This is a genomic window from Ruegeria sp. F5, assembly GCF_056533845.1.
This window is the reverse complement of sequence record NZ_JBQFOU010000023.1, coordinates 1-57,450: the sequence shown is the minus strand read 5'-3', so window position 1 is coordinate 57,450 and position 57,450 is coordinate 1. Positions and strand designations below refer to the sequence as shown.

At 61.5% G+C, this 57,450-nt stretch carries 48 protein-coding genes, 1 tRNA gene and 1 pseudogene (1 of these 50 only partly in view); 16 read left to right on the top strand and 34 right to left on the bottom strand.

Features of this window, described 5'->3' with window-relative positions; translation table 11 throughout:
* A protein-coding gene (locus tag ACR0K1_RS22645) for a hypothetical protein (RefSeq protein WP_480851939.1) crosses the window boundary here: on the top strand, positions 1–432 show its 3' portion. Its footprint begins 141 nt before the window's first position; the window shows 432 of its 573 coding nt (coding positions 142–573); its start codon lies off the left edge, out of view; the stop codon is at positions 430–432.
* A gap of 365 nt (positions 433–797) precedes the next feature.
* Positions 798–1,628, top strand: coding sequence for a class I SAM-dependent methyltransferase (locus tag ACR0K1_RS22640; RefSeq protein ID WP_480851938.1), 831 nt, complete (start codon positions 798–800; stop codon positions 1,626–1,628).
* A 402-nt stretch (positions 1,629–2,030) separates the two neighbouring features.
* Here ACR0K1_RS22640 and ACR0K1_RS22635 read toward each other — a convergent pair.
* Positions 2,031–2,106, bottom strand: a tRNA-Trp gene (locus tag ACR0K1_RS22635).
* Between the two features lie 142 nt (positions 2,107–2,248).
* Between ACR0K1_RS22635 and ACR0K1_RS22630 the strand changes: the two genes are divergently transcribed.
* On the top strand, positions 2,249–2,950 hold the full coding sequence (locus ACR0K1_RS22630) for a lysophospholipid acyltransferase family protein (protein ID WP_480616388.1): 702 nt from the start codon (positions 2,249–2,251) through the stop codon (positions 2,948–2,950).
* Here the strand turns inward: ACR0K1_RS22630 and ACR0K1_RS22625 are convergent.
* The 6 genes from ACR0K1_RS22625 to ACR0K1_RS22600 all read right to left on the bottom strand — a co-directional run bounded on the left by ACR0K1_RS22625 (position 2,947) and on the right by ACR0K1_RS22600 (position 11,094).
* On the bottom strand, positions 2,947–3,192 hold the full coding sequence (locus tag ACR0K1_RS22625; protein WP_480616390.1) for a MoaD/ThiS family protein: 246 nt from the start codon (positions 3,190–3,192) through the stop codon (positions 2,947–2,949). The two genes, ACR0K1_RS22630 and ACR0K1_RS22625, sit on opposite strands and share 4 nt — an antisense overlap.
* Positions 3,185–5,440 carry a xanthine dehydrogenase family protein molybdopterin-binding subunit gene (locus ACR0K1_RS22620; RefSeq protein WP_480616392.1) on the bottom strand — a complete coding sequence of 752 codons (2,256 nt, stop codon included), beginning with the start codon at positions 5,438–5,440 and terminating at the stop codon, positions 3,185–3,187. Before ACR0K1_RS22620 ends, ACR0K1_RS22625 begins: the two co-directional genes overlap by 8 nt.
* Positions 5,440–5,919, bottom strand: coding sequence for a (2Fe-2S)-binding protein (locus tag ACR0K1_RS22615; protein ID WP_480616394.1), 480 nt, complete (start codon positions 5,917–5,919; stop codon positions 5,440–5,442). Before ACR0K1_RS22615 ends, ACR0K1_RS22620 begins: the two co-directional genes overlap by 1 nt.
* Positions 5,916–6,782, bottom strand: coding sequence for an FAD binding domain-containing protein (locus tag ACR0K1_RS22610; protein WP_480616396.1), 867 nt, complete (start codon positions 6,780–6,782; stop codon positions 5,916–5,918). Before ACR0K1_RS22610 ends, ACR0K1_RS22615 begins: the two co-directional genes overlap by 4 nt.
* A 129-nt stretch (positions 6,783–6,911) precedes the next feature.
* Entirely contained in the window at positions 6,912–10,124 is a 3,213-nt protein-coding gene (locus ACR0K1_RS22605; protein ID WP_480616398.1) for a reductive dehalogenase, read from the bottom strand.
* A 118-nt stretch (positions 10,125–10,242) separates the two neighbouring features.
* Positions 10,243–11,094 (bottom strand): LysR substrate-binding domain-containing protein, encoded by an 852-nt coding sequence (locus ACR0K1_RS22600; protein ID WP_480851937.1) that lies wholly within the window; start codon positions 11,092–11,094, stop codon positions 10,243–10,245.
* A gap of 106 nt (positions 11,095–11,200) precedes the next feature.
* Here ACR0K1_RS22600 and ACR0K1_RS22595 point away from each other — a divergent pair, with 106 nt between their 5' ends.
* Positions 11,201–11,905: an SDR family oxidoreductase gene (locus ACR0K1_RS22595; RefSeq protein ID WP_480851936.1), complete on the top strand. Its 705-nt coding sequence runs from the start codon at positions 11,201–11,203 to the stop codon at positions 11,903–11,905.
* Positions 11,906–11,909: 4 nt separating this feature from the next.
* Here ACR0K1_RS22595 and ACR0K1_RS22590 read toward each other — a convergent pair whose 3' ends face one another.
* The gene (locus tag ACR0K1_RS22590; RefSeq protein WP_480851935.1) at positions 11,910–12,944 is read right to left on the bottom strand and encodes an ACP S-malonyltransferase; all 1,035 of its coding nucleotides are present in this window, start codon (positions 12,942–12,944) and stop codon (positions 11,910–11,912) included.
* Positions 12,941–15,133: a dehydrogenase E1 component subunit alpha/beta gene (locus ACR0K1_RS22585; protein WP_480851934.1), complete on the bottom strand. Its 2,193-nt coding sequence runs from the start codon at positions 15,131–15,133 to the stop codon at positions 12,941–12,943. The genes ACR0K1_RS22590 and ACR0K1_RS22585 overlap by 4 nt, the downstream gene beginning before the upstream one ends.
* A 134-nt stretch (positions 15,134–15,267) precedes the next feature.
* Here ACR0K1_RS22585 and ACR0K1_RS22580 point away from each other — a divergent pair, with 134 nt between their 5' ends.
* Entirely contained in the window at positions 15,268–16,155 is an 888-nt protein-coding gene (locus ACR0K1_RS22580; RefSeq protein ID WP_480616408.1) for a LysR substrate-binding domain-containing protein, read from the top strand.
* Between the two features lie 74 nt (positions 16,156–16,229).
* Here ACR0K1_RS22580 and ACR0K1_RS22575 read toward each other — a convergent pair whose 3' ends face one another.
* Both ACR0K1_RS22575 and ACR0K1_RS22570 read right to left on the bottom strand, forming a co-directional pair.
* Positions 16,230–17,387, bottom strand: a complete 1,158-nt coding sequence (locus ACR0K1_RS22575) for an acyl-CoA dehydrogenase family protein (RefSeq protein WP_480616410.1) — start codon at positions 17,385–17,387, stop codon at positions 16,230–16,232.
* Positions 17,388–17,517: 130 nt separating this feature from the next.
* Positions 17,518–18,081, bottom strand: coding sequence for a TetR/AcrR family transcriptional regulator (locus ACR0K1_RS22570; RefSeq protein WP_480616412.1), 564 nt, complete (start codon positions 18,079–18,081; stop codon positions 17,518–17,520).
* 624 nt (positions 18,082–18,705) lie between these two features.
* On the opposite strand from ACR0K1_RS22570, the gene ACR0K1_RS22565 reads away from it, so the two are divergent.
* The 3 genes from ACR0K1_RS22565 (at position 18,706) to ACR0K1_RS22555 (ending at position 24,864) form a co-directional block, all read left to right on the top strand.
* Entirely contained in the window at positions 18,706–21,177 is a 2,472-nt protein-coding gene (locus ACR0K1_RS22565) for a heavy metal translocating P-type ATPase (protein ID WP_480851933.1), read from the top strand.
* Positions 21,174–21,563, top strand: coding sequence for a Cu(I)-responsive transcriptional regulator (cueR, locus tag ACR0K1_RS22560; RefSeq protein ID WP_480851932.1), 390 nt, complete (start codon positions 21,174–21,176; stop codon positions 21,561–21,563). Before ACR0K1_RS22565 ends, cueR begins: the two co-directional genes overlap by 4 nt.
* Before the next feature lie 238 nt (positions 21,564–21,801).
* On the top strand, positions 21,802–24,864 hold the full coding sequence (locus ACR0K1_RS22555) for an aminotransferase class III-fold pyridoxal phosphate-dependent enzyme (RefSeq protein ID WP_480851931.1): 3,063 nt from the start codon (positions 21,802–21,804) through the stop codon (positions 24,862–24,864).
* Positions 24,865–24,906: 42 nt separating this feature from the next.
* Here the strand turns inward: ACR0K1_RS22555 and ACR0K1_RS22550 are convergent, their stop codons facing one another.
* Together ACR0K1_RS22550 and hemP are read right to left on the bottom strand one after the other, a co-directional pair.
* Positions 24,907–25,383, bottom strand: a complete 477-nt coding sequence (locus ACR0K1_RS22550) for a hypothetical protein (protein ID WP_480851930.1) — start codon at positions 25,381–25,383, stop codon at positions 24,907–24,909.
* Positions 25,380–25,547: a hemin uptake protein HemP gene (hemP, locus tag ACR0K1_RS22545; RefSeq protein ID WP_480616420.1), complete on the bottom strand. Its 168-nt coding sequence runs from the start codon at positions 25,545–25,547 to the stop codon at positions 25,380–25,382. Before hemP ends, ACR0K1_RS22550 begins: the two co-directional genes overlap by 4 nt.
* 219 nt (positions 25,548–25,766) lie before the next feature.
* Here hemP and gph point away from each other — a divergent pair, with 219 nt between their 5' ends.
* Together gph and ACR0K1_RS22535 are read left to right on the top strand one after the other, a co-directional pair.
* A complete protein-coding gene (gph, locus tag ACR0K1_RS22540; RefSeq protein WP_480851929.1) occupies positions 25,767–26,432 on the top strand; it encodes a phosphoglycolate phosphatase in 666 nt (221 codons plus the stop codon).
* Positions 26,433–26,751: 319 nt separating this feature from the next.
* Entirely contained in the window at positions 26,752–28,458 is a 1,707-nt protein-coding gene (locus tag ACR0K1_RS22535; RefSeq protein WP_480851928.1) for a SulP family inorganic anion transporter, read from the top strand.
* 13 nt (positions 28,459–28,471) lie between these two features.
* On the opposite strand, the gene dld is transcribed toward ACR0K1_RS22535, so the two are convergent.
* From dld to ACR0K1_RS22515, 4 genes are all read right to left on the bottom strand, one after another.
* Positions 28,472–30,193 carry a D-lactate dehydrogenase gene (gene dld / locus ACR0K1_RS22530; protein WP_480616426.1) on the bottom strand — a complete coding sequence of 574 codons (1,722 nt, stop codon included), beginning with the start codon at positions 30,191–30,193 and terminating at the stop codon, positions 28,472–28,474.
* 18 nt (positions 30,194–30,211) lie between these two features.
* Complete coding sequence (locus tag ACR0K1_RS22525) at positions 30,212–31,363, bottom strand: alpha-hydroxy acid oxidase (protein WP_480851927.1); 1,152 nt, start codon at positions 31,361–31,363, stop codon at positions 30,212–30,214.
* 11 nt (positions 31,364–31,374) lie between these two features.
* The gene (locus ACR0K1_RS22520; protein ID WP_480616430.1) at positions 31,375–33,444 is read right to left on the bottom strand and encodes a TRAP transporter large permease subunit; all 2,070 of its coding nucleotides are present in this window, start codon (positions 33,442–33,444) and stop codon (positions 31,375–31,377) included.
* Between the two features lie 111 nt (positions 33,445–33,555).
* Positions 33,556–34,605 carry a TRAP transporter substrate-binding protein gene (locus ACR0K1_RS22515; protein ID WP_480616432.1) on the bottom strand — a complete coding sequence of 350 codons (1,050 nt, stop codon included), beginning with the start codon at positions 34,603–34,605 and terminating at the stop codon, positions 33,556–33,558.
* 325 nt (positions 34,606–34,930) lie between these two features.
* Between ACR0K1_RS22515 and ACR0K1_RS22510 the strand changes: the two genes are divergently transcribed.
* Positions 34,931–35,704 carry a FadR/GntR family transcriptional regulator gene (locus ACR0K1_RS22510; protein WP_480616434.1) on the top strand — a complete coding sequence of 258 codons (774 nt, stop codon included), beginning with the start codon at positions 34,931–34,933 and terminating at the stop codon, positions 35,702–35,704.
* 45 nt (positions 35,705–35,749) lie between these two features.
* On the opposite strand, the gene bhcD is transcribed toward ACR0K1_RS22510, so the two are convergent.
* From bhcD to bhcA, 4 genes are read right to left on the bottom strand one after another with little or no spacing between them, the layout of a single operon-like run.
* Positions 35,750–36,730: an iminosuccinate reductase BhcD gene (bhcD, locus tag ACR0K1_RS22505; protein WP_480851926.1), complete on the bottom strand. Its 981-nt coding sequence runs from the start codon at positions 36,728–36,730 to the stop codon at positions 35,750–35,752.
* Positions 36,731–36,755: 25 nt separating this feature from the next.
* Positions 36,756–37,919 carry a 3-hydroxy-D-aspartate aldolase BhcC gene (gene bhcC / locus ACR0K1_RS22500; RefSeq protein ID WP_480616437.1) on the bottom strand — a complete coding sequence of 388 codons (1,164 nt, stop codon included), beginning with the start codon at positions 37,917–37,919 and terminating at the stop codon, positions 36,756–36,758.
* A 10-nt stretch (positions 37,920–37,929) separates the two neighbouring features.
* Positions 37,930–38,904, bottom strand: coding sequence for a beta-hydroxyaspartate dehydratase BhcB (gene bhcB / locus ACR0K1_RS22495; protein ID WP_480616439.1), 975 nt, complete (start codon positions 38,902–38,904; stop codon positions 37,930–37,932).
* Positions 38,905–38,915: 11 nt separating this feature from the next.
* A complete protein-coding gene (gene bhcA / locus ACR0K1_RS22490) occupies positions 38,916–40,106 on the bottom strand; it encodes an L-aspartate--glyoxylate aminotransferase BhcA (protein WP_480851925.1) in 1,191 nt (396 codons plus the stop codon).
* Between the two features lie 208 nt (positions 40,107–40,314).
* Between bhcA and ACR0K1_RS22485 the strand changes: the two genes are divergently transcribed.
* The gene (locus ACR0K1_RS22485; RefSeq protein WP_480616440.1) at positions 40,315–41,130 is read left to right on the top strand and encodes an IclR family transcriptional regulator; all 816 of its coding nucleotides are present in this window, start codon (positions 40,315–40,317) and stop codon (positions 41,128–41,130) included.
* Positions 41,131–41,147: 17 nt separating this feature from the next.
* Here the strand turns inward: ACR0K1_RS22485 and ACR0K1_RS22480 are convergent, their stop codons facing one another.
* The 11 genes from ACR0K1_RS22480 to ACR0K1_RS22430 form a co-directional block, all read right to left on the bottom strand.
* Positions 41,148–42,242: an alpha-hydroxy acid oxidase gene (locus ACR0K1_RS22480; protein ID WP_480616441.1), complete on the bottom strand. Its 1,095-nt coding sequence runs from the start codon at positions 42,240–42,242 to the stop codon at positions 41,148–41,150.
* Positions 42,242–42,796 (bottom strand): sulfopyruvate decarboxylase subunit beta, encoded by a 555-nt coding sequence (gene comE, locus ACR0K1_RS22475; RefSeq protein WP_480616442.1) that lies wholly within the window; start codon positions 42,794–42,796, stop codon positions 42,242–42,244. The genes ACR0K1_RS22480 and comE overlap by 1 nt, the downstream gene beginning before the upstream one ends.
* The gene (gene comD, locus ACR0K1_RS22470; RefSeq protein ID WP_480616443.1) at positions 42,793–43,299 is read right to left on the bottom strand and encodes a sulfopyruvate decarboxylase subunit alpha; all 507 of its coding nucleotides are present in this window, start codon (positions 43,297–43,299) and stop codon (positions 42,793–42,795) included. Before comD ends, comE begins: the two co-directional genes overlap by 4 nt.
* A gap of 49 nt (positions 43,300–43,348) precedes the next feature.
* A complete protein-coding gene (locus ACR0K1_RS22465) occupies positions 43,349–43,759 on the bottom strand; it encodes a universal stress protein (protein WP_480616444.1) in 411 nt (136 codons plus the stop codon).
* Positions 43,760–43,782: 23 nt separating this feature from the next.
* Positions 43,783–44,763 (bottom strand): alcohol dehydrogenase catalytic domain-containing protein, encoded by a 981-nt coding sequence (locus ACR0K1_RS22460; protein ID WP_480616445.1) that lies wholly within the window; start codon positions 44,761–44,763, stop codon positions 43,783–43,785.
* Positions 44,760–45,521: an SDR family NAD(P)-dependent oxidoreductase gene (locus ACR0K1_RS22455; protein WP_480616446.1), complete on the bottom strand. Its 762-nt coding sequence runs from the start codon at positions 45,519–45,521 to the stop codon at positions 44,760–44,762. Before ACR0K1_RS22455 ends, ACR0K1_RS22460 begins: the two co-directional genes overlap by 4 nt.
* Positions 45,514–46,821, bottom strand: coding sequence for a histidinol dehydrogenase (gene hisD, locus ACR0K1_RS22450; RefSeq protein ID WP_480616447.1), 1,308 nt, complete (start codon positions 46,819–46,821; stop codon positions 45,514–45,516). The genes ACR0K1_RS22455 and hisD overlap by 8 nt, the downstream gene beginning before the upstream one ends.
* Before the next feature lie 12 nt (positions 46,822–46,833).
* Positions 46,834–48,162 (bottom strand): TRAP transporter large permease, encoded by a 1,329-nt coding sequence (locus ACR0K1_RS22445; protein ID WP_480616448.1) that lies wholly within the window; start codon positions 48,160–48,162, stop codon positions 46,834–46,836.
* A gap of 11 nt (positions 48,163–48,173) precedes the next feature.
* The gene (locus ACR0K1_RS22440) at positions 48,174–48,686 is read right to left on the bottom strand and encodes a TRAP transporter small permease (protein WP_480616449.1); all 513 of its coding nucleotides are present in this window, start codon (positions 48,684–48,686) and stop codon (positions 48,174–48,176) included.
* A gap of 113 nt (positions 48,687–48,799) precedes the next feature.
* On the bottom strand, positions 48,800–49,945 hold the full coding sequence (locus ACR0K1_RS22435) for a TRAP transporter substrate-binding protein (protein WP_480616450.1): 1,146 nt from the start codon (positions 49,943–49,945) through the stop codon (positions 48,800–48,802).
* 24 nt (positions 49,946–49,969) lie between these two features.
* Entirely contained in the window at positions 49,970–50,155 is a 186-nt protein-coding gene (locus ACR0K1_RS22430; protein WP_480616451.1) for a hypothetical protein, read from the bottom strand.
* A gap of 136 nt (positions 50,156–50,291) precedes the next feature.
* Between ACR0K1_RS22430 and ACR0K1_RS22425 the strand changes: the two genes are divergently transcribed.
* Together ACR0K1_RS22425 and aspT are read left to right on the top strand one after the other, a co-directional pair.
* The gene (locus ACR0K1_RS22425) at positions 50,292–51,308 is read left to right on the top strand and encodes a LacI family DNA-binding transcriptional regulator (protein WP_480616452.1); all 1,017 of its coding nucleotides are present in this window, start codon (positions 50,292–50,294) and stop codon (positions 51,306–51,308) included.
* A 248-nt stretch (positions 51,309–51,556) separates the two neighbouring features.
* Positions 51,557–53,257 carry an aspartate-alanine antiporter gene (gene aspT, locus ACR0K1_RS22420; protein WP_480616453.1) on the top strand — a complete coding sequence of 567 codons (1,701 nt, stop codon included), beginning with the start codon at positions 51,557–51,559 and terminating at the stop codon, positions 53,255–53,257.
* A 4-nt stretch (positions 53,258–53,261) separates the two neighbouring features.
* Here the strand turns inward: aspT and ACR0K1_RS22415 are convergent, their stop codons facing one another.
* On the bottom strand, positions 53,262–54,914 hold the full coding sequence (locus ACR0K1_RS22415) for a bifunctional aspartate transaminase/aspartate 4-decarboxylase (protein WP_480616454.1): 1,653 nt from the start codon (positions 54,912–54,914) through the stop codon (positions 53,262–53,264).
* Between the two features lie 180 nt (positions 54,915–55,094).
* Positions 55,095–56,744 (bottom strand): winged helix-turn-helix domain-containing tetratricopeptide repeat protein, encoded by a 1,650-nt coding sequence (locus tag ACR0K1_RS22410; protein WP_480851924.1) that lies wholly within the window; start codon positions 56,742–56,744, stop codon positions 55,095–55,097.
* Between the two features lie 7 nt (positions 56,745–56,751).
* Between ACR0K1_RS22410 and ACR0K1_RS22405 the strand changes: the two genes are divergently transcribed.
* Together ACR0K1_RS22405 and ACR0K1_RS22400 are read left to right on the top strand one after the other, a co-directional pair.
* The gene (locus tag ACR0K1_RS22405) at positions 56,752–57,177 is read left to right on the top strand and encodes a hypothetical protein (protein WP_480616456.1); all 426 of its coding nucleotides are present in this window, start codon (positions 56,752–56,754) and stop codon (positions 57,175–57,177) included.
* 171 nt (positions 57,178–57,348) lie between these two features.
* Positions 57,349–57,450: pseudogene (locus tag ACR0K1_RS22400) on the top strand (IS5/IS1182 family transposase); the annotation flags it as partial.

The following is a 57,450-nucleotide window of genomic DNA, read 5'->3' as shown; positions in this document are numbered from 1 at the left end:
GAACGGATGACAAGCCAAATGAACTACTTCCTTGTCTATGCAGTCGAAGCAGAGCGTGGCGGTTGGGACGTAATAGAATTTAACAATGCCGCTGATGGCAGTAGCTCGAACGCTTATATGATCCGCAGTACTTCTGAAGATGTACAGTTAGAGATTGCTAGGGCGAATAGCAGTATTATGAAAAGCAAAGTCGCAACCGAGGACGAGTTGAAGAGTGCCAAAGCAACTATGGCGAACTTGGGTGTTCTTGTCGCGTTGGCACCGCGGATTGCAGACATGGTTGCGGAGGGCGAGCTTGACAAGGCTGCGGTTCTCTACCACGAAACAGGACAACCGGCACATGAAAATGCGCTGCGCGGGGCTCAAAGTTCAGTTAGCACCGTACAAAGACGCCTTAGCAAAACTCTGCTGAACATTCGAGTTGCAAAATAGTATGTGTACTGCCGCTAGCAGCGCATTTCCGTCAACTTTGAGAACACTGCACCGCAAAAAAAATCAATTGATGTTCGGACTAGCGGAGATGAACCAGATGGCGGATGCAACTCGTAGACCCTGATGAGAGGCTGTCCTCTGGTTCAACCAACTTTTGGCCGCAAACACCCAATATCAGCTTTGTCCGCAAAGCTTGAATTGCGAAGCTCAATTCTGAGAGCCCGCTTTGAATTGCGACCAGCCAGTTATGCAGACCGCCGAGAATGGCAACGATGAGCCCAAAGCGAAAGTCACGCGCGGTCGCACTCCTACTTGTAAGCAGTTTTTCATGCTATCGCTTAGACGTGTAGCGGGAGAGAAAACTCATGACAGATGCACGTTCGATTTCGGATCATTGGGGAAAAGGCGACGTATTCGCCAAAGTAATGGACGCCATGCGAACCGCCGGTATCGATCCAGAGACCGTGACTATCGAACAGTTAGCGCCCGTCGATCACTTTCACGCACGTGGATTTCCGGCCACTGTTGAGTTGGCGGACACTCTTCCAATCGAGGCAGACCAGTATCTGGTCGACATCGGCTGTGGGATTGGTGGACCAGCAAGATATCTTGCCAAACGCTTCGGATGCAAGGTTGCAGGCCTTGATATCACCGCACCCTTCGTTGACGCGGGAAATAAGCTATCCCAGCTTGTTGGTATGCAAGAAGACGTGAAGATCGTACACGGCGCCGGGCAAAAATTGCCCTATGCAGACGAAACATTTGATGGTGGGTATGCTCAACACGTCACGATGAATGTTCCGGATCGCGCCACTTTTTTCGGCGAAGCGTACCGCGTTCTCAAGCCGGGAGCTTTCTTCGCGTTGACCGAACACGGATTGGGTGAGGTCGGTGATCCGCATCATCCTGTGCCTTGGTCAGAAGACGGAAGCGGGGCTTATCTAATGCGACCCGCAGAAACTGTCGAAATGCTAAAGGGACTAGGTTTCGCGGACGTACAAGTCACCGATACCGGCGAAAAGTATCTCCAAGGATATCTGCGAGCCATTGAACTTACTGAGAAAGGCGAAGCGCCAACTTTCGGTGTCCACATCTTACTCGGGAAATTGGCCCCGCAGATTGTCAGAAACGCCGCGCGCAATATTGAGGAGCGAAGGACGCATCCAGTTCAGATTATCTGCCGAAAGCCCACCTAGAGCGAACCCAATCCTATCTTTGTATCGCGCTGTGACCGCTTTGTCCGCTGAGCCGACCTTGGCTTAACTCGCAGACCAGATTTGAGCCGGTAGTTTCGTCACCCGTTTTCGCTGACCTACAAACCATATGGCGGTGTCGGTTGTTTCGCACCTGCAGCTAATGCAAACGGGATCGTTAGATTTGAGGCGTCGTTTGAATTCGGTGAAGCTAGAGCCTTCGCGTTTGGGCCGTTGTTGCAGTTAAAGCAATGGCACACCCTTGGTGCTGGGCAGAGCCAGGAGTCCGACGCCAAGTCCATGAGTTTCGGCCCGATTCACACACTTTTTCAGAAAAACGCACAAAAAAACGCACAAAATTTAGGGCACTGGGAGCGTCATTGTTGTTTAAGTCATTGATTTTAATGGCAGGGGCAGCAGGGTTCGAACCCGCGACCTACGGTTTTGGAGACCGTCGCTCTACCAACTGAGCTATACCCCTGTGGTGAGCCCCCAGATATGCCAGCGGCGCGGCGGACTCAAGAGGCTTTTTTAAATTCCTGTGCGGCGGCTCCGGGGACAAACAAGTTGCGCATGGCGCGCAGTCGGTTAAGACAAGTTTCTGTCATCACAAGGAACCTCGGGTGAGCATACGCAAAAAGATTGCAGACAGCGAAGCCGTCCTGAACTGGACCGCGCGGCGGATTGCCAGCTACATCCGGATGGTCAACCGCAATACCCGCTGGCAACGCATCGGGTATGAGGAACTGGATCGGCTGGTCGAACAAGGTGAGCCGGTGATTGTCGTTCTGTGGCACCAAAGGTTGGCGCAATCCCCGTATTTCTTCCCGCTGGACAGGGGGCGTATCTGTTCGATCACCTCCTCGGCACGGGCGGGCAGCATGGTGGGGCGCGTGCAGAAGCTGTTCGGCATGGATACCATCGCCATGGCCAGCAAAACCCGCCACGTGGCCCTGTCGCGGCAGGTGCTGGGGAAGATGAAACAGGGTATTTCCATCGGCATCGCCGCCGACGGGCCGCGCGGGCCGGAACGGGTGCTGTCGACCGTGCCTTTGGTCTGGGCGCGAACCTCGGGCAAGCGGGTGTTCGGGATCACCTTTTCGGCCAGGCATGGGCGCGAAGCGGGCACCTGGGACCGCCTGCTGATGCCGCGACCCTGGCGGAATGAGGGTGTGTTCCTGTGCTGCGAGTGGACCGAAACCGTACCGCGCAAGGCCAGTGAAGAGGAAATCGAGGCGCTGCGCCAAAGCCTTGAGCACCACATGAACGATATCACGGCCGAGGCCGACCGTATGGTCGGGCGCGCGCCGTGGTCGCCCCGTTAACCGCCCCGCAAGCGCTGCATCAGATAGACTTCACTGCCTTCGGGGATCGGTTCGGTCAAGCCCGTGGCGATGACGCGCCCGTCGATAGCGACGGACACGCCCGCATCAATCGGCCCTTGCAATTGCGGATGCGCACGCACGAGGGCGCGCAGCAGTTCGCCGGTGGTCTTGGCCTCAACCTCCACCACCTGCTGGCCCCCGGTCAAAGACCGGAGACCGGACCAGAGGTGGACCTCAACCATTATCCTTGAGCGCCGCCAGAATGCGCGGCGGCGACATTGGCAGTTCCTTCATCCGCACGCCCGCCGCATGCGAGACCGCGTTGGCGATGGCGGCAAGCGGCGGCACGATGCCCGTTTCGCCCACGCCGCGCACACCAAACGGGTGGCCGGGGTTGGGAACTTCGACGATCACTGTGTCGATCATCGGCAAGTCGCTGGCCACCGGGATGCGGTAGTCGAGAAAGATCGAGTTCTGCAGACGGCCATCCTCGCCATAGATATATTCCTCGTTCAGCGCCCAGCCGATGCCCTGCGCGGCGCCGCCCTGATACTGGCCTTCCACATAGGTCGGGTGGATCGCCTTGCCGGCGTCCTGAATGACCGTATAGCGGGTGATGCTGGTCTTGCCGGTTTCCGGGTCGACCTCGGCATCGACGATATGGGTGCCAAAGGATACGCCCGCGCCTTCCGGAGTGGCTTCGAAATGGCCCGAGATCGGGCCGCCGGTCGCGCCCATATGGGCGGTGATATCGGCCAGCGGACGGGGATCAAAGTCGCCCGCATTCGGCCCCGAGGGCACCGCGCAGCCGTTTTCCCATTTCACCGCATCGACCGGGATGCCCCAACTGGCCGCCGCCCGTTCGCACAGCTTCTCAACCGCGTGACGCGCCGCCTTGATGGTGGCAAGACCGCTGGCATAGGTCACGCGCGAGCCGTGGCTGACATCGTTATAACCCAGCGAGGCGGTGTCGGCGATGGTCACGCGGATGTTCTCGTAGGGAATGCCCAGCACCTCGGCCGCCATCAGCGCCATTGACGCGCGTGAGCCGCCAATGTCGGGCGTGCCGACCATCACCTGCGCCGAGCCATCCTCGGACAGCGCCAGCGTCACCGAGGTTTCGCCGCCGTGGTTGAACCAGAACCCGCAGGCGATCCCGCGCCCCTGCCCCGGTTTCAGCGGGGCCGAGTAATGCGGGTGCGCCTTGGCAGCTTCCAACGTTTCGACCAGACCGATGCGTTCGTAGCGCGGGCCGTAACTGGCCCTGGTGCCTTCGTGCGCCGCGTTTTTTAGGCGCACGTCAATGGGATCAAGCCCCAGCTTCTTGCACATCTCGTCAATCACCGACTCGACCGCAAAGGCCCCCATCGGCGCGCCCGGCGCGCGATAGGCGGCTTGCTTGGGACGGTTGGCCATGACGTCATAGCCGATCTGCTTGACGTTGGTCAGGTTGTACGCCGCAAAAGCGCACATCGCCGTCATGTCGCCCGGAGCCCCGGGGAACGCCCCGCCCTGCAGGCGGAATTCGCCCCGCGCGGCGGTGATCGTGCCGTCCTTTTTCATGCCGATCTTGATGTCCATCGAGGCCGAGGCGGTTGGGCCCGTGGCCCGGAACACCTCGGACCGCGACATCACCAGCTTGACCGGACGATTGGCCTTGCGGCTCAGCGCCAGTGCGACGGGTTCGATGAAAACGGTCGTCTTGCCCCCGAAACCGCCACCAATCTCGGATGCGGTGACGCGCAGCTGCGAGGTTTCGATGCCCAGCAGGGCCGCACAGGTTTTCTGCGCAATCCAATGGCCCTGGGTGGTGCACCAGAGCTCTCCCTTGCCGTCATTTCCCAGCATCGCCAGACAGGCATGCGGTTCGATGTAACCCTGATGGGTCGCCTCAGTGACAAAGCTGTCTTCCATGACCAGATCGGCCTCGGCAAACCCGGCCTCGACATCGCCGTGGCCGCTTTCGTGGTAGCGCACGACGTTTGGGTGCATTCCTTCGGGCACGGAATAGTCCGCAGCGCCTTCGCGGATCACGGGGGCATCCGGAGCCATCGCCTTGTCCACGTCGGTGACATGGGGCAGGACCTCGTATTCCACTTCGATCAGCTTGAGCGCATCGCGCGCTGCCAGCGCCGACGTGGCCGCCACAGCCGCCACCGCGTGGCCATCATAGAGGGCCTTTTCGCCCGCCATGACGTTTTCCAGAACGTTGTAAAACTCGCCCTCCAGACCGGGCTTGAACGGGACATCGGCGAAATCCGCGCGTGTCACCACGGCTTTGACGTCCTTCATCGCCTCGGCCCGGGACGCGTCGATCCTGACGATCCGGGCGTGGGCATGGGGCGAGCGCAGAATTGCGCCGTGCAGCATGCCGGGGGCTGACATATCAGCGCCGAACTTGGCGCGGCCTGTGACCTTGTCCAAACCGTCAGGGCGGTTCGGGCGGGTGCCGACAAAAGTGAATTCCGATTTACGGTCGTCCAGTGCCATTACGAAGCCTCCCGCAGGTCTTCCGCCGTTTCCATCACGGCGCGAATGATCTTGTCATAACCGGTGCAGCGGCACAGATTGCCTGCCAGCCAGTACCGGGTTTCTTCCTCGGTCGGGTTGGGGTTCTTCTCCAGCAGCGACTTTGCGGCCACCAGAATGCCCGGCGTGCAGATGCCGCATTGAAGGGCGGCATGTTCGATGAACTTTTTCTGCAGCGGATGCAGAATGTCACCGTCCGCGATTCCCTCGACGGTCTCGATGGTCTTGCCATCCGCCTCGACCCCCAGCATCAGGCAGGAGCAGACCAGACGGCCATCAACGGTGACCGAGCACGCGCCGCAATCGCCGGTGCCGCAGCCCTCTTTCGCGCCGGTCAGGTTCAGCTTGTCGCGCAGACAGTCCAGCAGGGTTTCGCGCGGGTCGCACAGGTATTCGACCGCGTCCCCGTTGACGGTGGTGGATACGTGGAACTTGCTCATACGTGTTCTCCCTTCGCGCGGGCATAGGCGATTTTGGCGGCGCGCTTGACCAGAACGCCAGCGACCTCGGTGCGGAACGCGATGGTGCCGCGCTTGTCGTCGATCGGGTTACAGGCGGCCGAGGCCGCTGTCGCCAGCGCCTCCAGCGCGGCATCGTCCAGCGTGCTGCCGATGATGGCTTTGGCGCAGTCTTCGACCAGCAGCACGGTCGGGGCGACGGCCCCCAACGAGACGCGCGCCTCGGTGACCGTATCCCCGTCCAGCCGCAGGCTGACGCCGACGCCGACCACGGCGATGTCCATCTCGGTACGCGGAATGAAGCGCAGATAGGCGTCGCCCGCATTGTCGCCGCGCGCAGGGATGTTGACCGCCGAAATCACTTCGCCCTTGGCCAGCGAGGTCTTGCCCGGCCCGGTTGGAATATCTTCGACGGCCACCTCGCGGTCGCCATCCGGGCCGGTCACGGTGACGGTCACACCAGCTGCAACCATCGCAGGCACCGAATCCGCCGCCGGAGAGCCGTTGCACAGGTTGCCGGTCAACGTCGCGCGACCCTGTACCTGAGTCGAACCGATCAGGTCCATCGCCTCGACCACACCGGGCCACTCGCGGCCCAATTCAGCGTGTTCGCTCATCTCGGCACCGGTGGCGGCAACGCCCAGCGTCCAGCTGCCATCGGCATTGCGGGTGATGTCGCTGACGCCGTCGATCTTCTTGATGTCGATCAGCGTATCGGGCGTCACCAGATCCGAGCGCAACTGCACCAGCACATCCGTTCCACCGGCCAGAAACCGGGTGATGCCCGTTGCGTTTGCAGCCAGTGCCGACGCCTCGGCAAAGCTGGCGGGGCTGTGATACTCCATGAAAATACCTCGCACCTGTTGATCAGGGTTTATTGGGGTTCGCAGGGGACGTTAGTGCAGCATGCAGGCGGCGTCCATGGCTGGAACGACCAATTTTTGCGATTCAAAATGTCGTTTCCAGACTTTGCATCACAGATCGATCTCGACCACACCGCCCGGTTGCGCGGCCCGGCTTTGGCACAGGATGATAGCGCTCTCGCGTTGTTTGTTGGACAGCACGAAATCGCGGTGCTCGATCTCGCCCGAGATCACGCCGCATTTGCACACGCCGCAGATCCCGTCCGAGCATTTCACATCCACGTGAATGCCTGCTTCGTTCAGCACCTGCGCGGCGTCCTTGTCGGCGGGGACGGTCAGGTCGCGGCCCGATTTCGCCAGTCTCAGGGTAAAGGGATGGTTTACGTAGTCGGGCTGTTCGGGGACCGAGAAATACTCCAGATGCCGCGCCTCTTCCGGGAATCCCTGCTGTTCCGCCGCCTGTATGACGCCGTCCATATAGCGGTCGGGTCCGCAGGTGTAGACGTGCCAGCCATCCTGATAGCCCGAAAGGATCGCATCCAGATCGGCCCGCGTGCCTTCGTCCGAGAAATGATAATGCACATGGTCCGCCCACGGCATCGCGGCGAGATCATCCAGATACCCGGCCCCTGCGCGGGAGCTGGCGGAGTAGTGCAGTGCAAACGGTTTGCCCAAAGCGTGCAACCGGTGCGCAAAAGCGATCATCGGCGTGATCCCGATGCCGCCGCCCATCAGGAAGGTCTTGGTCGCGGTCTCATCCAGTTCGAAAAGATTGATCGGTTTCGAGATGAACACCTTGCGCCCTTCGCTGAAGATGCGATGCAGCAGGGCCGAGCCTCCGCGCCCTTCATCCTCGCGCAGCACGCCAATTTGATAGGTGGCGCGGTCGGACGGGTCGCCAGACATCGAATATTGCCGCAGGAACTCAGGCGCGACCAGCACGTCCAGATGCGCGCCCGCAGTCCATTCCGGCAGCGGCGCGCCATCCAGCGTCGAGAATTCGTACTTGCTGACATCCGCGGTCATCTTGTCGACGCTGGTCAGTTCCACCCGCATCACCGGCGCGTCTCCCGCGATCTGGTAGCGGTGAATGACGGACATGTCGCCCGCCGCCTTGCGGGCCTTGTAGTCATCCGCCGTTACCATCGCCTCATAGGCGGCGATCCCGGCTTCGCGGTCCATCGCAAAGGGATAAGGCCAGGGGTGCGGCGCAAGCGGGGCGGGATAGACGGCCAGCGTCTGATCCTCGTATTTCAGGTCCAGATCGGTTTGCAGGTCGCGCCGGTTCAGCGCGTGTTCCGAAGGGCGATAGGCCCCGTCCGCCTGCAACTCGATATCCCACCACCATTTCTTGGTGTCGTTCAGCCCGCCATTGCCCACCGCATCGTCCAGCTTGGCCAGTGCAGGGGCCGCCGAGGGTATGTTCATCGCGGCCCAGCGGAAGGGGCGTTCCTTGAAGATCCCCTCCAGATTCCACGGGCAGGTTTTCATGCACCGCCCGCACATCGCGCCGCCGGGCGTGGTCACCCGGTAGGTGGCGCATTTCTGGCTGTCGGATTTCCAGATTTCATAGCCGTTGAACATCAGCTTCGGCCCGGCGGTGATCGCGCCCGAGGGGCATTCGCGGGCGCATTTGTTACAGGCCTCGCAAAAGCGCTGCAGGCCGAAATCGATGGGCTTGTCATGCGCCATCGGCATATCGGTTGTCACCACGCCCGACTTCAGGCGCGGGCCCAGATAGGGGTTCAGGATGACCTCGCCGATCCGGCTGACCTCGCCCAGCCCCGACAGCAGCAACAGCGGCGGCTGCAGCACCTCGCCATCCATCACCGTGTGCGCCTTGGCCTTGTAGCCGAGGTTGCGGATCTGCTGCGCGATCACACCGCCCAGCAGGGAAAACCGCAGATAGGCGCGCATCGACTGGGCGACGCTGATCCAGTCGTCGCCGCTGGCACCCTCCATCGTCTCGTAGCCCTGATCAATGATCATGCTGACGGCCTGATCGTGGGGCGGAATGATCTCCTCGCCCGTCGCATCATGGGAATACCACGCCCAGTCTGGACAGCGGCTCAGGCCCACCGCATCGACCCCAAGAAAATACGTCGCTGCCTTGATATTGGCGGCGTTGCGGGCTGCATCAGTGGGTTTGGCGACATCCGCGATTTCCCCATCCTGCAGCAGCACAAACGCCCCCAACGCGCGCCGTTGCGCGAAACTCGGGGCGGATTTGCGGACGTAATGCCCGCCCTTCGCCGCATCCTGCAGGTTCTTGCCCATATCGCCAAACTGCGCCCGCGCGAACATGTCGGCCCGTTTGGGCACCCGGGCGACATTTTCTTCGTCGATATAGGTGGTCGGATCCTCCACGCGATTGAGGGTTTCAAACGGATGCGCCCCGTCCACATAGCGCCGTTTCGCATAAGGATCGCGGTTCAGCGCGTTCTTGGCGAACCCCGCCCCAAGCCACCACGCCGGGCCTTGTGTCCGAAACCACGGCTGCTGCGCCAGTGGCTGCAGCGGCCCGTCATGGGCAATCGGCATCTCAGTGGTGACGGCCGCCAGCCCAAACCGCGATCCCAGCCACGGCGCGACAAGCTGGCCTATTTCGACCGAGGCCAACCCCGCCGCCACGGCGAGTTTGCCCAGATCAACATCCGAGGACATGGCCGTATGCGCCCGCGCATCAAAGCCCAGCAGGCGGATGTAATTGGCAATCACCACAGCGTTTTCCGAGGCCAGCAGACAGGCCCGGTGGTCCTGCGCATCCAAAATCCACTCCGCGCCGGGTTCATCCGGATCGGGATCGCGGTTGTGTTCATAGAGGAAGACAATGGCATGGCGATGCGCATCCAGCGGTCCGGGTGTCGCCTCCATACTATCCTTCAGATCGGCCATGATCAGGTCGATGCCCGAGGCCAGCGTTTTGGTCTGCCGCGTACGCAGGGCATGGGCCAGCCGGTCGATATCGGGGTTGCGGCGCGGCTGATCCAGCAGAGCCTCGGGCGGCAGGGGGCCGCAGCCCATCATCGAGGCGTCGTTGAAATAGCCGAACGCTTTCAGATGGTTGGCGCGCTCTTGCGGGTCAGACGGAATCTCGGACGCCACAGGGTTCACGAGCCCGTCCCGGATCGTGTCCAGCATGGCCTGAAACTCTCCCATCGCGTTCACGATGCTTTCGGGTCGGTCGGGCCTGTGAAAGCTGAGCACCGGCATCGCGGGCACGCCGGACAGATCAGGCAGATGATCCTGCCGCGCCAAACGTTCCAACGGGTATGGCCCCATATGAACCGGGCGGTTCTTGTCCGAGAAAAAGCGGATCCCCATCCTGCGCCTCCTGTCCTTCCTAATCCCCTAACCTGCCGTGCTGAGCAAATCCATTCACAAAAAACGCGACGGGACCGTCGTGCAGTGATTTCAGTTAATTACTGATTTTGTGCCGCCTTCAGGCCTGGGATAGCAGCCAGTCCCGCATCTTCCCGACAAGTTCGGGATGGCGAGGTTTCCTAGGCGCGACCACGTAAAAGCCCAGATCATCGACCAGAACCTGATCGAACGGCCTGACCAACCGCCCGCTCTCCAGTTCCGACGCCACGAGGGCAGCATTGGCCAGCGCAAAGCCTTGCCCCGAAACAGCGGCATCAATCGCCAGTCCGGTCTGGTTGAACGTCATCATGCGCGGCTTGCCCGTCACCCCTGCATGTTCAAGAAACAAAGGCCAAAGCCCATGAGAGTCGCTGAGCAACACATGCGGCATCAGGTCAGCAGGGCCCGAGACCTGCGCCGCCAGATCAGGCGCGCAAACCACCATGAACTCGGTCGAGAACAGCGGCTGGGCCTGCAAACCTGCCGCAATAGGCCTGCGGCTTTGACGTACGGCGATGTCGACCCCGTCCCGGTTGAAATCCGCCAGCGCTTCGCGCGCGTCCACACGCACTTCAATATCGGGGTGCCGGGTGGTGAATTCGTGCAAGCGCGGGACCAGCCATTTCGAGGCAAAGCTCGGGGTGACGGAAATCACTATCTGGCGCAGGCCCGAGAACTCTCCGACAGCCCCTTCGATCAGGCGAAAGGCGCGGCGCAGCGGGGCATGAAAGCGCCGCCCTGCCTCGGTCAGGCGCAACCCGCGCGGCAGGCGGTCGAACAGCGGTGCGCCCAATCGCGCCTCAAGCCCGCGCACCTGCTGGGCGACGGCGCCTTGGGTTACACCCAGCTCCTCGGCAGCAAGGCGGAAATTCAGGTGCCGGGCGGACGCCTCGAAAGCGCGCAGGGCGTTGAGCGGGGGAAGGGCGGGCATGGCGCTACTCAGTAGATTTTCTACAGCATAAGGGCAGAAGAACTGATTGGTCAAATTCCGGCTCTGGCGCCATGTTGTCCGCAGACTGGAAACGGAGATTGGAAAGATGGCAGACAAGGTGGCGCTGATAACGGCGGGTGGCAGCGGGATGGGCGCGGATGCGGCCCGGCGGCTGGCGGCAGACGGGTTCAAGGTGGGGATATTGTCCTCATCCGGAAAGGGTGAGGCACTGGCCCGCGAACTGGGCGGCGTTGGCATCACCGGATCGAACCAGTCGAACGGTGATCTGCAAAGGCTGGTGGATGCGGCAATGGCCCATTGGGGGCGGATCGATGTGCTGGTCAATTCCGCCGGGCACGGCCCCCGCGCCCCGGTTCTGGAACTGAGCGACGACGACTGGCACACCGGCATGGATGTCTATTTCCTGAACGCCGTCCGCCCGACCCGGCTGGTCACGCCGATCATGCAGGCGCAAGGTGGCGGGGCCATCATCAACATCTCGACCTTCGCCGCCTTCGAACCGGACCCGGTTTTCCCCACATCCGGTGTGTTCCGCGCAGGACTGGCCGCCTTTACCAAGCTGTTCTCGGACAAATACGCGGGCGACAACATCCGCATGAACAACGTGCTGCCCGGCTTCATCGACAGCCTGCCCGAGAAAGAGGAATTCCGGTTGCGCATCCCGATGGGTCGCTATGGAAGAAGTTATGACGAGATCGCCTCGGTCATTTCCCTGCTGGCCTCGGACGGCGGCGGCTACATCACCGGGCAGAACATTCGGGTGGACGGCGGCATCACCCGCGCGGTCTGACCGGCTATCCGGTCACAAGCGCCCTTTGGTCGTCGCGGCCCATGGCGACCAGCAGGGGCGCGGTCTCCTGCTGCGCTGCAAACGCGGCCTTGTCCGTCATGCCGCGCCACTGGGCCAGAACCAGCGACTGCGCAACTGCCCCGCCAAGGGTCGCGCCCGGACCGGTCACGATGAAAAGGTCCGGCGCAAACTCGCGCGCCGCCGTTTGCACGGCGCGGGTGAAATCATAGGGCTCCGTCACCTGATGGCCCAGCGTGTAATCCCACAGCGCATCCGTGTCGGTTGCGTCCGGCCACCAGATTTTGCCCCGCCCGTCGATCATCGGATGGCGGGGCTGTCCGAACAGACCCGCCGCCAGTTGCGCCCGGCCTTCCGCCGCCACGGGGGCCTGCAGCCGGGTGTGGAACGCGGCGTGGTTGGGCAGGCGCATGGGAAAACGGTCCTGAACCACGGGCTGAGACGCCTCGAACGCGGCCAGCCCGGCATCGTTTCCGGCCAGAACCAGCATGCCGCCCAAATCGATCGACAGGGCCAGATCCTGCCCCTCGGTCGCGTCGATGCGCGCAACGTCCTGTATCAGTGCCTGTTTCCGACCGGGATCGTTGACCCAGGTGTCGTCGGTAAAGGGATAGACCAGTTGGCCGCCGATCAGATGCTGCTGCATCAGGGTTCCCATCGTATTCACAACCCGGAACCCGTTTTCCGCACTCAACGCCCCGGCCACGGCCAGCGCGATGTACCAGCCCATCGAGTTCCCGGTGACGGCGACCACCTCGATATCCTCGGCCAGCGCCTGCGCATCGGCCAGCGATGCGGCATAAATCAGGGGTGAGGCGACATCGCCGCGCGAGTATTTCCCGACCGAATGGCGATCTGCGGCATCCAGCGCCGTCACGGGTTCTTGCCCGGTTTCTTCCCGAATGGCGTCGAAGGCGCGGAACATCGGCAATTGGTCCGCGTGGTGCCAATGCAGATAGCCCAGTTCGGGCTTGTTATAGGTGCCCCGACCGGGGCAAATCACGACGGCGGTACGGGTCATGTGCTGGCTCCGGTTAGTTGCAATGCGGCAGCGACGATACCGTCTTTCGAGGGCAAAGGCGCGGCATAGGCAGGCCCGGTTGGGATGAAACAGTCCTCAGCCACCACGCGGGCAGTCGGGGTGGCGGGACTTTCTTCGTCGAAGAAAGTCATCAGCGCTTCGGACTGGCTGCCGGTGCGGCGGCATTCGTCGACGATCAGCACATGTTTGCAGCCGTGCGTCGCCTCAAGCAGCGCTTGGGCCGGCAGCGGTGCCAGCCAGCGCAAATCGATGATGCGGGTCTTGATGCCTGCCGCCTGCAGCTCGGGCAGTGCCTGGTGCGACAGATAATGGCCGTTGCCATAGGTCACGACGGCCAGATCGTCGCCATCGCCATGCACCCCGACCTCACCCAACGCGATCCGCTGGTCCGGAGAGGGATAGGTCGTCATCCACCCCCCATCCTGCGCCTGATGCAGATCGCGCATGGGATAGAGCGCGATGGGCTCCAGAAACACCACCACCCGCTGTTCTTCCCGCGCCAGCCGCACGCATTCGCGCAGCATCTGCGCCGCATCCGCACCGGTCGAGGGGCAGGCAATGATCACCCCCGGAATGTCGCGCAGAACTGCCAGCGAGTTGTCATTGTGAAAATGCCCGCCAAAGCCTTTTTGATACCCAAGGCCCGCGATCCGCAGCACCATCGGATTGGTGAATTGGCCGTTCGAGAAAAACGGCAGCGTCGCCGCCTCACCCCTGATCTGATCTTCGGCATTGTGCAGATAGGCGAGGAACTGGATTTCCGGGATCGGCACAAATCCATTATGGCCCATGCCGATGGCCAACCCCAGAATGGACTGTTCATCCAGCAAAGTGTCGATCACCCGGTCCGGGCCAAAACGCTGCTGCAGTTTCTGGGTCACGCCATAGACGCCCCCTTTGCGGCCCACGTCTTCGCCCATACAGACGATTTCACCATGCTCTAACATCAGATCGGTCAGCGCCCAGTTGATCAGGCGGCTCAGGGGCTGCGGGTCCTGCATGGCCCGCATGTCACCACCGAAAGCGGTGGCGCGGGCGTCGGCGGTCGGCCCGTTTGTCGGCTTGCAGGCGCGCCTGGGCGGGATCAGGCTGGCCATCACCTCTGCCGCGTTTGCCAGATGCGGGCGGGTCGCGGCCTCGGCAGCGATGCGGTCGGTGCGGGCGCAGGTGTCCTGATAGATCCTCAGCGCCGCATCCGGGGGCAACGCCCCGGCGTGATCCAGCAAACGGACCGAATGCAGCAGCGGATCGTTGGCCTCATCGGCTTCGAGTTCGGCCTTGCTCAGATAGGTTGTGGGCACATCCGCCCCGGCATGCCCATAAAGACGCACGGTTTTCAGATGCAGAAAGGCCGGTTTGCGGCGCGTGCGGACATAATCGGCCGCCTCTTGCGCCACAGCGTATGTCTCATAGATATCCAGCCCGTTGGCCTGAAAATACTTGATCCCCGGACGATGCTCCATCGAGGCCTGAATCCAACCCGTGGGCGTTTTGACCGAAATGCCGATGCCGTTATCCTCGCACACGAACAACAGCGGCAAAGGCGTGGACTGCACGCTGGTCCAACCCGCCGTGTTGATCGCCCCCTGCGCGGTCGAGTGGTTGGCCGAGGCATCCCCGAACGAGCACATGGCGATCCCGTCCAAGGGCAGTTCCCGATGTTCGGGATCATGCCTGCGCGCAGCCCCCAGCGAATAAGCGGCCCCGACGGCCTTGGGCAGATGGCTGGCGATGGTCGAGGTTTGCGGCGGAATATTCAGCGCTTTCGACCCCAGCACCTTATGCCGCCCGCCCGAAGTCGGGTCCTCGCTGGAACAGGCGAAGCTCAGCAGCATATCCCAGGCGATCTGCTGGCCCGGCACCTGCTCGGCCCGCGCGATCTGAAACGCGGCGTCGCGGTAATGCAGAAAGGCGATATCGGTCGGGCGCAGGGCATGGGCGACGGCGGCCATGCCTTCGTGCCCCGACGATCCGATGGTGTAGAACCCCTGCCCCGCCTTTTGCATCGCCCGGCTTGTGCGGTCCAGCGCCCGGCTCAGAACCTGCGACCGGAACAGGGACACGGCATCCGTATCCCTCAGGCCCTCACATGGCGGCCGCCCGTCCGGAAAGTCGCGGTTTGCCACACGAGACAGGAAGTTTTCATGAACGATCTGGGCGCGGTCCATAGTCTGGCCTTTTTCAAACGGGGTGGGGCATGCCCGATATGTGGGCGCATCCCTGCACCAAACACCCCCTGTATCCCGCTGGCGCAGGGAAAAAGCCAGTGATAATCAGAAGCAAAGGTATGAGGAAATGTCATATGATCGCGCCCCGCCGTTTTCTGCCATCCATATCGTCCCTGCTGGCGCTCGAAGCGGTGGACAGGCTCGGCAGCGCCTCGGCCGCCGCCGAGGAACTGTCGCTGACGCAAAGCGCGATCAGCCGTCAGTTGAAGGCGATGGAGGAACAGCTGGGCGTCGATCTTATCCAGCGCACGCAGATGCGGCTGCAGCTGACCCCTGCGGCCAAGGATTATGTCCAGACGGCGCGCGCGGCACTGCAGCAACTGGCGCAGGCCTCGCTGAAGCTGAAGGCGAACCCCACCGGCGGGTCCCTGCATCTGTCGATCCTACCGGCCTTCGGGATGCATTGGCTGGCGCCGAGGCTGCAGGATTTCGCTCGCCGCCACCCGGAAGTGACCGTCATTCTGAACACGCGCCTGAAGCCGTTCGACTTTGACACCGAGCCCTTCGACGCCGCGATCCATTTCGGCCAGAAGAACTGGAGCGGCGTGAACTACATGAAGATCATGCAGGAAGAGGTGCTTCCGGTCTGCGCGCCGGAACTTTTGCCGGACCAGCCCTCAGGCATCGAGTGGCTGACACAGGCCCCTCTGCTGCATCTCGAAACGCGCCCGGATGGCTGGGACCGGTGGTTCGCCGCCCAAGGACACCCGGCCAGCGGGCAGCGCGGCATGATGTTCGACCAGTTCTCGACCATGATCCAGGCCACCATTCATGGGCTGGGTGTGGGGTTGCTGCCCGGGTATCTGGTGGCCGAAGACCTGCAGAACGGTCGGCTTGTGCCGGCCTGCGATGGGCCAGAGGTCAGTCTGGGCGACTATTACCTCGTCTGGCCGACCGGGCGGGCAGAGACGGAACCGCTGAAATCGTTTCGGGTCTGGCTGGAAGAACAGCTGTCCTCATAGTGCGAAAACTGCGCGGCCTTCGGCCTTGCGTCTTGCGGACGGCTGGGGGCCGGGCAGGTGCGGGAGCGCCCGTTTCAGACGTCAATCGACCGCGCGATCAGTTCCTTCATCACTTCGTTGGTGCCGCCATAGATCATTTGCACCCGCGCATCCGCGTAAAGGCGGGCAATCGGGTATTCCATCATGAAGCCATAGCCGCCAAACAATTGCAGGCATTCATGCACAATCTCGTTCTGCACGTCCGAGCCCCAGTATTTGACCATCGACGCGGTGGCTGCGTCCAGTTCGCCCGCCTCAAGCTTGCCGATGCAATCGTTGACGAAGCTGCGCAGAACCTCGGCCTTGGTCTTGCATTCCGCCAGCTTGAACCGGGTGTTCTGAAAATCCATGACCCGTTGCCCGAAGGCCTTGCGCTCCTGCACGTATTTGACCGTCTCGGCGATGGCGAAATCGATGGCGCCCAGCGCCATCAATCCGATGGTCAGACGCTCCCACGGCAGTTGTTTCATCAACTGGTAGAACCCCTGCCCTTCCTCGGGGCCCAGCAGGTTGGTCATCGGCACTTTGACGTCCTCGAAGAACAGCTCGGCCGTGTCGTTGCCCTTCATCCCCAGCTTCTTGAGGTTCCGCCCCCGGCGAAACCCGTCCGCGCCTTCGGTCTCCACAGCGATCAGGGATACGCCTTTCGCGCCCAGTGACTTATCCGTTTTCGCGGCCACGATGATCAGATCCGCCGTCTGGCCATTGGTGATGAAAATCTTAGACCCGTTCAGCCGGTAGGAATTGCCATCACGGTCCGCCGTCGTGCGCACCGCCTGCACGTCCGATCCGGTGCCGGGTTCGGTCATGGCCAGCGCCCCGACCATCTGACCCGAGGCCAGTTTCGGCAGCCAGCTCCGCTTTTGATCCTCGCTGCCATAGGCAGTGATGTAATGGGTCACGATGGACTGGATGCCATAGCCCCACCCGGCATCCCCCCGCGCGGCCTGTTCGTAGATCGTGACCGAGTCGAACCCCATGCCGCCGCCGACCCCGCCATATTCTTCGGGGATCGCCCCGGCCATAAGCCCGGTTTCCCCTGCCTTGGTCCAGAAATCGCGATCCACGACGCCATTGTCGACCCAGCGCTCGATATTGGGGGTCAGCTCATCATCCATGAACCGGCCTGCCATTTCGGCAAACATCCGGTGTTCATCTGTGACCCAGGCGGCGGTAGAGGTAAAAAGCGACATGAAGGGCTCTCCGAAACTGTTGTTACGGAAAAGCTATCTTCGGATTTGATCCCTGCCAATCCGGGTGACGCGGCGTTCCCGCCCTGCGCTACGCAACGTTTCTTGTCATCAATGCGTTAGCCGCTGCCGATCAGTCGAGCGCCGCCGTGATCAGCGCCCTTGCCGCCTCTTTCCCGTCAGTGGCGGACTCGCAATTCTTCAGCATCACCGCGGACACGATGGCCCCTTCCTGCAGCAACTGCACCTGTCGGGCCAGCTTTTCAGGCTCGCGCGCGCCGGCTTTGCAGGCCAGGGTCGTGAAATAATCCAGCACCAGGCGCTTATTCTCGGCCGCCTGAATGTGGATGGGATGATCGGGGTTCTGATATTCCGCGCCTGCCTTGACAAAGATGCAGCCGCGAAACCCGTCTTCTTCGAACCATTCGCGGATGACGTCGAATCCGGCGATCAACTGGTCTGTCGGGCTGTCGGCAATCTCTTCGACGCGCTGCAGGAACCAGTCGCGAAAGCTTTCATCCCGCAGGCGCAACACTGCAAGGATCAGGTCCTCTTTGGTGCGGAAATGCTTGTACATTGAGGTTTTGGACACACCCGTTTCCACAACAAGCTTGTCCATGCCGGTGGCGTGAAACCCGTCCCGGTAGAACACGTCCAGAGCCTTCCGAACCAGCTGATCCCGTTTGTTTGGACGCATTAACCCCTCCGAGGTGTACTGATTGGTACATAATTCCTGCGGTGCATGAATGCAATCTGACTGCCACAATTGCATGCCGCGCTTCGGAACAATTCTCACCTTCCCGTGTGTTGGGCAGTTCCGCTGCACATTTTCATTGATTGGGCGGACAGATCGGTACACCCTGAGATAAGTTTACCGATCAGTCCACTAAAGGAGCCGAGAAATGCAACGCCGCGCCAGCCCGTTTTCGCCCCAATACGTGCCTTTCCTGCTGACACTCGCCCTTCTGGCCGCAGCGCTGATCTGAGCGCGGCAGGGTGATCGCCCAGCCCTGCTTTGTCAGGGCGACAGGCGATGCCCAGCGCCGGGCCTCTGAAAGGACCACTCATGCCGCGTGCTTTTGCTGAAGTAACCTTCACCCCGAAAGTGCGCGCATCAGGAACGGATGGGGTCGGCGCAAACCTACGCCAAATTCATCAAAGGCGGGTCGCAGCAGGGTCAACTGATCGGCGACCCCATCTGAACGCCTTGGCCAGCAACCGGCGACCTGAGCCCGTGCGGAAATTTTGACGCACCCCTCTTGACCTTCCCGTCACTGGAACCCCCATCTGAGGGGCAACGAAATTGCCCGGACCGAGTCGGATGGCGGACCCTCAGACATATCACCTTAGAATCGAAGGCATGCACTGCGCCTCATGCGTCGCCCGCGTCGAAACCGCATTGCGGGACGTTCCGGGCGTGGAAAGCGCGGCGGTCAACTTTGCCACCGAAACCGCGCAGGTCGCGTTTGACGGGCCTGTAACTGCGCTGACCGACGCGCTAAAGGCCGCAGGCCATCCGGCAGCCGCGCGACACGCCGTTCTGGCGGTCGAAGGCATGAACTGCGCCTCATGCGTCGCGAAAATCGAACGGGTGCTGAAAGCGAACCCAGGCGTGGTCGAGGCCACTGCGAACCTTGCCAATAAAACGGCAGCGGTGACGTATATCGACGGTGCGACCGATCCCGCAGCGCTGGCGCAGGTTGTGACCCGGTCCGGCTATCCCACGCAGCCGGCTGGGGCGACAGGTGCAGACCCCGATACCAAGGCGGATGAAATCGGCCACCTGACCCGCTTGACGCTATTGGCCGCGGCGCTGGCGCTGCCGGTTTTCATTCTGGAAATGGGCGGGCACCTGATCCCGGCGTTTCATCACTGGGTGCATGCCACCATCGGCGCGCAGACCAGCCAGGTGATCCAGTTCGCGCTGACCTCGGCCTTGCTGATCGGGCCGGGGCGGGTGTTTTACGCCAAGGGCATTCCGGCGCTGCTGCGCGCTGCGCCCGATATGAATGCACTGGTCGCCTTGGGCACCGGGGCGGCCTATTTCTATTCGGTCACGGCGACCTTCGCCCCTGATCTGCTGCCCGCAGGCACGGCGAATGTGTATTTCGAAGCCGCCGCCGTCATCGTCGTTCTGATCCTTCTGGGACGGCTGATGGAGGCGCGCGCCAAGGGCAAAACCGGCGCTGCGATCCGCAAGCTGGTCGGGCTGCAGCCCAAGACGGCGCGCGTCGAACAGGATGGCGCAACCGTGGACCGCGCAATCGCCGAAATCGCGGTGGGCGACATTCTGCAGATCCGTCCGGGTGAGCGGGTGCCGGTGGACGGAGCGGTTCTGGACGGAACCTCTTACGTCGACGAAAGCATGATCACGGGTGAACCCGTGCCGGTCGGCAAATCCACAGGCGATCAGGTCGTCGGTGGCACCGTGAACGGCACAGGGGCCTTGCGGGTACAAGCCAGCCGCGTTGGCGCGGATACCGTGCTGGCGCAGGTCATCCAGATGGTCGAGCAGGCGCAGGGCGCGAAGCTGCCCATTCAGGGACTGGTCGACAAGATCACCTACCGATTTGTGCCGGCCGTGATGGCGGTGGCCGGTCTGACCGTACTTGTCTGGCTGATCTTTGGGCCCGCCCCTGCCCTGCCGCTGGCGCTGGTCGCCGGGGTCTCGGTCCTGATCATCGCCTGCCCCTGCGCCATGGGGCTGGCCACTCCGACCTCGATCATGGTGGGCACGGGCCGCGCGGCAGAGCTGGGTGTGCTGTTCCGCAAGGGCGACGCACTGCAGCAATTGCAGCAAGCGCAGGTCATCGCGCTGGACAAGACCGGCACGCTGACACAGGGCCGCCCGGAACTGGACAATGTGACCCGGGCAAACGGTTTTGACCGGGCCGAAGTTCTGCGGCTGGCCGCCGCGCTTGAGGCGCGGTCCGAACACCCCATCGCCACCGCAATCACCCGCGCCGGTCCCCCGGACCTGCCTGTGGTGTCGCAGGTTCAGTCGCTGACCGGCCTCGGCCTGCAAGGGCGGGTCGAAGGCAAGGACATCCTCATCGGCTCGCACAAGCTGATGCAACAGCAAGGGATCGATATCGCCGGTCTGCAAGCTGACGCAGACGCCCGCGCCGCTGCAGGGGCGACCCCTCTGTTCATGGCCATAGACGGCCAGGCGGCGGCGAGTCTTGCCGTCTCGGACCCGGTCAAGCCCGGCACGCGTGCGGCCTTGGCGGCGTTGCACCAGATGGGGGTGAAGCTTGCGATGATCACCGGCGACAATGCCCGCACCGCCCGCGCTTTGGCCGACGCTCTGGGGATCGATCATGTCACTGCCGAGGTGCTGCCGGACGGCAAGCTGGAGGCTATTCAGGCCCTGCGCGCCCAATACGGAACGGTGGCCTTTGTCGGCGACGGGATCAATGACGCGCCTGCCCTGGCGGCGGCGGATATTGGCGTTGCCATTGGCACCGGCACGGATGTCGCCATCGAAACGGCGGATGTGGTTCTGATGTCGGGCGATCTGCGCGGCGTGGTAAATGCGGTCGAAATCAGCCGCCGGACCATGCGCAACATCCGCCAGAACCTCGGCTGGGCTTTTGGCTACAACACACTGCTGATCCCTGTGGCGGCGGGGGTTCTGTATCCGTTTGGCGGCCATCTGCTGTCGCCCGCTCTGGCCGCCGGTGCGATGGCCTTGTCCAGCGTCTTTGTCGTCACCAACGCCCTGCGCCTGCGCCGCGTCCGCGCCAGCGCGGCCGAGACCACCCTGCCCGCAACCGAGGAGGCCCCCGCATGAATATCGGAGATGTCGCCACCCGCACCGGCCTGCCCGCCAAAACGATCCGCTACTACGAGGATATCGACCTGATCAAACCCCTGCGCGACGACAACGGCTATCGCTGGTTTCGCGAGCAGGACGTGCACAAGCTGACCTTTCTGGGCCGCGCCCGCGCGCTTGGGTTCACCATCGAGGACTGCCGCACCCTGCTGGCGCTTTATGAGGATGAAACCCGGGCCAGTTCGGATGTGAAACAGGTGGCAAAGGATCATCTGGCGCAGATCGAGGCCAAAATCGCCGACCTCAACGCCATGCGCGATACGCTGGGCCATCTGATCGACGCCTGTGCAGGGGATGACAGGCCGGATTGCCCCATCCTGCAGGATCTGGGCGGTAAGGCATAGGGGTTGCCCTTTAAGCCCAGCTTTGCTTTCTCTGCACTGAACAGCGGAGAGAAACCCCGAATGGTACATTCCCCTATTGCTGGCTTTGGCGGACGGTGGAACATATCGTTCCGGATCGCGTTAGGGTGACGGCAAAGGGGGGCTGTCTGCCCCCCATCGCGCCTGACGGCGCGATTCCCCCCGAGGATATTTTTGGCCAGATGAAGGGGATCCATTTGGCATCTGGACAGGGAAACATATGAGCGATTTGACTGCATTCTGGGCCGGGGCCGTGCGCGGGCACTGGGGGTTCGACGTCAAGCTGACGCGGCTGGACGGGGAATATGACCTTAACTTTCTGGCGCAGGCTACCAACGGGCAGGACTATGTTCTGAAGGTCATGCGTGCAGGCTGCGAGACAGAGCTGGTCGATCTACAGATTCGGGCGCTGGAACATATCGCGTCCGAGGCTCCGGGCCTGCCCTTTCCCAAGGTCATTCCCGATCTGGACGGTGCGCTGTTGCCAGAGATTGCGGATGCGGCAGGTGAAGCCCGGTTGGTCTGGCTGCTCGAACGGTTGCCGGGAACCTGCTACGCCAAGGCCGCGCCGAAAAGTGAGGAACTGATCCTGAAGCTGGGCCGCGTTCTGGGCGCAACCGACCGGGCGCTGCAGGGGTTTTCGCATGATGGTCTTCACCGGCCGGAGTTCAAATGGGACATGATGCAGGCCGGGTGGATCGGCGAGCAGTTGGACGCGATTTCAGACCCGGGTCGGCGCGATCTGCTGGCGGGCATTGTGGCGGGCTATGACCGCATCTCAGATGTGTTGGAGGCGTTGCCGAAGCAAGCCATTCACAACGATGCCAATGACTACAATATTCTGGTCGAGGGCGAGTTGGGTCGGCAATCGGTGTCCGGGCTGATCGATCTGGGGGACATGTGCGCCGCCCCGCGCATCTGTGATCTGGCCATTGCAGGGGCCTATATCGTGCTGGACAATCCCAAGCCCGAACGTGCGCTGGCGGCCTTGGTCCGTGGTTATCACGCGGCCAATCGCCTGCGGGCGGAAGAGGTGGATCTGATCTGGCCCCTGCTGCGCATGCGGCTGGCGGTGTCGGTGGTGAACTCGACCCTGATGGCAGTCGACAATCCGGACGACCCGTACGTCACCATTTCGCAGGTGCCCGCATGGCGGTTTCTCGAAAACGCTTCCGTCAATGGCGGGCTGATGTCGGCGCGGTTGCGGGCGGCTTGCGGGTTTCCGGTGACCAAGGGAGCCGAGCGGGTACAGGCCTATCTGCAGGATCATCGCGGCCACTTCGCGCAGATGTTCGGGCAGGATCTGAGCGATGTACAGATGGGCTCTCTGTCAGTGGAAAACTCGCTCTGGCCGCAGAACCCGTTTCACATGCCCCTGGAGGAAGCCGCACGCGTGGGTGAGGAATTCGGCAAAGGCCTCTGGCTGGGGTATTACAACGAACCGCGCCTGATCTATGCCGAGCCGGGGTTTCGCAAGGGGCCATGGAAAGCCTCGGATCGGCGCACGGTGCATCTGGCGGTGGATGTCTTTGCCCCTGCCGGAACCGTGCTGCATGCCCCGATGAGCGGCCGGGTCGAGGCGGTTGAAAACCGGGATGCGCATCTGGATTATGGCGGCGTGGTGATCCTGCACCACGAAACGCCCGGGGGCGACCCGTTCTACACCCTCTATGGCCATCTGGACCCTGAAGTCAGTGACCGCCTGAAACCCGGCGACCCGGTGGCGCAGGGCGCGGCCTTTGCGCGGCTGGGGGATGCCACGCAGAACGGCGGCTGGGCCCCGCATGTTCATTTCCAGCTGGCGCTGACCACGGACGGGATGCAGGCCGACTGGCCCGGCGTGGCCGACCCCGATGAGTTGGAGCTGTGGAACGCGGTCTGCCCCAACCCGGCGGCGCTGCTGAACCTGGCCGACGACAAGGTGGCCTATCGGCCGACCGACAAGCGGGCGATCCTGCAAGGCCGGCGCGATCATTTCGGCGGCAATCTCAGCCTGACCTATGACGATCCGGTGATGCTGGTGCGGGGGTGGAAACATCACCTGTTCGACGAATGGGGCCGCCCCTATCTGGACGCCTACAACAACGTGCCCCATGTGGGCCACGCACATCCGCGCATTCAGGCTGTGGCGGCGGATCAGTTGAAGCGGATGAACTCGAACACCCGCTATCTGCACCCGGCACAGACCGCCTTTGCGGATAAAATCCTGTCAAAACTACCGGATCACCTGCAAGTGTGCTTCTTCGTCAACTCAGGGACCGAGGCCAACGAACTGGCCCTGCGGCTGGCCCGCGCGCATACCGGGGCGAAGGGTATCGTGACGCCGGATCACGGCTATCACGGCAATACCAATGCCGCCGTTGCGATCTCGGCCTACAAGTTCAACAAGCCGGGCGGGGTCGGTCAGGCGGATTGGGTCGAACTGGTCGAGGTGGCGGATGACTATCGCGGATCGTTCCGGCGCGACGACCCCGAGCGAGCCAAAAAGTTCGCGAATTTTGTCGGCCCCGCGATTGCAGCGCTACAGGGCAAAGGCCACGGGGTTGCGGGGTTTATCGCCGAGACCTTCCCCTCGGTCGGCGGTCAGATCATCCCGCCCGAGGGCTATCTGCCTGCGGTCTACGAAAAAATCCGCGCCGCAGGCGGCGTTTGTATCGCGGACGAGGTGCAGACCGGGCTGGGGCGACTGGGCGACTGCTATTTCGGTTTCGAACATCAGGGCGCGCTGCCGGATATCGTGGTCATGGGCAAGCCCATCGGCAACGGGCATCCGCTGGGTGTGTTGGTGACGACCAAGGAGATAGCGCAGAGCTTTGACAACGGGATCGAGTTCTTCTCGACCTTCGGCGGCTCGACCCTGTCCTGCCGCATCGGGAAAGAGGTTCTGGACATCGTCGATGACGAAGGGCTGCAGCACAACGCCCGCGTGATGGGCGCGCGACTGATGGGTGGGCTGCGCGGGATCGAGGCCGATTTCGGCTGTGTCGGCGATGTGCGCGGCATGGGGCTGTTTGTCGGGGTCGAACTGGTCAATCCCGACGGCTCGGAAGGCACCGAAATCTGCAAATACGTCAAGAACCGGATGCGCGATCACCGCATTCTGATCGGCAGCGAAGGGCCCAGGGACAACATCCTGAAAATCCGCCCGCCCCTGACCATTGAGGCCGAAGACGTGGATATGATCCTGTGGGCGCTGCGCGAGGTTCTGGCCGAAATTGGCGATTACGCCCCGGAACCGGCCTGCGACCACGATCACCACCACCACGGCTGCGGCTGTTGCTAGCAAATGACCCCGGCTGCGCGGGCCGGGGTCCTGCTTTGCCAATCAGTGAAATACGGTCGCGGGGGTCATGTGACCGGTTGTTGGCAAAGGGATGGCTGCCGTCATTATGCGCAGGGCCAGGCCCAGTTCTTCGGACAGCGACGCCAGCGCGGGGGCAAAATCCGGGCGTACGATGAGCGAGGCCATCATCATCGCATCCTCGCGCGCGCCTTCCGAGGCCGCCGCGATCATCTGGGCAAAGCAGTTCTCATCCGCGCCCAGACACGAGCATCCCAAACCATGCCGTATCAGCGGACGACGCCCGTGATGGGCGCAAAGCGAGCACAGGCGGTCCAGCGCCAGCAGCGCGGTGCGCCCGTGATCCTTGCCCAGCGCGATATCGAAATCACTGGCGGCATCGGCACGCCCGCCCGGTCCATCCGCCCAAAGCCGCAGATACATCACCGCGCCCGCTTCGATAGGGTCGAGATCGGACAGGCGGCCCACCGCTGCACCGCCCCGCGAAGACGGCGCGCTCATTTCGTCAGGATCAGCTTGCCGGCGCGGGTGATGCGCAGCGTGTAAAGCTGATCGCCCAGTTCGATATGGGCCAGATTGCCACCCTTGGTCAGGTCTTCGGCCTTGTGAGCGGGCAACATGGAGACGGCGTAGGATTGGGTGGCGGTCGGGGTCTGCGCGTTCATCGGACAACTCCAGAGGTTTTCAGGCAAATGGCCTGATCTGTTCGCTTTTCTATCGGTCTGGCTGACCCGAAGCTGGGTTGGCTGATGACTTCTGCCCTTAATCTGATTATTTTGGTAAGGTATGTCAAGCCCAGCTTTCCGGACCCGCGGTATTGGCGCAATTGCGCCACAGGGAAACCCGCGTTAGGTCTTGGGAAACAAGGCAGGAAGGTAGGAAATATGACCGCGGCGATTGTGTTTGATCTGGACGGAACTCTGGTGGACAGCATCGGTGATCTGGCCGGGGCGGCGAACCGGATGCTGGCCGATGTCGGGCACGGCCCGTTGCCGTCCGAGGTGATCCGGGGATTCGTGGGGAACGGCCTGCCCAAGCTTGTCGAAAGGGTCATGCATCATTGCCAATTGCCCATGGAACGCCACGCGGACCTGACCCGGACGACGCTGGATCACTACAATGCCGCCGCCTGCGACACGACCCGGCCCTATCCCGGCATTTCCGAAGCCCTGACCCAATTGCAGGACATGGGCTGCGTTCTTGGCGTCTGCACCAACAAACCCGAAGTCCCGGCCCGCCACGTGCTGGAGGCACTCGGTCTGGACCGGCACTTCAAGGCTGTTCTTGGCGGAGATACCCTGCCCGTCCGAAAACCCGATCCGACCCATTTGGCAGAGAGCTTTCGCGCCCTGTCCGCCCAAGGGCCCTGCCTGTTTGTCGGTGACAGCGAAGTTGACGCCGAAACGGCGGCGCGCGCGCAGATTCCGTTTCTGCTGTTCACCGAAGGGTATCGGAAATCACCCGTGACCGACATTCCGCATGATTTCAGCTATCGCAGCGCCGGGGATTTGCCCGCGCTTGTCACCCGCATCGCAGGACAACCTGCCTGAGGTCCGATCCATCGCTGTCCCCAAAAATTAGTGAGGGGCCGGCCGAGGGGGTATGGACCAGCCCCTCATGGGGGAAAGTGTTCGGCCATCGAAGGCCGGGTGGTTGTACTCTTTCTACCGATTCCCCTTGGGCGGCGAAATTGGGGGTTTCCCGTAGAAAGACAAAATCCGCTATAAGCTCATGCATAAATGATCAATTTGATCCAAAAATTAGCAAGCATTTTTCTGCACTTACGATGGTGGCCCGAACAACGCCCAAACGATAAAAAAGATACGATCGGACCAAAAAAGACCGCGCACCGAAGGGACAAGGACGGAAATGGGAACGAATCGCACAGGCGCAAAGCCGGTTTCCTCCCCTGTTCTGCAGGGCATTCTGCCCATCGACCGGGCGCATCTTCCCACCGAAATCCTGGCTGGAATCACGTTTGCCTGCCTCGCGATCCCCGAGGTCATGGGCTACACCAAAATCGCCGGAACGCCGGTGATCACCGGGCTTTACACGATCCTGATCCCGATGGCGCTGTTTGCGCTGTTCGGATCGTCACGGCATCTGGTCGTCGGCGCGGATTCCGCCACCGCCGCGATCACCGCATCGGCACTGGCCGGGATGGCCGTGTCCGGGTCGTCGGACTATCTGGCGCTGGCCTCTCTTCTGGCGCTGATGGCTGCGGTACTTCTGATCGCCGCCCGGCTGATCGGGCTGGGGTTTCTGGCGGACTTCCTGTCCAGAACCGTGCTGGTGGGGTTTCTGACCGGCGTGGGCATTCAGGTGGCCGTCGGCGAAATTCCCGGCATGCTGGGCTTTGAGGTCGCAGGCCATGGCACCCTGACCAAGCTGCAGGGCGTGTTTCAGAACCTCGACCAGATCAACGGACCGACCCTTGCGGTCGCGATGGCCGTTTTGGCAACGGTTGTGGGCTTCACGCGCCTGTCGCGTAAAATACCGGGGCCGCTGATCGCCGTGGTCGCTGTGATCCTGTGCAGTTGGGGGTTCCAGCTGGACCGGCTCGGCGTCGCGCTGCTGGGCGCGGTGCCCAGCGGTTTGCCCTCGCTCTCGCTGCCGGATGTGCAGTGGAGCTGGACGCTGTTAAAACAACTGCTGCCCACCGCACTTTCGATCTTTGTCGTCATTCTGGCCCAAAGCGCCGCGACCTCGCGCGCCTATGCGGCCCGGTATGACGAACGGTTCAGCGAGAATACCGATCTGGTCGGGCTGGGCCTTGCCAATCTGGGGGCCGCTTTCACAGGAACATTCGTGGTGAACGGCAGCCCCACAAAGACCGAGATGGTCGCAAGCGCCGGCGGGCGCAGCCAGATCGCGCAGCTGACAACCGTGGTGATTGTTCTGGTGGTCATCCTGTTTCTGACCGGCCCTCTGGCCTTTATGCCCACAGCCGCGCTGTCGGCCATCGTGTTCCTGATCGGGGTGAAGCTGATCGACCTGCGCGGGCTGGCCGCCATTTACCGACAGGCGCGATCCGAGTTCTGGATTGCGGTTGCGACAGCCGCCGTTGTCGTTGTGGTCGGCGTGGAACAGGGGATCATCTTTGCGATGGTGCTGTCGCTGGTCGATCACACGCGCCGGGGGTATCGGCCAAAGAATTCGGTGATCGTTCAGACCGAAGATGGCGGCTGGCACTCCAAGGCGCTGTCACCCCCCAACCAGTTCGAACCGGGCCTTGTGATCTATCGGTTTTCCCACGGGATGTACTACGCGAACATGCAGCGCTTCTCGGACGACGTGACCGGGATTGTCAGGGGCGCGGGCCCAGAGATTGACTGGTTCTGCATCGATGCCTCGGCCATCGACACGGTCGATTTTACTGCGGGATATACCCTGCGCAGCATTCACAAAGAGCTTACGGCACGGGGTATCCGGCTGGTCTTTGCCATGGTTGAACCGGATGTGCGGGCCGAACTGACGCGATACGGGCTGGTCAAATGGGTCGGAGAGGACGCCTTTTTCGACACCGGCCAGGAATTGGTGAAAGCCTTTCGGGACCGCCACACAGACGGCGCCTGACACGGGCAGAAGCTCAGGCGGCTGGCGTCCGGGTCTGATCGCCGCCTTCGGCCCCGTCACCGTAATTGCGGGCTTTCGACATTTTGCCGATGCCGGGATTGAAGGAATTGGTTGGGTCGCAGCATTTGTAGTGCGCCGCCAGATCGGGCTTGGCCTTGTACAGATGGCCGACATTGTGCTCGGCCGGGTATTCCGCGCCGCGTTCGTCGAACAGGGCCAGCATCGCGGCCTTCAGCGCCTTGGGGTCCGCGCCCTTTTTGACCACGTAATCCTGATGCATCACGTGGCACATGAAGTGACCGTAATAGAGCTTGTGAACCAGTTGGTCGTCGATCTCGGGCGGCAGCTTTTCCAGCCAGTCGTGATCGTTCCGGCGCAGCGCGACGTCGAGGGCGATGATGTCTTCGACCTCGCTGGCGTGGATCGCCATGTAGCGTACTGCGGCACCGGCTGCTGCGAAACGGTGCAGCCCGGCAATCTTGGCCTCGCGCGCGGTGCAGTCAAAGAAATCGGCGTCGCGGTCGGCGAGGAAACCGGGAAGCCAACTGGCGGCCTCATCAATCCCGCCGTCTTTCATTTTCAGGATCAGGTGGTGTTCGTAACGGTCCCGGAAATCCGTCATCCGCTTGGGCAAAACCCGGGGCCATAGCGACACCGCCATCTGCATGAAGCGGTCGGTGAAATTGCGCAGAAACGGGATACGGCGCAGCCGTGCATCCACCGCGCCTTTCAGGGCAAAGAACATCGGCAGCCGGTCAGTGCCCAGCTTGTCGATCATGACAACCGTGTCCTTGCCGTAGCGCGCGGTGATGTCGAACACCTCGCGTTGCATGTATTCGGCTGAAACGGGCAGAGAGGTGAATTCGGACAGGATATGCCGCCGCAGCGCGGCCAGATCGCCCGGGTCGTTGGTGCCGATATAGAAAACCTTCTCGGCCTCATTCTTGGGGAAGGTATCCAACCGCACCGCAAAGACCGCCAGCTTTCCGGCAGAGCCTGCGGATTCGAACAGCTTCGCCTTGTCCGCATTGAACCGCGCCGGCGTTTGGGCATCCACGTCCCGCACGATCTGAGCGTAATCGCTGGCCGAGGCGCGTTTGTTTGTGGCTCCGGGATTGCGGTCGAACGTGCCCGCATCCAGACTGGCAAGAATGTCCTCGGGCGTGTCCCCCAGATCGATCCCCAGATGGTTGACCAGTTCCAGCTCACCGGCCTCGGTGATCTGCGCGTAGACCGAGAGTTCGGTATAGACCGGCCCACGCTCGACCAGAGAGCCGCCGGAATTGTTGCAGACACCCCCGATGATCGAGGCTCCTATGCACGAAGACCCGATCACCGAATGCGGCTCGCGCCCCAGCGGGGCCAGCAGTTTTTCCAGCGCAAACAGGGTGGCGCCGGGAAAGCTGACGATCTGCTCACCGCTGTTCAGCGGCACCAGCGTGTCCATCCGGCGGGTATTGATCAGAACCACATCGCGGTCATAGCTGCCCGACGGGGTCGAGCCTTCGGTCAACCCGGTATTGGCGGCTTGCATGATCACGATCTTGTCGGCGGCCACGCAGGCCTGAAGCACTTTCCACTGTTCCAGCAAGGTGCCGGGGCGAAGGACACACAGCGCTTCGCCCTCACCCGAGCGGAAACCGCGGCGGAATCGTTCGGTCGCCCGTTCGCCGGTCAGGACATGGCGCGAACCAACGATTGAACGGAAATATGTGATCAGTTCATCATTGGTCATGGCGGCCTCCATTACGGTCTATGCGGCGCGAAAGCGGATGTTCTCGCGGCTCAGTTGGTCAATGCTGGTGACGCCCATCAGCTTCATGTCGCGCTCGATTTCGGCGCGCAACAGACCCAGCGCGCGTTCGACGCCGGCCTGTCCGGCAGCCGCCAGCGGGTACAGGTAATGCCGTCCGACGCCGACCGCCTTGGCCCCCAACGACAGCGCTTTCAGCACATGGGTGCCGCGCTGAATGCCGCTGTCCATCATCACATCGAGTTTGTCACCGACCGCATCCACGATTTCGGACAATTGGTCAAAGGGCGTGCGCGAGCCGTCCAACTGGCGCCCGCCATGGTTCGACAGGATGATACCGGTGCAGCCGATTTCAGCCGCGCGTTTGGCATCCTCGACAGTCATGATGCCCTTGAGGCAGAACTGGCCGTCCCAGTCGCGCACCATTTCCGCCACATCGTTCCAATTCATCGACGGGTCGAGCATGTCGGTGAAATAGCCGCCGATCGAGCTGGCACCGCCGCTCATATCCACATGCTCTTCCAGCTGCGGCAGGCGGAATTTCTCATGCGTGACATAATTGATGCCCCACATGGGCTTGATCGCGAACTGGATCATGCCGCCCAGCGTCAGCCGGAACGGGATCGAGAACCCGGTGCGCAGGTCGCGTTCACGATTGCCGCCGGTGATGCTGTCGACGGTCAGCATCATCACCTCGACACCGGCCTCCTTGGCGCGCTGCATCATGGCCGTGTTCAGCCCGCGATCCTTGTGGAAGTAGAACTGATAGACCTGCGGGTTCTTGTGTTTCTGGCGCAGCTCCTCCAGCGATACGGTACCCAGCGAAGAGACACCGAACATGGTGCCATATTTCTCAGCCGCCGCCGCCACGGCGCGTTCCCCCTGATGGTGGAACAGGCGCTGCAAGGCGGTGGGCGAGCAGTAGACCGGCATATCCAGCTTCTGCCGCATCACGGTGACGGACATGTCCACATCCGACACCCCGCGCAGAACCGAGGGCAACAGGTCGCAGCGCTCGAATGCGCTGGTGTTTTCCCGATATGTCACCTCATCATCCGCGCCACCATCGATATAATTGAAGATGGGGCCCGGCAGCCGCTTTTGGGCCAACCGCCGGAAGTCGTGGAAGTTATGACATTGGTTCAGACGCATGACGCTGCTCCTTAATAGGCGACCGAGGGCAGCCAGGTGGCAAGGGTCGGCCACAGGAAGACCAGCGCCAGACCGGTCAGCTGCAGCAGCACAAACGGGATGATGCCCTTGTAGATGTGCATCAGCTTGATCTCGGGTGGGCAGACGCCTTTCAGGTAGAACAGCGCGAAGCCAACCGGTGGCGTCAGGAAGCTGGTTTGCAGCGTTACTGCCACCAGGATCACGAACCAGACCAGCGCAGGCTCATCCAGAACGCCGAAGCCCGGAATGTCGATGCCAAGGCCGTTCACGATGGGGCGCATCAGAGGCAGCACGATCAGCGTGATCTCGATCCAGTCCAGAACGAAGCCCAGCAGGAAGACGATGAACAGGATGAACAGAACCGTGCCGTTGGCCCCGAACCCGGTGGATTGCACCACATGTTCGATCAGCTCATCCCCGCCCAGTTCGCGCAGCACATAAGAGAACACGGTCGCGCCCAGGAAAATCGCGAAGATATAGGCGGTGGTGTTGAAGGTCGACACCAGCACGTTCCACAGTTTTGCGAAGGTCAGCTTGCGATAACCCAGCGCCAGCAGCGTGGCCCCCAGCGCGCCGATGCCCGAGGCCTCGGTCGGCGTGGTCAGACCCGCAAAGATCGAGCCAAGCACGGCGAAGATCAGCAGCAGCGTCGGGATGACGGCGATCAGCACGTCCTTGACGGCGTCCCAGTCGGGGGCCTTGGCACCTTCGGGCACCGGGGCCGCATCACGCTTCACCAGCGCAAGGATGAAGATATAGGTCAGGTAGAGGCCACCGATGATGACACCGGGGAAGACCGCAGCCATGAACAGGTCTCCGACCGACAGGGCCATCTGGTCGGCCATGATCACAAGCATGATCGACGGCGGGATCAGAATGCCCAGCGTGCCCGAGGCCGAAACCACACCCGCCGCCAGCGTCGGCTGATATTTCTGCTGCATCATCGAGGGCAGCGACAGCACGCCCAGCAGCACAACGGATGCACCGATGATCCCGGTCGAGGCCGCAAGGATGATCCCGATCAGCGTCACCGTGATCGCCAGACCACCCCGCACGGTGCCGAACAGGCGCTGCATCGACGACATCAGACGCTCGGCCACGCCGCTCTCGTCCAGCATCAGGCCCATGAAGATGAACATCGGCAGGGCCACCAGAACCGCGTTTGACATGGTCGCATAGACCCGGTTCACCACCGCGCCAAGCGTCAGGTAATCCAGCCCGGTAAAGGTGCTTTCCAGCCCTGTCCACAGCATAAGGTCGTTGTCGAAGAGATAGGCCAGACCGCAATAGGCGACGCCGACACCGGCCAGCACCCAGGCCACCGGGTAGCCGGTGAACAAGAGCGCGATGAAGGTCAGGAACATTGCGATGACCAGCTTTTCCTCGGTCGTTTCGACCAGGAAAGTCAGGGCCACACAGACGGCGGCAAACACGGCAAGCACCAGCAGGATACGGCGCAGCGGCGCGCCCTCGCGTTCCGAGGCCGGCCCGTAGAGCAGCGCGTGCCCATCGTGGATCAGCCGCGCCAGCGCCGCCAGCGCCAGCAGCACGAAGCTGACCGGAATAACCGCCTTGAACGCCCAGCGCGCAGGCAGACCGGTCGGGCTGTCGGACCGTTCGTTGACGCGGAAGCTCTCGTAGAAATAGTCATAGCCCTGATCGATCATCAGGTAGATGAACGGGGTCAGCAGGGTCAGGATGCCGATCACCTCGATCACCCGCTGGGCGCGGCGGGAAAGCTGCATGTGCAGCACGTCCACCCGCACGTGGCTGTCGGTGATCAGCGCGTAGGATATGCCGATCATCGTGACGATGCCGTAGAAATGCCACTGGATCTCGTCCAGTTTGGGATAGTTCTGGCTGAGCAGATAGCGCAGCGAAACCTGCGTGAAGATCGCGGCGATCAGCAGGACATTGGCCCACATGACCACGTGGCCCACGGCCTTGACCCCAGTGTCGATCGCCACGGCGATTTTCTGGCGGTCGGTTTCGGGATGTTCCAGGAGGCCTTCATAGGCTTCGACCGGATCGTTGATGTTCTTTTGGGGGGCCATGGTCATTCCTCGCTCAGCAGCCCGGCGCGCGGGCAGTGAAAGGTTAGAAAGTCCGGGTTCAGAAAGAAATGACCGGAGCAGCGGTTACCGCCGCTCCGGTTCCGTCAGTTCACACGGTTACTGACGCGGGAGGAAGGCGTTTGTCTTCCACAGGTCATAGCCTTCGCGGAACTCGTTCATGTCGGCCAGAACCTGAGCAAAGAAGGCGTCATTGGCGGCCTCTTCGGCGGCAACTTCTTCCCAGGTGGCGCGGAACGTGTCCAGCATCTCGGGCGACCACTGCTTGATGGTGACACCGTTGTTTTCGACGTTGTCGATCAGGGCCGCGTGCTGGATGGCTTCACCTTCGGCAAAGCTGTCCGCCATCGAAGCCTTGCAGGCGTTTTCGATGATCGCCTTGTGCTGGTCGCTGGTCTCGTTCCAGACATCCTTGTTGATCATCAGTTCAAACACGGTCGCCTGCTGGTGCCAGCCGGGGAAATAGTTGAACTTCACCAGCTTGTGGAAGCCCAGACGCTGGTCGATGGCAGGCATCGAGAACTCGGTCGCGTCGATGGCACCTTTTTCCAGCGCCGGGAAGATCTCACCACCCGGCAGCAACGAGGTCGCAACGCCCAGCTTCTGCATCACCTTGCCACCCAGACCGAAGAACCGCATCTTCAGGCCTTCCAGGTCCTGGGGCGAGTTGATCTCGGTCGCGAACCAGCCCGAGGTTTCGGGCGCGATGATCGCGCAGGGCAGAACGTGCACGTTATAGCCTGCCTGATCGTACATTTCCTGATACAGTTTCAGGCCGTTGCCGTAATACAGCCACGCCATGTATTCGCCCGCCTCGGGGCCGAAGGGAACCGCCGAGAACAGCGGAGCGGCAGGGATTTTACCCGCCCAATACCCGGCGGTGGTGTAGCCCGAGTTGATCTTGCCGGTGGATACCGCGTCCAGAATTTCGAACGGCGGAACCAGTTTGCCCGGCTCATACACTTTCATTTTCAGCGTGCCGCCCGACATCAGGTCAAGCTGTTCGGCAACGCGCGGAATCGGCGAGCCCAGGCCCGGCAGTTCGGTCGAGAATGCAATCGGGGTTTTCAGCAACAGCTTGTCAGCGGCAACCGCAGGTGCGGCGAGCAGGCTGGCGGCCACGGCGAGGCTCGTCAGGGTCTTCTTCATGAAATCTCCTCCAGGGTTGGTCGGGGTGTTTTCCCGATCAGCGGCGCAGGCTCTTCCAGCGCCCCTCCGGTGGTAAACTAACTTTACCATTATCATTCAGTCAATAATTTTATTTACCACTGGGATTTGTTGGGACAGCTTTAAGAGACGTAACACCTGATGAAGGTACGGTGCTGCGCTATGCAGTTCCGCACCAATAAGTGTTTATAATCAGGTTATTGCGTCCATTGCAATCCATTAATTCAGTCGCTTGAATTTTTTGCAGATATGGTTATATTAGTTTACCACTGGCGCAATGCCCCGGATCAGACAGAGGCGGAACAACATGAGCAGAACGGCGATTTTCGAACCGGTCGGACACGAATCGCTGGCTGATGCCGTTATATCGCAAATTGAAGATCTGATCGCCTCGGGCATTCTGAAACAGGGCCGCAAGCTGCCGTCCGAGCGTGATCTGGCCGAGATGCTGCGCGTGTCGCGCCCTAAGCTGCGCGAAGCCTTGGCCGTGTTAGAAGAGCGCGGGCTTGTCACCACGCAGCATGGTGAAGGCACGTTTGTCGCCGCCCTGACCGGACAAGCCATGATGCCGGCCCTGCTGGCCCTGTACCAACGGCACGAGCCGGCCTTTTTCGACTATCTGGAATATCGTCGCGAGCAGGAAGGGTTCGCCGCCCGTCTTGCCGCGCGCCGCGCGACAAAAGCCGACAAGGAACGGATTGCCGAGATTCTGGACGAGAACGAGCGCGCCTGGCAGGAAAACGACGCGCAAGCCTCGCAAGAGGCCGACTTTGCGCTGCATTCGGCGATTGTGGATGCCAGCCAGAATGCCACGCTGATCCACATGATGGCGTCGATCTACGACCTGACCCGCAGGGGCGTGTTCTACAACCGCGACTTTCTGCGCAGCATAGACGGCACCGGCGAGAAACTGTTGCAGCAGCATCTGGAACTGGGTCGCGCGGTCATCGACGGCGACGAGGCGCGCGCCGAAAAGGCGGCGACCGATCATATCGACTTTGTCGAGGAATCCTTCAAGCAAGGGATCGAGCAGAACCGCCGGGAAGCAATGGCCGAAAAGCGCCGCATGCTGTCCCGGTGATCTGCTGAAACCCCGCGCTGTGGCCCGGTTTGGGCTTCGACAGCACTACAGGCTTGCGCGCTGCGCCAGCCCCTTTTGTTCAGCCAGACATGCGGCGACCGAGGCGACGGCAAGATCCTGCAAGCCGACACCGGTTCCGTCGAACAGAGTGATTTCGTCAGCGCCGGCCCGTCCCGGATGATCGCCATTGATCACCGCGCCGATTGGGGTGACCCGCTCTGCCGTCAACGACCCGTCTGCAATCGCGTGCTGCGCCTCGCCAATGATAGTGGATTGAGCAACCTCATCGGTGAACACCGTGGCAGCCGCGACCAACGCGGCGTCAACCTCTTGCTTGCCCTTGGTATCCGTGCCCATGCAGGCCAGATGGGTGCCGGGTTTGATCCAGTCCCGCATCAGCAAAGGTTCGAAGGCCGAGGTGATGGTGATAATCACATCCGCCTGCGCGCCCAGTTCCTGTTGCGACACGGCTTCGAATTCCAGACCGATCTCCTCTGCCACTGCCTGAAGACGCGGCAGCATATCGGGATGCGGGTTCCAGGCGACCACCTTTTCGAAATCGCGCTGCTCGGCAGCCGCGCGCAGTTGGAAGGCCGATTGGTGGCCCGCGCCCACCATCCCAAGGGTTTTGGCATCTTCCCGCGCCAGATGCGCAATCGAGACCGCCGACGATGCGGCCGTCCGCACGGCCGTCAGATAGTTGCCGCCAACCAGTGCGGCCAATTGGCCGGTGTCCGGGTCGAACAGGAACACGGTGGACTGGTGATTGGTCAGCCCCTTTTCCATATTCCCGGGCCAGTAGCCGCCGGATTTCACACCCAGCACCTGCCCGGCCCGGTCGAAGCCAGACTTGAAGCCGTACAGCGCATCGGCATATCCGATGGCCTCGCGAACGACCGGGAAGTTATAGGCATCACCCCGCGCCATCGCGGCGAATACGGCCTCGACCGCTGCGAATGCTTCATCGCGCCCGACCAATTGCTGGCACAGGTCTTCTCCGACGATCAGCAGGCCTTTTCCAGACATATCCTTCATGCTCCTCGCCCTCGTCTCAAAACGCCTTGCCGCGCGCCGATACCGGCCACAGGGTTTCGACCTTGCCGTCCCGCACGCCCACGTACCAGTCATGCACATTGGCCGTCGGGTCGCAGTGCCCCGGCACCAGACGCAGCTTGTCGTTGATGTTCAGAACCCCGTCCGGATCGGCAACAACGCCATGCTCATCCGAGCATTTGGCGTATTCCACATCCGTTCGCCCGAAGATCACCGGCAGGCCACTATCCACCGACTGCGCCTTGAGGCCCGCATCCACGATGGCCTTGTCCGCCTTGGCGTGGCTCATGACGCTGGTGAGGATGAAGAACGCATTCTCCCACTCGCCCCGGTCGATGCGGTTGCCGTCCTTGTCCAGAATGCGGCCGTAGTCAGCATCCATGAACGCATATGACCCGCACTGCAGCTCATTATAAACGCCCGATGTACTTTCGAAGTAATAGGAACCGGTTCCGCCGCCGCCGACAATGTCACAGTCCAGACCTTCGGCCTTCAGACCCTCCACGGCGTCTTTCACCATGGCAACGGCAACGTCGATCTTGGCTTTGCGATCTTCGTAGAGATCCATGTGCTGCATTGCACCTTGATAGGCCTGAATGCCCGCAAATTTCAGCCCCGGCGCGGCGTCGACGGCTTTGGCAATGGCGATCACATCAGGCGTGGTCGTCACGCCGCACCGGCCCGCGCCGCAGTCGATTTCCACCAGACACTCGATTTCCGTACCGTGACGCTGCGCGGCATCGGACAGGTCCGCCACGTTGCCGATATCGTCGACGCAACAGATCGTCCGCGCGCCCAGCTTGGGCATGCGAGCGAGCCGGTCGATCTTGGCCAGGTCACGCACCTGATTGGAGACCAAAACATCCTTGATCCCGCCACGGGCAAACACCTCGGCCTCGGACACTTTCTGGCAACAGATCCCGCAGGCCCCGCCCAGATCGATCTGCAACTGCGCGATGTCCACGGATTTGTGCATCTTGCCATGCACCCTGTGGCGCATCCCGTGGGCCTTGGCATAGTCGCCCATCTTCTTGATGTTGCGCTCGAGCGCGTCCAGGTCCAGCACCAGAGCGGGGGTTTGAATCTCGGCCTCATCCATGCCGACGGCGGCGGGGATGTCGAAGCCGACCTCAAGCTGGTCGATGTTTACGGGCTTGTTCATGACTTCCTCCTCAGCCCCTGATCCAGGGCAGTTTGTCCAGGTCCACATTGCCGCCAGTGATGATCACGCCGACGCGCTGCCCCCGGAACACGTCCGGGTTCTTCAGAATGGTGGCCAGCGGCACGGCGCTGCTCGGCTCCATCACGATGCGCAGGTGTTTCCAGGTGATTTTCATGGCGTCGATGATCTCTTGCTCGCTGGCCGTGTGAATATCGCTCAGGAAATTCGAGACGAAATGCCAGGTGTTGTCCTTCAGCGGCACCTTCAGCCCATCGGCGATGGTTTCGGGCGCGTCATCGGCAATGATGTGCCCGGCTTTGAAACTGCGATACGCATCATCGGCCTGTTCAGGCTCGGCCGCATAGATTTTCACCTCGGGCGCAAGGTTGGAAAGCGTCAGGCAGGTGCCCGAGATCATGCCGCCGCCGCCAATCGGCGCGACCACCGCATCCAGCCCATCGGTCTGTTCCAGCAGTTCCGCCGAACAGGTCGCCTGCCCGGCAATCACGCGCGGGTCATTGTAGGGATGCACGAACTCACCGCCAGTGCGGGCCTGCACCTCGGCGAACACCGCCTCGCGTGAGGTGGTCGAAGGCTCGCATTCGGTGATGATCCCACCGTAGCGGCGCACCGCGTCCTTCTTGGCCTGCGGCGCCGTGCGCGGCATCACCACATTGCACGGAATATCCCGCCGCCCCGCCGCATACGACAGGCTGAGCGCGTGGTTGCCCGAGGAATGCGTGCAGACGCCGCGCGCGGCAGCCTCGTCATTCAGGCCAAAGACCGCGTTGCAGGCCCCGCGCACTTTGAAAGCACCGGCTTCCTGCAGGTTCTCGCATTTGAAGAACAGCTGCGCGCCGGTCATGTCGTCCAGAAAGGCCGACCGCAGCACCGGAGTGCGATTGATATGCGGCCTGATCCGGTCATGCGCCTCGCGCATATCACCAAGGGTCAGGCAATCGGCTGTTGTCATGTCGTCAAGCATCTGAATATTCCTCAGGCTGCGGATTTCAACGGGTTCGCGCTGCCCGAGCGAAAGAACTCCTGCGCCGCTGCAACGCCACTGCCCAGCGCGATGGGATAGTTCAGATCGGCCATCGCCATCTCGATCGTCGCGAGGCCAGACAGAACCATCACATCGGTCAGGCTGCCCAGATGGCCGATGCGGAAAGCCTTGCCGTTCATCTCGCCCAGACCGATGCCGAAGCTGACACCATAAGCGTTGAAGGCATGGTCCGTCAGGGCATTGCTGTCGAACCCCTCGGGCACATAGATCGCGCTGACCGTGTCGGAATACAGGTCCGGCGACTGCGCGACCAGGTCCAGCCCCCAGGCGGCGGTGGCTTTGCGCACGCCCTCGGCCAGACGGAAATGGCGGGCATAGACGTTGTCGAGGCCTTCTTCGAACAGCATCTTCAGGCTTTCGCCCATGCCATAGATCAGTTGCAGCGGCGGCGTATATGGAAACCCGCCCGACGCATTCGCCGCCATCATGTCGCGGAAATCGAAATAGGTGCGCGGCAGCTTTGCCTGCCCCATCGCGTCGATTGCCTTGGGGCTGACGCAAAGAATGGCCATCCCCGCCGCCAGCATGAACCCTTTCTGCGAGCCCGAGACGGCGATATCGACGCCCCATGCATCAAACTCGAACGGCATCGAGGCCAGTGAGCTGACGCAATCCACAAACAGCATTGCCGGGTGGTCGCTGGCATCCATCGCCTTGCGCACCGCGCCGATATCCGACCGGACGCCGGTGGCCGTCTCGTTATGGGTGACCAGCACCGCCTTGATCTGATGGCCGGTATCGTCGGCGAGAATCTCGGCGAACTTGTCTGCCGGCGCACCGCTGCCCCAGGTGCATTCGATGATCCGCACGTCCAGCCCGTGACGCTGGCACAGATCGATCCAGCGGTGGCTGAACATGCCGTAGCGTGCGACCAGTACAGTGTCGCCGGGGCTGAGCGTGTTGGTGATCGACGCCTCCCACCCGCCGGTTCCACTGGCCGGGAAGGTAACGATCTGGCCCGAGGTCGTGCCAAAGACCGTTTTGGTATCCTCCAGCACCGGCGCAAAGGTTTCGACGAAATCGGGCGCCCGGTGGTCCTGCGTCTGCACCTGCATGGCCAAACGCACACGATCCGGGATGTTGGTCGGGCCGGGTATGAACACCGGGTTCTGGTTGGACATCGCATCTTCCTCCGCTTTGGTAAAAGCATCCAACCGGGCGCGGGATTTTGCAATTTTCTCGAAAATGTTTTTTAGCATGTGAAAAATTACCCCAAAGCCTTGAAATAGAAGGATCAGCTATTTTTTCATTTTTGGGGCCACATTTTCCATTAATGAAAAAATATGCGACAACACCTGTAAGCAATGGCGAAAACAGAAGGAATCAGTGGTGAAAACACAGCAACGCGCGCGGGGGCGTCCGAAATCTCAGTTCAAGGAAAGTTCGGCCGGAACGATGCAATCGCTGGACCGCGCGCTGGGAACGCTCAGCGCGGTGGCGCAGCTTGAACGTTGCACACTCAGCGATCTGAGCCGTGAAACCGGTGTGCCCACCGCGACGACGCACAGGATACTGACCACATTGTCCAACCGGGGGTTCGTGAGCTTCGATGAAACCCGGCAGGAATGGATGGTCGGGATCGAGGCTTACCGGACCGGTGCCTCCTTTCTAAAACGCAACAATGTGGTTGAAACCGGCCGCCCCATCATGCGCAAGCTGATGCAGGAGACAGGCGAGACCGCGAATATGGCGATGCCGGATGGCGGTGATGTGGTTTTTGTCAGCCAGATCGAAACCGGCAACCCGATCCGCGCGTTTTTTCCAGCTGGGTCGCGCACGCCGATGTACGCTTCAGGCACCGGCAAAGCGTTGCTGGCCGCCATGCCGCGCGCGGCGCTGGACAAAATCCTGTCCGGGACCCGGTTCGAAAGTTTCACGCCGCGCACCCTCGCAGATGCTGGGGCCTTGTTGGCCGATCTCGACCGCATTCGCGAACGAGGCTGGTCCTTTGATGAAGAGGAACGACATTCCGGCATGTCCTGCATCGGGGCCGCGATTTACAATGAACAAGGCGAACCCTTCGCGGGTGTCTCGGTATCCGGCCCTACCGCGCGGTTTCGCGATGCATCCGTAGCGCGGTTCGGTGCGTTGGTCGCTGCAGCGGCCCGCGATATCACCGCAGCGGTTGGTGGCAATCCGAAATGACCCGAGGCGGCAGGCGGCTAGGTTTGGTCAACCGAAGTCAGGCCGATCTGCGCCATCGCGATGCTCATTTCATCGCTCAGAACGGACCAGAGCTGGTCCAGCCCGCTTTCGCCTTCGGCAGCGATTGCGAACTGCAGAATGCGGCCAAAGAACACGAAATCGGCACCGTTCAACAGCGCCTTTAGCGCATCCTCACCCGACCGCAGGCCGCTGTCATAGAACAGGGGAAAACCCTGCCCAACCGCCTCACGGATCTGGGGAAGCATCAGGAACGGCGCGGGGGCGCTGTCCAATTGCCGCGCGCCGTGGCTGGAGACCTGGATCGCATCCACCCCGGCTTGTTTCAGCGCAACCGCGTCTTCCGGGTCCAGAACACCCTTGACCACCAGCTTGCCCTGCCACTGATCCCGCAGGCGGGATAGCGTGTCCCAATCTGCTTTGGCGCGGCTTTCGGTGCGGTCGAACTCATACCCCTGCATCAGGAAATTGGCCATCTGCGGTCTGCCTTTGAACAGAGTCGTCAGCGACCAGCGGGGATGCAGCGCAAAGTCGACAAACTGGCGCGGGCCGATCCTGAAGGGCATTCGAAACCCATGGCGCAGTTCGCGCGGTCGTCGCCCGACCTCGGGCACGTCCACCGTCAGAACAAGGGTTTCGTAGCCAGCCGTCTTTGCGCGTTCGACCAGTTTGAACGTGCCGGACCCGTCACCGCTGAAATATAGCTGGAACCACGCGTTCCCCTCGGCGGTTTCGATCAACTGCTCCATCGGGGTCGAGGCGACGGTAGAGACGCCCAGCGGCACCGAAAAGCGCGCGGCCAACCGTGCCAGCATCAGATCCGCCCCCGGACCCGACAGGTTGCACATGCCCATCGGGGCGATGCCGAATGGACGTTGGGCGGATTTGCCAAAGACCGCGCTGCGCAGCGACCTTTGGCTGACATCGCGCAGGATACGCGGGCGCAAGGTCATCGCATCCAGCGCCGCGCGATTGCGGGCTGCGCCGGTTTCTGCCCCTGCGGACCCGTCGATGTAGTCGAACACCATCCACGGCAAACGCCGCCGCGCAAGGCGGCGGGCGTCTTCGGCGCTGTGAATGTCGCTTGATGGCATCAGGCCTCGACGGCCTTCATGAACCGGTCGCGGATCACCACCGGGTCCATCGTGATCGGAGGCATCTTGGCATTGCCGCTTTCACATTTGCTGACGACGATGGTCATCTGCTTTGCGTCCAGCGCCTCTTGCAGCACGCGGCCAGTGTCTTCGGCCTGACACTCGATCACGCGCTCGCATCCGGCGGCCTCGGCCATTTTGGCAAGCGACGTCTTCTGCCCGGCATATGTGGGCTGATCCCCGGTCGAGCCGTAAGAGCCATTGTCCACAATCAGCAGGATGTAATTGTCGGCCACATTGTTGGCGATGGTCGGCAGTGTCCCGAGATTGGTCAGGATCGAACCATCGCCGTCGATCACGATCACCGGTTTCGGTTGCGCCAGCGCCAGACCCAGACCGATGGACGAGGCAAGCCCCATCGTGCCCAGCATGTAGAAATTGGTGGGCTGATCGTCGATGGCGTGCAACTCCTGGCTGGGGATGCCGATGTTGCAGACCACAAGCTGATCCCGCAGGATCGGCGCGATTTCTTTCAGGATTTCAGAACGGATCATTGGTCGCCATAGCCTCCCCAGAAGTTGGCGTCGGTCAGGATGGCGACCGGCTTGTTGCACATGAAGGTGTATTTCAGGATCGCGTCCAGTTCCTCGACATCCGCTTGATGGTGGAAGTGGTAGGTCGGGATATTCAGCTGCGCCAGCAGGGCCTTGGTATGCACCGCCATCTCGACCTGACAGGCGATGGGTTCGCGCAGTTCGCCCCGGTATGAGATCAGCATGGGCAGCGGCATCCGGTAATACTGGATCAGCGTGGCCAGCGTGTTGATCGTCACCCCGATGGCAGTGTTCTGCATGATGATCGCCGGGCGCTTGCCGCCCATCCAGGCCCCCGCGCACAGGCCCATCCCTTCGTCTTCCTTGTTCGAGGGGATGTGGTAAATCCCGTCGCGGGCGTCGATTTCCTCGATCACACCGGCCAGTTGCTTACAGGGAACGGTGGTCACGAACGAGATATCGTTCGCCACCAGATCGTCGGTGATCTTTTTGTCGATATTCATTTCAAGCAGTCAGTCCTGTTTGGGGCGCACGTGGCGCGATTGAGGAGGGTCAGACCCCGCGATGCACGTGAACGGCGCAGGGGGCATGGCGAACGACCCGCGAGGCGGTCGATCCCAGAAAATAGTCGCTGAGGTCGGGCTTGTGCGACCCGATGACAATGCAATCCGCTGCATGTTCGGCGGCATAGTCGATGATGGTGCGGGCCGTGTGGCCCTTGACGATGTCGGCGGTCACGCCCTCGAGTCCCTCGACCTTGGCCAGCAATTGATTTCGCGCGCGCTCATAGGCTTCGGCGACGACGGATTTGTCCAGATAGGCACTGACCGATCCCTGCGGCATCTCATAGACATGCAGCGCGATGATCTCGGCACCGTCTGCGGACAGCGCCCGCGCGACTTCCAGCGTATGGTTCGATATGCCGTGGTCCAACGCCATCGGAACAAGGATTTTTTTGTACATGACTGCCTCCTTTGCTGCAGGGCCTATCCCCACGGGTTCAGGATAATCTTGGGGGACGCGACAGCGCCAGTGCGCAGTTCGCGAAAGGCCTGACCACCGTCGGACAAGGCCCGTTCCTCGGGCCAGTCCAGCGGGCCGAGCCGACCGTCGAAAATGGCCTGCGCGGTGTGGCGGAAATCGTCTGCGGTATAGGTGTAGGTGCCGATGAACGTAATCTCCTGCAGGGTCATGCGCCGTATGTCCAGGCCGCCTGTGTCCTCGCCCAGACCGACATGCGCGATCACGCCGCCGGGTGCCGCGATGGCCGACGCCGCGGCACGGGTCGCCGCATATCCGACGGCATCGATCACCAGCGGGAATTCGGGCTCGGGCGCGGTCACAAGATTGAACGGGCAGTGGTTGCCCAGAAATTCACGCCGCAGATCGTTCGGCTCGGCAATGGTCACGTCCTCAATCCCCATCGCGTGCAGCGCCAGAGCCGCCGCCAGGCCAATCGCACCGCCGCCAATGACCAGCGCTTGCCTGTCCATCGCCGGATGCAAGGCTTCGACCGCCAGACGGACCGTGTGCCAGCTGACCGCCAGAGGTTCCGCCAGTGCGGCTTTGGACAAGGGCACATGGTCGGGCACATCGATCAGGTTGGCCCCGGGCATCGCGACGAACTGCGCAAATGCGCCCTCGCGTGGCGGCATCGAGATGATCTGGCGGTTCGCACAGATATTCTCGCGCCCCGCCGCGCAAGACGGGCAGGCACCGCAGGTGATCAGAGGGTTGATGGTGACGCGTTTGCCATCCCACGACCCGCCCACGATCACACCTGCAGCTTCATGCCCCAGTATCAGCGGCGCAGGCCGCCGCGCGTCGTGCCCGAGATAGGCGTGCATGTCCGATCCGCAAATGCCGACCGTTTCAACCCGCACCAGATGCTCGCCCGGGCCGGGGACCGGGTCGGGAACCTCCTGAAACGCCAATTGTTCGACGCCTTCATAGACCAGAGCTTTCATTTCGCCGTGAACCCCCCGTCAACCATCAGGATTTGACCTGTCACATAGTCCGAGGCTTTCGAACACAGGAACAGGATCGGGCCGTCGATATCCTCTAACCGGCCATTGCGGTGCATGCAGGTCTGCGCGGCGTTTCGGGCAGCTCGCTCGGGGTCGTCGAACACGGCCTGCGTCAGCTCGGTCGGAAAAAACCCCGGCCCGATGGCGTTGGCGGTGATGCCGTGGGGCGACCAGGCCTCGGCCATGGCGCGGGTCAGTTGCCCGACCCCGGCTTTGGTCGCGCCATAGGCTATACCGCCGGGAAAGGCGCGGGTTGTCTGTAGCGAGGCGAAGTTCACGATCCGGCCCCAGCCCCGCGCTTTCATCGCGGGCACCATGGCCTGGCTCAGGAAAAACGGCGCGCTGAGGTTCAGCGCCAGCGTCGTGTCCCAGCCTTGCGCGGTGACATCATCCGCCGCCTCACGCGTGTTGATACCGGCGGCGTGCACGATGATGTCGGGCGGTCCGAATTTCGAGGATACGCTTTCGACCAACCCACCCGTTTTCGCCCGGTCTGCCACATCACCGGTAACCGCTGCGCACCGCTCTCCGATCTCATCGCAGAGCTGGTTCAGAGCGTCCGCACGGCGCGCCACGCCGACGACCCTGGCCCCGGCGGCGGCTAGGGCCTGAGCCACGCGCCGCCCCAGACCCGAGCTTGCGCCGGTGACGCAGGCGACCCGGTCGGACAGATCGAATAACGCGCGGGGGTCATCCATCGGCGGTCAGGTCGAACTGTTCATCCGGGAAATACTTGGCCAGCCGCACATCCGCCGCCCGCGCATGTCCTTCCATCCCCTCAAGGCGCGAGATACGGGCGGTTGCCACCGCGATCGGCTTTGATCCTTCGCGCGTGGCCCGCTGCCAGGTGACGATCTTCATGTATTTGTGCACACTCAGCCCGCCGGTATAGCTGGCCGCGCCAGAGGTCGGCAGGACATGGTTGGTGCCGGTGGCCTTGTCGCCATAGGACACGGTGGTTTCCTCACCCAGAAACAGCGAGCCATAGCAGGTGAGCCGGCCCAGCCACCAATCCAGATCTTCCGCCTGAACCGTCAAGTGCTCGGGGGCGTATTCGTCGGAACAGGCGGCCATTTCTTCCCGGTCCGAACAGACGATCACCTCGGCATAGTCGCGCCACGCGGCGGATGCGTTTTCGCGGTTCAGCTCGGGCAGGTCTTCGATCAGGGTGGGCACCAGCTCCATGACCTTCTGCGCCAGCGCCCGGTCATCCGTCACCAGCCAGACGGGCGAGTTGTAGCCATGTTCGGCCTGGCTGACCAAATCCGTCGCCACCACATGCGCATCCGAGGTACTGTCGGCCAGGATCAGACTGTCGGTTGGGCCTGCAATCATGTCGATGCCGACCTTGCCATAGAGAATGCGCTTGGCCTCGGCCACGAACTGATTGCCCGGACCAACAAGGATATTCGCGCGCGGCAGGCCGAACAGGCCATAGGTCATCGCCGCAACACCCTGCACACCGCCCATGGCCAGAATGCTGTCTGCCCCGCAAATATGCGCGGCATAGACAATCGCGGGCGCAACGCCTTCGCCCGGACGGGGCGGAGAGCAGGCGGTGATATGGCGGCACCCGGCCACCTTGGCCGTGGTCACGGTCATGATCGCACTGGCGATGTGGCTGTAGCGGCCACCGGGCACGTAGCACCCCGCCGCGTCCACCGGGATCGCCTTTTGCCCGGCGATAAAGCCCGGCACGATCTCCATCTCGACATCCGAGACAGTCGCCTTCTGCGTCTCGGCAAAGCGGCGCACGTTGTCATGGGCGAAGCGGATATCGGCCTTCAGCTTTTCCGGCACCAGCGCAATCGCCGCGTCGATCTCGGCCTGCGTCATCAGCACATTGCCGTCGTATTTGTCGAACTTGGCCGCATATTCCATCGCCTTGGCGTCACCGCCCGCCTCGATATCGGCAAGGATGGTCTTGACCGTATCATGCACCTCGGTGGCATGAGATTGCGCCGTCAAAGTCGCCTTTTTCAAATAGTCACGCGGCATATTCAACAGATCCTATTGGTAGATTTCAGGAAGCAGGGTGGTCGACACCGCTGGCACATAGGCAATCAGAATGACAACGATCAGCATTGTCAAAACAAAGGGCACCGCGCGGGCCGCGATCTTGAGGATCGACTCGCCGGTAATCCCCGACACCACGAACAGGTTCAGACCCAGCGGCGGGGTGATGAACCCCACGCCCAGCGCGGTGATCATCATGATGCAGAACTGAATCTCATTCATTCCGATATTGTCCGCCAGCGGTTTCAGGATGGGCGCAAGGATCACGATGTTCGGTGTCGTCTCCATGACGCAGCCTGCGGCGATCAGGATGCCGATCATCAGCAGGATCAGCAGGTACGGGTCATCGGTCAGGTTGGTGACCGAGGTGACAAACCCCTGCGGCACGCCCATGATCGCCAGCGCCTCGGCCAGCGGGGCGGAAAAGGCGATGATTGGCAGGATCACCCCATTCACCTTGGCGGAACTGACCAGCATCGAGGGGAAATCGGCCAGTGTCAGCGTGCGCAGGATGAAGCCCATGATGATGGTGACAACAACCGCGGTCGCCCCGGCTTCGGTGGGCGTCAGGCGGCCCGAGAAGATGCCGTAGAAGATGATGCCGGGCACGATGAACGCGTACCAGCCGGATTTCAGCGCTTTGCCCAGATTGGCCAGCCACTCGCCCATGCTCATCATCCCGCCGCCCTCATAGGCGTAGAGGCGGTTCATGATGATGTTGGTGATCAGGATCGAGACCAAAATGGCCAGACCCGGGATAAGCGCCGCCAAAAAGAGCGTCGAGGCGGAAATGCCCAGAACAAGGCCGATGATGATATAGGCAATCGAAGGCGGGATCAGGATGCCGGTACAGGCGCCCGCCGCGACCAGCGCACAGGCATAGGGACGCGGATAGCCGCTTTCAACCAGCCGGTTGATGGTCATCCGGCCCACGGCGGCAGCACCCGCCGCGTCGGAACCCGAGATCGCGGCGAACATGCCACAGACCAGAACGGTGGCTGAGCCGAAGCCGCCCTTGGCGAAACAGGTCAATGCCTCGGCCACGTCCAGGAATTTTCGCGACAACCCGGTGCGCACCAGTACGTCGCCGGTCAGGATGAACAGCGGCACGGCGGTCAGGGCAAAGGCGTCGATGCCGGTGAACAGGCTTTCGCCCACAAGGCTCAGCGGCAGGTCGCCGGACATGACCAGCATGACGATGGCAGCCGTCCCGATGGCGGCCCAGACCGGCACGGCCAGCGCGATCAGGCCAACGAACAGGATCACGGGCAGGTAAAAATCCCAGCCCAGTTCAACGGTTTGATTGAGGGAATTCCAGAGCATCGTGTTTCCCCTTAGTCAAACAGCTTGTCGCCTTCGAAGACGGGCGTTCCGTCACGAAGGGATTTCAGGTCGCGCAAAAGGGACTGGATCAGCCGCCAGATCATCAGCGCAAATCCGGTGGGCACGGCCATCAGGAACCAGACCTTGGACACCCGCAGCCCGTCTGTCACCGAGCCGAACTTGGCCGAGACATGCACGGCCTCGTACGACCAGTACAAGGCAATCACCGCCACGACGAACATCACCAGATCGCCGAAGATATAGAGCAGCGCCTTGGGCCGTTGCGGCAGATAGTGCATGATCACGTCGATGCGGATATGGGCGCGTTCCTTGACTGCCGCCGCCGCCCCGATCCACGCGAGGTAGATGAAGGAGTAGCGGACGATTTCCTCGCCCCAGATCGAGGAAAATGCGAAAATCTCTCGCCGAAGGACCTCGATGGCCATGGTTATGACCAGCATCACGTAGAACACCAGCAGCAGCCAGCGTTCGGCGTTTCGGTCTATGTTCTGAAGAATGGTCATCCGGGTCCCTCGGCGATGGAACAGCCAGGCGCAGGCCTTCTGTCGCGGGCCTTTTTCAGGCCTGACTGTCAGTGCAAAAGTCGGGCACCCGGGGCTGGGTGCCCAAGGTGGCATCAGGCGTCGTGGACGTAGTATTTGCCCTGCGTTCCGGCGGCCTCGACCAGTTTGTCGAAGGCATCCATCGATCCCGCCAGTTCCGTCTTGAACGGGTCCCATTCCGAGCGCTGGTAGCCGCCGACATCCTGCCACTCGGCCAGTTGATCGCTGGTCAGGGACTGGAACTGCACACCCGCCTTGTTCAGTTCGGCCATGGCATAGGCGCGGGCCGAAGGCACCTTGGACAGGTTCTGGTGGCTGGTCATTTCCGAGCCCCACATGATGCCTTCCTGCACATCCGCAGGCATCGAGTTGAACCATTCGAGGTTACAGGAATAGACCTGGCTGTCCGGCACCGCCTGCGTGAAGGTCACGTGGCTGAGGATATCCTTGAAGCCAAAGACGAACAGCGCGCCCACGGACGGATCAAGCGCATCCGCGACACCCTGTTTGATCGCCGAGGGCGTCTCGCCCCAGGCTACAGGGGTCGGATTCGCGCCGACCATGCGGTAATATTGCTGCAGCATCTTCGATCCCGGCACGCGGAACTTCACGCCGCTCATGTCGGCAGGCGTGACAATGGCGTTGCCGCCCTGACGCACCGCAACGACACGCGGGTCGATCACCACGTAGAACAGGGCCTTGAAGCCCGCAGCCTCGACCTTGGGATGCACTTCTTGCTGCCATGTGTCGGAATGCACCAGATTGGTGAAGCGCTGGTTCGAGCCGCACAGATACGGCATGTTGATCAGGTCGACGGTTGATGCAAAGGGCGCGAAGTTCGACAGCGAATGCTGCGCAGCCTGAATCGTGCCGCCCTGAACCTTTTGCACCAGCGACCCGCCAGCGCCCAACTGGCCGCCGGGGGCCAGTTTGACATAAACCTTGCCGTTGGTGGCGTTCTGGATGTTCTCTTTCAGGTCCAGCTGCATGATCGGATAGCTGCGGGACGCGCCCAGAACATAGGCGGTCGCGATGGTCATCACGTGATCCGCCGCCTTTTCGCGCTCGCTTTCTTCCTTGGCGGTCTGCGCCGCAGCCTCGGACGACCACAGCACGCCCCCTGCCCCGGCAACCAAGGCCGCCGTAAACGCGCCTGTGGCGCTGAGCTTCAGGAAATTGCGGCGTTCTGCTGACGCCAGTTCGGTCTTGTCGTTGTTCATGAATTGCCCTCCCAAGCAAAAAATTCAGCTGCCGCTCTTTTCGTCGCGGTCCGCTTCCTTTTTCAGAATTGCGACAACGAACAGGATCGACGCCGCGAACAGAACCAACATTTCTCCGACATCCCCAAGAAAGGCGCTGCCCGCATACGCCCCCAGCGCCACGTTCGCAAAATAGATGACAAACACGAGGACTGAGGCTGCAAGAAACACTTTTGGGAACTCCTTCTGGATTCGGCCCTGACTCCTTTGTAAGCGCTTACATCAGAAATGCAAGCGCTTACATTATTGCTTTTCACCGCCCATCGAAGCATTTAGTCTTAGGAAAATGTGAAACTCAGGTTCAGGAATGCCAAATCTTCGGTCAGCCCCAACGTTGAATGATGTGGCCCGGCAAGCGGGTGTTTCGACAGCAACCGTGTCGCGATGCCTGAACGATCCGCAGCGGGTGGTCGAAGCAACGCGCAAGCGGGTCATGTCGGCGGTGGATGCGCTGGGGTATACCCCCAATTTCGCCGCGCGGGTCATGGCGGCCAAGCGGTCCTTCACCATCGGCGCGATCATTCCGACCATGGACAACGCCATTTTTGCGCGCGGCCTGCAGGCGTTTCAGGAAGAGATCCATCAGCGCGGCTATACATTGCTGGTCGCAAGTTCCGCCTACAAACCCGAAACCGAGGAAGAGCAAATCCGAAACCTGGTCGCCCGGGGCGCAGATGGGCTGCTGCTGATCGGGCATGACCGGGGCGGCGAGATTTATGACTATCTGGATCGCCAGAAAGTCCCCGCGCTGGTCGCCTGGTCCTTCAGCCCCGGTGCGCGCGCGCCGGCTGTCGGCTTTGACAACCGGCAGGCCATGCGGGACCTGACTGACAAGGTCATGGCGCTGGGGCACACCCGCATCGCGGTGATTTCTGGCATTCGCCGTGGCAACGACCGCGCGCGGTTGCGGGTCGAAGGCATCAGGGATGCTGTTGCTGCCCACGGGTTGTCGCCCGACCACCTGCCGATCATCGAAACGCCCTATGGTATAGACAACGGTGCCCGCGCGTTTCACGACCTGATGTCCCGCGCTGACCGGCCGACGGCGGTGCTCTGCGGCAACGATGTTCTGGCGGTCGGCGCGGTCCGGCAGGCGCGTGAGATGGGCCTTCGGGTTCCCGAAGACGTCTCGATCACCGGGTTCGACGACATCGAACTGGCCGGAATAACCCAGCCCGGCCTGACCACGGTTCACGTTCCGCACCGGGAAATGGGCCGCAAGGCCGCCGCCGGGCTGATCGAGATGATCGAGCAGAACGTGCCGGGCCGCTCGGTTCAATTAGGCACAAAGATCGTGACCCGAAGCTCGCTCGGCGCGGCCTGATCCGGCTAATCGAGCCATCGGGATCTCTGGCCTTACGCACACTGGTGCAAAAGGCGGCAGGCCCTCGGGGTGCGTCCTTAACAAACTGCAGCCTCCAGGCCCACGGGCGTGGATTTGACAGAATCCGCTCGCGGTGATTACCTGACACCGTCGCGGTGGCAGGGGCCTGAATCCTCGTGGTTTTTCAGCGCACTGAGACACCGTAGCCGGCACCGGTCAGACCAGTGCAGATGCCCGGAGATTTGATGATGGAACTGATCACTGAACAGCTACGCGCTTTCCCGATCATGGCGCTTTTTCTGTGTCTGGGTCTGGGATACGGCGTCGGAAAATTCCGGGTTGGCAAGTTTGAACTGGGCGGCATCGCCGGAACCTTGCTGGTAGCAGTGTTCGTCGGGCAGATCGGCGGCATCAACCTGAGCACCGATGTGCAGAACGTCTTTTTCTCGCTGTTTATCTTCATGGTCGGCTACAATGGCGGCCCGCAGTTCTTCGCGGCACTGAACCGAACCGCGCTGACCAAGCTTCTGGCCGCTTTCATGATGACCCTGTGGGGCCTGTTCTTCGTGATCGTCGTGGCCAGGCTGGCGGGATTGGACAAGGGGTTGGCGGCAGGTCTGGCCGCTGGCGGGTTGACGCAATCGGCCATTATCGGCACCGCAGGAAACGCCATTGATCTGCTGGGGCTGGCCTCGGACGAGGCGGAAAAGCTCAAGACCAACATCGCCGTGGGGTATTCGGTCACATACATCTTCGGCTCGATCGGCCCCATTCTGGCGGTAAGCGTCATCCCGATCATCCTGCGTTGCGATCTGCGGCAGGAGGCCATCAAGCTGGCCCAAAAGCTGAGCGGCGGTGGCCGCAAGCTTGAGGAAGGAGAGTTCCTTCCCATGAACCGCTTTGAGGCGCGCGCCTATCAGGTCAACACCGACGCCAAAATCATCGGCCAAACAGTGAAAGCCATCGAGGGCGCGTATGACGGCGACCTGATCGTGGAACGGCTGCTGCAGGACGGCGCGCCGGCCGATCCGACCCCGGATACGGTTATCGGCGCCGGCGACGTGGTCGTGGTGTCCGGCCTTGTCGCACAACTGGCGCAGTTCGAGGGCACCGCAGGCGGTGAGGTGGGCGAGTACCCGCCGGAACTGACCATCGTGGAAGAGCGGCGCAATGTGGTGATCACCAACCGCAAACTGACCGGTAAAACCCTTGCAGAACTGCGCGAAGCCCTGACGGCCGAGCAGCGCCGTGGCGTCCATATCTCGAAGATCACGCGCATGGGTCATGATGTGCCGGTCCTGCAAAACACCCAGATCCATGCGGGTGACGAGGTCAGTATCGTCGGCCACAAGGACGATCTGAACCGGGTGGCCAAGCAGGCCGGATACGTGCCGCCCTCGGCCTCGGTCACCAATTTCATCGCGTTGGGAATCGGTGTCGCCATCGGTTATCTGATCGGTGAGATCAGCTTTGTCATCGCGGGCACCAAAGTAGCGCTCGGCTCGGGGCTCGGCTGCCTCGTCACCGGTCTGATCATCGGCTATGCGCGGATCAGACGCCCCAAAATCGGCGGGATCAACCGGGGGGCCGCGAATTTCCTGCAAAGCTTTGGTCTGGCGGTTTTTGTCGGCGTTGTCGGCCTGAATGCCGGGCAACCCGCGCTGCAGGCCATTCAGGAATACGGAATTACCCTGTTGCTGCTGGGCATACTGGTCACGCTGATGCCGATGATCGTGCAATTCCCGATCAACTATTTCGTCCTGCGCATCAAAAACCCGGTCGAGGCCTGTGCCGTCGTCACCGGTTCACGCTCGGGCAATCCCGGCTTTGCGACACTGTTGGAAAAGGCGGGCAACTCGACACCCACGCCCGCCTTCACCATGACCTATGCGGTGGCCAATATTTTCCTGACCCTCTGGGGTCCGCTGGTCGTGGCCTTCGTGCCCTGACTGTTCAGCCGTGCAGCGGCAGGCCTTTCGAAGCGCGATAGGCCTGCACATAGCCAACAGCCACGGCCCGCACCGCGCGCCCGATCTGACGATAGGCGCTGTCATCCAGATTGGCGAAGGACACACGCGCCGACCAGTCCGGAGCGTCAAAGCCCGACCCGTTCAGCAGCACGATCCCGTGGTCCTGCGCCAGTTTGAACGAGATATCCAGCGGGTGAACGTTTTCCTTGATCCACGCGACCACCTCTTCGCCGACATATTTGCGCAGCCAGAACTCGAAATCCAAAATGCCGTAATACCGGTCGAACAGCGGGTTGTCGGGGATATCGATGCCCATGCCCTCGACCAGTTCGTCAAATCGGTGTTTCAGAATGCCCCAGCAGAATTTCTGGTAGGCTTTGTCCTCGTCCATCAACTCGACCAGCGAAAACAGCGTCATCATCACCTGCTGCGGCAGCGACAGACCCGCCGTATGGTTCAGCGCCACATCCCGGCTGTCGGCCACGATCCGGTCGATGAACTTAAACGAGTCCGGGTCAGGGGTCAGCGTCTCGTACCGCGCATTGACAAGGGCTTTGGTTTCGTCGGGGGCGTCGGCGATCATCTTGTCGAAGATGTTGTTCTCGGCCACCAGTATGGCCCCCAGACGCCATCCGGTGCAGCCGAAATACTTGGAATAGGAATAGACCCCGATCGTGTTCTCGGGCAGATGCCCCATGACCGACTGGAAATTCGGAATGAACGTGCCGTAAACATCGTCGGTCAGAATGATCAGATCGGGGCGGCGGGTTTTGACGAACTCGACCAGCCGGGTCATGACCTCGGGGCTGATCGCAACCGATGACGGGTTGCCCGGATTGACCAGGAACAGGGCTTTGACCTTCGGGTCCGCCAGTTGTTCAAGATCGTCTTCGGTCAGCTGAAAATGGTCTTCCTCTGCCGAGGATACGTCCACCACGTTCAGTCCGTAATCTTCCAGCACGGGCATTTCCAGATAGGGGGTGAAAATCGGCGTGCCCAACGCGATGGTATCGCCCGCATTCAGCAAACGCTGGTTCTTGAGCGCTTTGAAAATATAGCACATGGCGGCGGTTCCGCCCTCAACCGCGTAAATGTCGAATTTCGCATCAGGCCGATGCCCCGCGCACATTGCCCACATCACGTATTCATGGACGATCGCCTCATTATGTTCCATGCAACGGTCGGGCATCGGATAGTGATCACCAACGATGCCATCGGTCAGTTCCAGCACGAAATCGTCAGGCGTGAAGCCGAACTTCTCAATCGCGAAATCCACCATGTCGGCCAAAGTGTCCGCACCCGGCGGGCCGTTCCTTTCGACCGAGTCCGCGCAATAGGCCGTGAGCCGGTCATAACAGCCCGGTCCCTGCGGCATCCCCGCCAGACCGACCTGCGGTTCATTGCGATGCCGCTGCGCCTCGGTCATCGCGAACTGGCCCAGCAGAAAAAACGCCTCGCGCGCCTTCGAGGCTATCCAGTTGGGATTGCCGCGCCCTGCGTTCAGATAAGGCAGCGCCATCTGCCGCGCCTCTTTTTCGGCCAGCTTGATGAGCTCATCTTTGATCTGGAAAGGACTTAGGTTTTCGTACTTATGCAGGTCCAGCGTTTCTGACATGGTATCAAACCCTTGGTTCATGAAATCCGAGAAATTCTACCGGATCGTACGCAGGGAAATGTGTCTGTGTAAACAATACCGTGGGTGGAAGGTCTGTGTCAGACGAACCGATTGCTTGCACACATTCGGCCCATCTTGCCGATCCCACGAAGCGTGGAACCGCATTTTGAAGAAAATCGGAATTGAAGAGCTATACCGGTGCTACTTGGGCATCCCGGCAAACGCCATGTCTTGCAGCCATCTTTCGACCGAGGGCGGGTTGGGCCAGGTTTTTCGGGACTTCTCGGCCTCTATAGCAAGGGTCGCCTCGGGATTAGCCTCAAGATACACACTCAGCGCCGCGACTGCTTCGTTCTTTTGGCCAAGGCAGGCGTGGGTCGCGGCTAGCATTCTATGGGCTCCGCCATAAATTTTGGACATACGTTCGAATGCCGCCAGGGCTTCCTCGCACCGGCCAAGTTCCCATAAGGCCCAGGCGCGTTGCCAGTGGAACCAGCCCGTGTGCTTCGGATCAAGATCAAGCGCACGGTCGATCACCGCAAGGCCTTCTTCAAAACGGCCCATGTACAGCAGTGGACTGGAACTGGCGACCATCAGGTAAGAGGCAGAGGGGTTCAGCGAAATGGCGTGGCGATAGGTTTCCATCGCGCTCTCATGGTCGCCGCGTTCGGTCTGAACCCGGGCCCGCATCCAGTAGCCGAAGTAGTTTGCAGGCGCGATCTCGATGGCTTTATTGGCAAACGCATTGGATTTTTCCAGGTGGAACGCTTTTTCTTCGGGTGTGGAAAAGAACACCGCCATATGGCGATGCGTCCAGCCATGGATCAGATATCCCCATTCGGAATCGGGATCGACGGAAAGCGCCATGTCGCCCAGTGCAAAGCGGCGGTCCATCTGTTCGCGGCTGTCGGGGCTGCCGACAGACTCGAGAAAGTACTTCAGGGCGGTGACCTGATTCAGATCGCTTTCGGGCAGAGGGCGAAACTCGACAATTCCAACGATATTCGCAATGACGCCGCGCACGATTTCTTCCTGCACGGTGAACAGATCGCCGATCTGCCGGTTATACGTTTCGGCCCAGATATGGGCGCCAGTGCGCGTGTCGATCAACTGCGCCGTGATTTTCAAACCATCCCCAGCCTTTTGCTGGCTGCCTTCCAGCACGTAGTGCACCCGCAACTCCTCGCGGATGGTTTCTATGTCAGCCTCGTTGTCGCGATAGGAAAATGAAGACGTGCGCGCGATGACACCAATCGTCGGGAAGCGGGCCAGTTCGGTGATCAACCCCTCTGCGATTGCATCCGAAAGGTAGCCCTTGTCGTCGCCGGTAGAGAAATCGTCAAAGGCCAGCACCGCTATCCGTGGTTGATCCGCCAGCGCCTTTGGCGTCTTGAGCGGCCAAACTGCAACGTAGAACAGTGCGATCACGGCAAGGATCGCGGCCACAACCGGCAGCGACCCCATGCGACGCAGCCGGGACCGCGCGCGCGCATCCCCGGCAAGGTTCAGCCGGTACCCGACTTTCGGCACCGTCTGAACTCTGGACCGGTCCGTATCGCCCAACGCCTTGCGGATGTCGGCGATGCATTTCACCAGGCTGTCTTCGGTCACATAGGTATCGGGCCAGATGCGCGAAACTATTTTCTCTCTGGGAACAATCTGCCCGTCAGCTTCGACAAGCAATACAAGAACGTCCGCCGACTGCGCACGCAACGGCACGGGCGTGCCATCCGGTTGTTGCAAACTATGAGTGGCGATGTCGAATTGCAGACCAAACAGCCCGACAGAATCGCCAGATTTCAGGTTTTTTTCTCCGGAATTTCCGGACTTTTCCGCTGTGGTTTCCGACACTTGCACCATGCCTCCCGATGAAACGAGTGAGCGAAAGCAAATGCTGTATTCAAAACCCAATTTTAAATCGAATTCATTTCTTCGCAAGTTTTTGTGGAAACGCCCGGTGCACGCCATCAATTTGGCCCTGCTAAGCGGTTTGTCCTTTGCGGCCGAAACTGCGGCACAGGACTGGATCCCGCCTAGCTGCTGCCCACACACCGATTGCCAGTCGGTGACGCCGTCATCGGTCGTCGAGGTGCGCGGCGGCTATATTGTCGATGGCGTGACAGGTGTGATACCGCATTCCGATCCCCGCATCCAACCCTCTCGCGACGGGCTGTTCTACGCCTGCATCCAAAGCCGCGCCCGTCCCTTCATGAAAGAAACAAACGCCCGGATCGCGGATCGGGATACGGAACTTAAATGTTTGTTTGTGCCTTTGATGGGATAAGCGAGAATTCGTTGCGGCAGCCCCAATGTCCGTTTCGATTGCATCAGCAATGATCGCCAGTGAAAACTGGCCCCTTCATATCAGACTGAAAGCCCTTGGGATTCCCTAGGGTCAGGACCCATTGATTTCTGTATGTCGGCGTGATTCACCGGTCGAAAATCGAGCGGTGATATGAGCGATCTATATTGGTTGGATGATGCGCAGATGGCGCGTTTGGAGCCTTACTTTCCGAAGTCCCATGGCAAACCACGTGTAGATGATCGGCGTGTGCTG

Bases quoted from the DNA above. Each gene is read 5' to 3' on its own strand.
- ACR0K1_RS22640 (WP_480851938.1), top strand. From the start codon at position 798: ATGACAGATGCACGTTCGATTTCGGATCATTGGGGAAAAGGCGACGTA.
- ACR0K1_RS22625 (WP_480616390.1), bottom strand. From the start codon at position 3,192: ATGGTTGAGGTCCACCTCTGGTCCGGTCTCCGGTCTTTGACCGGGGGC.
- ACR0K1_RS22620 (WP_480616392.1), bottom strand. From the start codon at position 5,440: ATGGCACTGGACGACCGTAAATCGGAATTCACTTTTGTCGGCACCCGC.
- ACR0K1_RS22615 (WP_480616394.1), bottom strand. From the start codon at position 5,919: ATGAGCAAGTTCCACGTATCCACCACCGTCAACGGGGACGCGGTCGAA.
- ACR0K1_RS22610 (WP_480616396.1), bottom strand. From the start codon at position 6,782: ATGGAGTATCACAGCCCCGCCAGCTTTGCCGAGGCGTCGGCACTGGCT.
- ACR0K1_RS22605 (WP_480616398.1), bottom strand. From the start codon at position 10,124: ATGGGGATCCGCTTTTTCTCGGACAAGAACCGCCCGGTTCATATGGGG.
- ACR0K1_RS22600 (WP_480851937.1), bottom strand. From the start codon at position 11,094: ATGCCCGCCCTTCCCCCGCTCAACGCCCTGCGCGCTTTCGAGGCGTCC.
- ACR0K1_RS22595 (WP_480851936.1), top strand. From the start codon at position 11,201: ATGGCAGACAAGGTGGCGCTGATAACGGCGGGTGGCAGCGGGATGGGC.
- ACR0K1_RS22590 (WP_480851935.1), bottom strand. From the start codon at position 12,944: ATGACCCGTACCGCCGTCGTGATTTGCCCCGGTCGGGGCACCTATAAC.
- ACR0K1_RS22585 (WP_480851934.1), bottom strand. From the start codon at position 15,133: ATGGACCGCGCCCAGATCGTTCATGAAAACTTCCTGTCTCGTGTGGCA.
- ACR0K1_RS22580 (WP_480616408.1), top strand. From the start codon at position 15,268: ATGATCGCGCCCCGCCGTTTTCTGCCATCCATATCGTCCCTGCTGGCG.
- ACR0K1_RS22575 (WP_480616410.1), bottom strand. From the start codon at position 17,387: ATGTCGCTTTTTACCTCTACCGCCGCCTGGGTCACAGATGAACACCGG.
- ACR0K1_RS22570 (WP_480616412.1), bottom strand. From the start codon at position 18,081: ATGCGTCCAAACAAACGGGATCAGCTGGTTCGGAAGGCTCTGGACGTG.
- ACR0K1_RS22565 (WP_480851933.1), top strand. From the start codon at position 18,706: ATGGCGGACCCTCAGACATATCACCTTAGAATCGAAGGCATGCACTGC.
- cueR (WP_480851932.1), top strand. From the start codon at position 21,174: ATGAATATCGGAGATGTCGCCACCCGCACCGGCCTGCCCGCCAAAACG.
- ACR0K1_RS22555 (WP_480851931.1), top strand. From the start codon at position 21,802: ATGAGCGATTTGACTGCATTCTGGGCCGGGGCCGTGCGCGGGCACTGG.
- ACR0K1_RS22550 (WP_480851930.1), bottom strand. From the start codon at position 25,383: ATGAGCGCGCCGTCTTCGCGGGGCGGTGCAGCGGTGGGCCGCCTGTCC.
- hemP (WP_480616420.1), bottom strand. From the start codon at position 25,547: ATGAACGCGCAGACCCCGACCGCCACCCAATCCTACGCCGTCTCCATG.
- gph (WP_480851929.1), top strand. From the start codon at position 25,767: ATGACCGCGGCGATTGTGTTTGATCTGGACGGAACTCTGGTGGACAGC.
- ACR0K1_RS22535 (WP_480851928.1), top strand. From the start codon at position 26,752: ATGGGAACGAATCGCACAGGCGCAAAGCCGGTTTCCTCCCCTGTTCTG.
- dld (WP_480616426.1), bottom strand. From the start codon at position 30,193: ATGACCAATGATGAACTGATCACATATTTCCGTTCAATCGTTGGTTCG.
- ACR0K1_RS22525 (WP_480851927.1), bottom strand. From the start codon at position 31,363: ATGCGTCTGAACCAATGTCATAACTTCCACGACTTCCGGCGGTTGGCC.
- ACR0K1_RS22520 (WP_480616430.1), bottom strand. From the start codon at position 33,444: ATGACCATGGCCCCCCAAAAGAACATCAACGATCCGGTCGAAGCCTAT.
- ACR0K1_RS22515 (WP_480616432.1), bottom strand. From the start codon at position 34,605: ATGAAGAAGACCCTGACGAGCCTCGCCGTGGCCGCCAGCCTGCTCGCC.
- ACR0K1_RS22510 (WP_480616434.1), top strand. From the start codon at position 34,931: ATGAGCAGAACGGCGATTTTCGAACCGGTCGGACACGAATCGCTGGCT.
- bhcD (WP_480851926.1), bottom strand. From the start codon at position 36,730: ATGTCTGGAAAAGGCCTGCTGATCGTCGGAGAAGACCTGTGCCAGCAA.
- bhcC (WP_480616437.1), bottom strand. From the start codon at position 37,919: ATGAACAAGCCCGTAAACATCGACCAGCTTGAGGTCGGCTTCGACATC.
- bhcB (WP_480616439.1), bottom strand. From the start codon at position 38,904: ATGCTTGACGACATGACAACAGCCGATTGCCTGACCCTTGGTGATATG.
- bhcA (WP_480851925.1), bottom strand. From the start codon at position 40,106: ATGTCCAACCAGAACCCGGTGTTCATACCCGGCCCGACCAACATCCCG.
- ACR0K1_RS22480 (WP_480616441.1), bottom strand. From the start codon at position 42,242: ATGCCATCAAGCGACATTCACAGCGCCGAAGACGCCCGCCGCCTTGCG.
- comE (WP_480616442.1), bottom strand. From the start codon at position 42,796: ATGATCCGTTCTGAAATCCTGAAAGAAATCGCGCCGATCCTGCGGGAT.
- comD (WP_480616443.1), bottom strand. From the start codon at position 43,299: ATGAATATCGACAAAAAGATCACCGACGATCTGGTGGCGAACGATATC.
- ACR0K1_RS22465 (WP_480616444.1), bottom strand. From the start codon at position 43,759: ATGTACAAAAAAATCCTTGTTCCGATGGCGTTGGACCACGGCATATCG.
- ACR0K1_RS22460 (WP_480616445.1), bottom strand. From the start codon at position 44,763: ATGAAAGCTCTGGTCTATGAAGGCGTCGAACAATTGGCGTTTCAGGAG.
- ACR0K1_RS22455 (WP_480616446.1), bottom strand. From the start codon at position 45,521: ATGGATGACCCCCGCGCGTTATTCGATCTGTCCGACCGGGTCGCCTGC.
- hisD (WP_480616447.1), bottom strand. From the start codon at position 46,821: ATGCCGCGTGACTATTTGAAAAAGGCGACTTTGACGGCGCAATCTCAT.
- ACR0K1_RS22445 (WP_480616448.1), bottom strand. From the start codon at position 48,162: ATGCTCTGGAATTCCCTCAATCAAACCGTTGAACTGGGCTGGGATTTT.
- ACR0K1_RS22440 (WP_480616449.1), bottom strand. From the start codon at position 48,686: ATGACCATTCTTCAGAACATAGACCGAAACGCCGAACGCTGGCTGCTG.
- ACR0K1_RS22435 (WP_480616450.1), bottom strand. From the start codon at position 49,945: ATGAACAACGACAAGACCGAACTGGCGTCAGCAGAACGCCGCAATTTC.
- ACR0K1_RS22425 (WP_480616452.1), top strand. From the start codon at position 50,292: ATGCCAAATCTTCGGTCAGCCCCAACGTTGAATGATGTGGCCCGGCAA.
- aspT (WP_480616453.1), top strand. From the start codon at position 51,557: ATGGAACTGATCACTGAACAGCTACGCGCTTTCCCGATCATGGCGCTT.
- ACR0K1_RS22415 (WP_480616454.1), bottom strand. From the start codon at position 54,914: ATGAACCAAGGGTTTGATACCATGTCAGAAACGCTGGACCTGCATAAG.
- ACR0K1_RS22405 (WP_480616456.1), top strand. From the start codon at position 56,752: ATGCCTCCCGATGAAACGAGTGAGCGAAAGCAAATGCTGTATTCAAAA.